Raw genomic sequence first — 56,919 nt, 5'->3', positions numbered from 1 at the left:
GGGGCTCCAAATACTCTCTGCAATCGGTTGTCTGCTTCAGAGAGGGCAATACCTCACTACGAATAAGGAGGTACGTAGGCACCCGGGATCATGAGAACCTCGCGCGAGGTTCTCATGATGTGTTTTCGCATCATGTCCTCGGCCGCTGCAGCGTTCCTTGCCTTTATCGCATCGAGGATCGCTTGATGGTCGCGATTACCGCGCTCCATCACTTCCTCCGAGGCGTCGCGGGCGACGAGGTGGTTGAATTGATATCGAGTGGCCGAACGGATCGCTTTCGCCAACTCTACATTCCGGGCGATCCTAATAATCGCCAGGTGAAAATTTCGATTGGTCGATACCCTTGAGGCTATGTTTTCCGGAAGGGTCATCAAGTGTTGTTGGTGGATCGTTTCCAGTTCAGCGATGTCGATTGCTTCCGCTCGGCTGGCAGCAAGGCTGGCAGCGAAGCCTTCCAGACAGATTCTGACCTCCATGAAGCAGATGGCATCTTCCGGACGGCATTCGCGAACCGCCCAACCCTGCCTTCGTGGAACAATCAGTTCTTCAGCAGCCAGTCTTTGCAATCCCTCACGAACGGGCGTTCGGCTGACCATCAGCCGCTCACCAATTTCGTTCTCGACCAGCGGTTCGTTGGGACGCAGCACGCCACTCAGAATCTCCTCCCTGAGCCGTTCGTATACGGAGCCGCTCAAGAGGCTCTGGTTGCGTGCCATTCAGAGAGACTCCCAACGTTACCTTGACAAACCTTATGTGTATGCTTTCTTGTATGCAAGAATGTATTTGTCGTCTGGGAGGAGACCGGATGACTGCCCGCAGCACCCCGACCTTGGGAGAAAGCGAATGTCATTGAAGGCCGATGTACTAGAGAATTTGCATCACGAGAGCGGTGGTCCAAATGACCTGGCCGACTTGATCGATCTGATCGGGAGGTCCGATCTTGACAGAAAACTGTTCGATTACCTGAGGTCGATTTCCGGGTGCGAACATGTTTCGGCATTTTATTTCCCTAACGGGGGTTCACCTAAGAGCGTTCTAGCGGAAGGCGGGGAGGCAACGCCCCAGGCAAGACATTGCGCCCAGAAGTATGTTGATCTGTTCTGGCGACTTGATCCTGTCTTGCCATGCAGCAAGGCGGTGCCCAACGGAAAGCTACTTTTTGCTCAGACTTCGGCTACAGATGTAGCGAATAGTAAATACAAGAATGAGTGTTATACGAATGTAGGCGTTTCAAAACGCCTGTCTATAAACAACTTTCGTGAAAATGACCGTATTTCATTGAACCTGTACCGAAGAGAAGACGATGAATTCTCGGAATCGTCCCTCAATCATTTACGAGAAATATCAAGATTTATTTTTGCAATACTTCGTAGGCATATGTGGAAGGAGCCTGCTTCTGTAACCGCCCCGCCCGACTCCGAGGAGTATGCCCGGATGTTGAAGGAAAGGGCTCCCGGGTTGACCGATCGCGAACGAGAGGTGTGCGTACAGGTTCTTCGTGGGCTTACCTCCGAGGGCATAGCCCTGACGCTGGGAATAAGCATCAATACGGTGCTGACATACCGCAAACGCGCCTACAGTCGGCTGTGTATCGGCAGCCAGAACGAGCTCATGCGGCTTGTTGCCTTCGGGCCTCAGCTAGCCGCCTAACGCCTTGTATCGGTGCGCGAGGAACTGAGACGGATCATCGTCACTTGTGAAAGCGCTCGGCGTGCGGCGTCGGGGTTGTTCGGCGCGGCAAGTCGCCGGTGATTCCTGCAGCGAGCCTGAACAGCGCTCCGTCGGCCGATCCGTCCGATTCCTGCACCGTCACAATGCGACGACCGGATGGGGAGCCAGTGCGCGCGCTAGCCATGAGATTCACCCTGAATGGAAGGTGGCTCCCCAACTTTGCTACGCGCGCCCTGTCGCCGGTCTCGGGCTAATCAATCGACAAGGAAGCTGGAAGCCCCACCGACCAGTCGTGTGTCTCGTTCCAGATGGCGAGGAGCTTTGGTGCCTCCCTTGCGTGGCGAGCAATCTCATCGTGGTCAGTCAGGGTCTGGACGGCCAATTCAAGTCGGTGACCGGACGGGTCGAAGAAGTAGATCGAGCTCATGACCCCTTCATGGTCCGTAATCCCGACGACCTCGATGCCTTTCGCTTCAATGTCCTCTTTTGCCTTCCGAAGAACATTCATGCTCTCGACCTCGAATGCGAAGTGCTGGATCCAGCTAGGCATCTCCAGGTCTTTCATGTTTCCCGGATCTTTCGGGCACTCGAAGAACGCTATGTTGCTCCCGTCTTCCATTTGGAGGAAGATGTGAATGTGGGGACTGTACTTGCGCGTTGACGGGACGTGATCGTCGCCCATGACATGAGTAAACTTCAAGCCGAGGACCTCAGTATAGAACTTGACGGTCTCGGCCGCGTCACGACAACGATATGCCGCGTGATGTAGTTTCTTGCACAGCATTGCTATTCTCCTGTTCAGGCTTGACTCCTTGAAACGGGCGTAAGCCGTTGGGTCGAGTATCCGCAAATGCCTCATTCTGTCAGTCACATGTCGGGGTGACCTCGAACGTGCTGTAAGACGGATTGATACGGCATGCGCACGGGTTACCGTGACGCAGCGAGCCGATCCGGCTGATGTCCTTACTTCCTTTCCCGTCGGCAAGTTCGGCGTCAAGGCGGGGCCAGGCTCGACTAGGTCCATCTTCTTGGCCCGCGACAGTTCGAACTCACCACAGGCGGGTCGCACCCTGCATAGCGTGGTGCCGCCGGCGCGTTCACCTGTTGCAGCACTGCTCCCCGACTTCATCATAAGCCTGTCCCGGACAGTCGGGGAGGTTGCGCCCGTTCAACTCCAGAATGTCGAGGCCGCGGTGACGCTGCTGGCATCCTGCCTGGCGCAAGGCAGTACCGCACCAGCCAGTAGCGCAGCTTTGGCCCGCTGTTGCGCCAAGCTTGATTTCATCGGCGCAGACCTGGCCGACCCTACGCTGGCACCAGCACTGCTGATGCAGCGGTTTAGGATGTCGCGGGCGCATCTCTATCGGATGTTCGTCGAGGCTTCAAATCATTCGCATCGGCCGACGCCACCCTAGCCGGCATCGAAATGGTTCACATGATGCGTAAGCGGCAAGGACGCTTCGCCCTCAACCCGGCACCGACGATCAAGGAGCAATTTGAGGCAATCGCCGCCTGAAATCCGTCAGGCGAGAAGCGGCCCTTTGTCTGGAAGGAACGTTGCGACACAACCGAAATTTATGCCCGTGTTGCAGATGGGACTGGGAGCAACATTATGGTGACAAGAACCGCTTGGCCAATTCTTCCTTCGAGAGAGGCTTTGAAAACCAATAGCCTTGCAATTGATGACAACCGGCTTGACGGGCAAATTCCGCCTGGTACCGGTTCTCAATTCCCTCGACCGTCACAGGGATCCCGATAGCATTCACCAGATTGATAGTAGCGGCCAGCACTTCTGCAGCCTGGGCATCGTGCTCGATGTTGGCGACAAGAGACTTGTCCAATTTGACACGATCGAAGCTGAATTGACGCAAAGAACCGATACTCGCAAACCCGGAACCAAAATCGTCGAGAGCAACCTTAATTCCGAGCGCCTTGAGCTCGGAGATAGATCTTTTTGCCTGATCGGTGTTCGAAATAAGAACCCCCTCCGTGAGTTCGATTGTCAAGCGGTGCGGCTCAAACGCAAACTCATCGAGAGTGGCCTTTAGGCCTCCAGCGAAGTATCGATTACGGAGTTGCAGCGGTGAAACGTTGACAGCGATCTGCAACTCCGACCAGCGTGAGCCTTGTGCTATAGCTTCTTCCAGAATTTGGGATCCTAGCATCCCAATGAGACCGGCCCTCTCTGCGACGGGTATGAATACCTCCGGAGAGATTGGGCCAGCCTGACTGTTCCATCTCGCCAAGGCCTCTACGCCGCAAATATCCCCGCTGCATGCGTCGACGACGGGCTGGAACGCTACCTTGAGTTCGCGCCTATCCAGTGCCTCGATCAGCTGTCGCTCTAACTTCCCTTGTTCGGAAAGCTGGGCTTCCAAATCCGGGCTAAATACGACGGTTGTGTCACCTGACCCATGCTTGGCCTGATGCAGAGCCATTTCGGCCTGTTGCAACAAGTGGTGAAAACTTGCTCCTGCAAGCACGGCTTCGGCGACGCCAATACTGACACCGATCTCGATTTCGTGTCGTCCGATCGTGAATGGTTCTGCGAACACCTCACTGACCGCCGATAGCCAATGGGCGGCGTTTTCGGAGGCATTCGTCCACGCCACAATTGCAAACGCGTCACCGTCGAGCCGAGATATCGCTGATCCAAGTGGGAGATTTTTGGTTAAACGCGCGGCCACAGCTCGCAGCAGCTTATCGCCAACCTGTTGCCCCCAGAGGTCGTTGATGGCTTTGAACCCGTCGATGTCTACCAGGTACAAACCCATTCCCGCCGAACGTTGCCCATCGCGTATCGCGAGATGTTCGACGTATTCGGCAAGACCCGGTCGATTGAGTACGCCGGTCAAATGGTCGTGGAGAGAATTTTGTCTCGCGCGAGCCTCTTCCCTGGCGAGTGAGCGCACCGATAGCAAACCAATCATGCCAATGCCGATGATCAGCAAGAGCAGCACGGCAGCTGCTCCAAAAAGGAGCGGACGAACCCGTTCGTAGCTGAGTGTACCAGGTCGTTCTGAGGGAAGGCTAAGGAAGCCTACACTATTCCCCTCGACATCCTTTAACGGCGCCGCGATCGTGCCCTCCACCCGGCCATTGGTCAGCTGAAGACCGCGGAGGTTGAATTTTCGCGCTGTCTCGTTCAGAGCTTTGGAGTCTAAATACTTTCCGAATATCAGAACATAAGGATCTGGCGGCGAAATGCCTTGAAGGAAGGGCCGGATACGTGCGGCTCCGATTAGAGCGAGTCCATCCGCCGTTCCGATGAAAGCCGCATGGACGTCTCCTTGCAAACTATCAGGCGAGCGCGCCCGCTCCACAAGTCGAGCAAAGGAACTGTCGAAATACTCGCTAGGCCGCCCGTCCATTGGCTTTCCGTAGCGGTAGTGCAACAGGGACTTGTCGTCGGGTCCAATTACCAAGGCCATATCATAGAGTGGATAGTCGAGAGATGGGACGCCCCAGTTCTCGATAAGCCAGGCATTTCGGGTTGGCGACGCCAGTTGGCGATAAGCCTCGTCCCAGAATGCGTTGTCCCTGACAGTACCAGCCATCTGCGACCGCAATGATTCTAGCGCGGACTCCACTGCACCAGCTGCCCTGCTTTCATCGAGTTCATCGGCAGTACGCACAATGGAATAAATGGCGCTACTGACGAAGACTCCTAATGCAGCTGCTACGCCCAGTGAGAAAAGCACAGCAGTAACAATGATTGTTCTTTTTTTATGCCCCGAAAAACCGGGAGAAGAGGGAGGAGCGCCGCCCGCCATTGAAAAGCTCTCGAAAGGAACAGTCACTTCTTTGGGACAAATTTATCAGATCGCTTAAGTTGTCGCTCAATAAGAATTCACTAATTTCCCTCTTAAATTTGTCATCAAATCGAGTATTGGCGTAGGCCACGACGAACCGCTCGACCTTTATGCTTTCGCGGAACAGTTTGGCGTGCAAACGGCGATGAAGCTTGACCCGTCCATTCGGCCTGGCTCTAAGGTGCTTCGCCGAGATCAATCCGGGCGTCAGCTTTGATTTGGCCGCCGTGAGGGATGCCAACCTGAACGCATGCGCTATGTCCCAATGGTTGCATATGGCGACCTGCGCCGCTTCAGGAAGGAGCCGTCGCCTGGTTCGCCGATGATCTTGCCGTCCTGCATCATCACCTTGCCTCGCAGGAGGGTCATGACTGGCCAACCGGTTACCGTCATTCCTTCGTAAGGCGTATAGTCGGAGCCGTGATGCATAATCTCTTGGCGAATAGTTTCCTTACGATTGGGATCCCACAGGACGATGTCAGCATCGAAGCCTGGAGCGATTGAGCCCTTCTGCGGGTAGAGGCCGTAGATTCTAGCGTGATTGGTCGAGGTCAGCGCGACGAACTCATTTACGGTAATGCGGCCTTCCACGACGCCCTTGGAGTAGAGGATCGGCATACGAACCTCCACGCCCGGGATGCCGTTGGGAACCCATCGGAATGACGTCCGCGCCTTGTCATTTTTCTTCCCTTGGCTTCCATCGAAATAGTAGGGACAGTGGTCGGACGAGAAAGTCTGGAACACCCCCGTCCGGATGCCTTCCCAGATCGCCTTCCAGCTATCCTCGTCGCGCGGTGGTGGGGAGCACACATACTTGCCCCCGCTGTCATCCATATTGAGACCCTTGAGGTCGTTCGCCGTCAGCGCGACATACTGCGGGCACGTCTCCGCGAGAATTCTAAGGCCTTTGTGCTGCGCCCAGCGGACCTGCTCCATCGCTTCGCGACCGGAGACGTGAACCACCATGATTGGCACGTCAGTTAGTTCGGCATGGCTAATTGCGCGATGCGTCGCTTCGCGCTCCACCGATTGCGGCCGAGAGACCCCGTGATAGTAGGGTGCCGTTTTGCCGGCCTGCTCTAGTCGCTCAGTCATGAAGCGTATTGCGTCGTATCCTTCGCAGTGAACCATGACCAAGGCACCGCAAGTGCGAGCGCTTTCAAAGACCTCCAGCAGTTGGCGATCAGTGAGCACGAGATCGTCATAGGTCATGAAAACCTTAAAGGAGCTATAGCCGTCATCGACCAGCGAGGGCAGCTCTTGCCCGAGAACGCTGGGGGTGGGATCACTGACAATCAGATGAAAACCGTAGTCGGCGAGCGCATTGCCGTCGGCCTCCCGATGATATTCCATCACGCTCGCCCGCAGGCTGGCGCCGCGTGGCTGCAAGGCGAATGGCAATACCGTGGTATTGCCGCCGGCAATGGCGGAACGGGTTCCACTTTCGAAACCGTCGGCCATCTTCGTGCCTCCAGAGGAAGGTTGGGCAAGGTGTACATGGCTGTCTATGCCGCCAGGCATGACGAGAAGGCCGGATGCATCGATCTCTTTGGCTGCGCTTCCCAGCTTTTGTCCAACGGACACTATGCGACCAGCGCTGATGCCGACTTCCGCCCGTACGGTGTCAGCCGCGGTTACAACCGTTCCACCCCTGACGACCAGGTCAAATTCGTGCATAATTGCTCTTTCTGAAATGTGGTAACTTCCGCCTCGCCGGATACGGCGGCGTCAGATCATTACGTCCCCGCCATTGGGGGACAGCGTCTGGCCGACGTAGTTGGACCCCGCGTCAGACGCCAATAGGAGCGCCGTCGGGGCGATTTCGTCGACGAGACCGAACCGCCGGATCGGCAATTGGGCCATCTTCATCGCGCGCCATTCGTCGCTCAGACTCATGAGAAGTTCGGTCTCGATCGGTCCTGGAGCAATGGCATTCACCAGCACTCCATGCGGCGCGCCTTCGTAAGACAGTGCCCGCGTGAAGCCCACAACCCCGGCCTTGGCCGCGCAATAGTGTGCAAGACCAGGAGCGCCCTTGTAAGCCAGTTGAGAGGCGACATTGATAACACGTCCCCAGCGTCGTTCGAGCATGCCGCCGAAAAAGGAATGCGTGACGAGGAAGGTTCCCCGCAGATGTACGGCGAGCATTCGGTCGAAGGAGGCAACATCGAGATCCACGAACATACAGTCGCCGCCGATGCCAGCGCTATTGACGACAATGTCGACGTGACCAAGTCGTTCCGAAGCAAAGTTCGTTAAACGCTTCACCGAATTTTCGTCGGCAACGTCACATTCGATGCCATCGACAGGCAACCCCAACAAATGGGTCTTTTCCAAGAGTGCCGCAGAGCCCTTGACGTCACCATAGTGACAGAAAACGACCTTGGCGCCGCGTGCAGCAAAGAGCTCCACAATAGCGCCGCCAATCCCACGACTGCCACCGGTGACCACTGCGGTCTTTCCATCAAGCCTGAACGGGTCCTTCAATTACTTGTCCTTTCAAGATGTCCACTTGCGTGCGCCGAAAGCCACGCCGCATAGCTGCGGATGCCATCTTCAAGGCCGATGGCCGGCGCAAAGCCAAGATCTCGCTCGACGGCAGAAATATCGAACCGCCCCTGAACATCGTCGACCGGGTCCGAGCCCGGGCCGAGGTTGATCTCCGCGTTCGGCAGAACCCGGGCGACCATATCGCCGATCTCGCCGAGCGTGAGAAAGGTGCCCCCGGTAACCGTATAGGTACGGCGCGGCAGGCTGGGTTTGTCGAGTGCCGAGACCAATGCCCGCGCGGCATCATCGACGTGAATATATTGTCGCGGAAAGTTCCGACCGAAGGGCAGATGCGTGGGCCGGCTGGCAAGGGCATCTTCGATCATCGTTCGGATGGCACAATCGGTCGTCCGGCGTGGTCCGTAAACCCAGGAGATCCGTAGGCTCACTCCGTCTAGCCCGTATTGCTGTGCGTAGGTCGAGACCAATTGCTCGCCTGCGACCTTGCTTGCCCCGTACACGCTCGAGGGCCACAGCGCCACGTCTTCAGGCACGGGCTCTGGCGTTTGCCCGTTTTCGGATTCCGTGTTGCCGAATGCGCTGGTCGAAGAGCAAAAGACAAAACGCTGGACGGAATGGATACGCGCCAGCTCAAGAACGTTCGCCGTACCAACGACATTGACCTGTACCATGCCATTTGGATTTGCACGTTCGACCATCGGCCCAGAAAAACCACCGCAATGCACGATGCCGCCAATATCGCGGCCCACCACGACAGCGTGAAGGCGGTGTATATCGGTGATGTCGCAGACCGTAAGCGGCCTGCCGTCGCCGGTGACGTCGATCCTGTCGACGGCAATCACCTCTGTGCCCCTTTCTTCCAGAAGAGTGCGCACGGCGTTGCCAAGCAACCCTGCTCCGCCGGTAACAAGGACTGTCTTCTCTGCACCTCTCACCGCATTGCTCCTGTCAGCCTCTTCTCGCCCCGCTCGCGCTGTGCCTGGCTCTGTTCGATCGGCAGTTCGGCTTTCAGCAGCGTCTTGGTGTATTCCTCTTGCGGAGACGCAAAGATCGTCTCTGTCGGGCCATATTCCAGAATTTTGCCATGACGCATTACCGAAACGAAATGGGCCAGCGAGCGCACCGAATTCAGGTCGTGTGTGATAAAGAGCGCAGAGAGCCCCATCTCCGTCTGAAGCTCACGTACAAGGTCGATGATTTGAGCCCGTACCCGGATGTCGAGCGCCGTGGTCGGCTCGTCGAAGACCACGAAATCAGGGCGCGTCGCCAAGGCACGGGCAATACCAACGCGTTTTTGCTCGCCAGCAGTCAGTTCGTGCGGATAGGCATCCACCAGCCGCGCAGGCAGTTGAACCGCATCGAGTAATTCTCGAACCCGTTTGGCCTTGTCGACCGACCCCGTTGCAGACAGCAGCGCCAGCGGTTCGCCGATAAGGCTTGCGACAGGCCAGCGCGGATTGAGCGCGACATAAGGCTCTTGAAAGACCATCTGGATGCGCCGGCGATGCTGCCGAAACTCACGCTCGCTCATGCCGATCAGATCGTCGCCGTCGAAGGTGACACGGCCTGATGTCGTAGTCAGCAGACGTACAAGACACTGGCCGATAGTAGTCTTCCCCGACCCTGACTCACCCACGAGGGCAAGAGTCTCGCCGCGCGCCAGAGAGAACGATACGTCGTCAACCGCCCGCACGACCTCGTTGGTTCCGGGGATGGGGAAGTGCTTCACCAAATTAGCCACATCAAGCAAAGTGGCGCTCTTAACGCCAGTAGTTTGCTCCGGGGTTTTGCTGACGATGGGCGTTGGGCGTACTTTGGCTGCGTCGAGGAGTTCGCTGCTATAGACTTGCGTCGGGCCTGAGAGAAACTTGCCCACGGGTCCGATCTCGACGATACGGCCCTCGCGCATGATAGCCACCTTGTCGCAGAAATGGGCGACTATGCCGAGATCGTGCGTGATGACGATTGCGCCAAGCCCTAGCTCGCGGCAGCGGTTGACGAGCAGGTCGAGGACCTGAACTTGGATGGTAGCATCAAGCCCGAGTGTTGCGTCGTCGGCGAGTACGACCTGGGGAGACGTGATCATTGCCATAGCGATGACGACGCGCTGCGCCATGCCCCCGGAAAGTTCGTGCGGGTAGGCGCGGGCACGACGCTCCGGATTGACGATGCCCACTTTGCCGAGCATATCGACGGCTTCGCGCCACGCCGTCCGCTTCGAGCCACCGCGGTGGGCGCGCAGAACGCGCACAATCTGCGACCCGACGGTCTCAACCGGATCGAGCAGCGCTTTGGCGTTGGTGCCGATGAGTGCAAGCCGGCCGCCGCGAAGACGGCGCAATTCAGCGTCATCCATGCCGAGGATCGACTGGTTGTCTAGCAAAACGTCTCCAGCGGTGATGCGGCCGTTCTCGGACAAAAGGTTCATTAGTGCACGCGCCAGGACGGACTTGCCCGACCCGGTTTCGCCCACGATACCGAGAACCTCATTACGGCGGAGACCGAATGACACGTTATCTAGTGCAGGCCTGTCCGCTCCGTCGAACTGGACACTGAGATTCTGGACGACGAGCAACGGGGTTTCTTGATTGGCAGACATGGTTTTGGACATATCAGCGCCTCCGTGCTGTTGGGTCGGCGACCTCGCGGGCGGCATCACCAAGTAGGGCGAAACACAGCACGGCAAGGACGATTGCAAGTCCGGGAAACAGGGCAACCCACCACACGCCAAGGATCATCTGCTGCGCGCCGATGCTCACCATCAGTCCCCATTCGGGAGTCGGCATGCGCACGCCAGCGCCGACGAAGGAAAGCCCCGCTGTCAGCAGAATGGCCATGCCTATGGAAATAGAGATCTGGACGATCGCCGGCGTCATGGCGTTGGGCAGTATATGGCGGAACATGATCGATAAATCGGTCGCGCCGCTGCATCGGGCGGCACTGATGAAGGGGCGTTCGCGCAGCGAAAGCACCTCAGCCCGGATAAGCCGGGCGAACATTGGTATGAACAGGACCGCCAGGACGATGGCCACGTTCCAGATTTCCTGGCCCATGACCGAAACGAGGGCCATTCCCAGCACGAAGACCGGGAAGGACTGGATGAAATCGAACAGGCGCATCACCGTGGCGCTGAGCAGGCCACGGTAGTAACCAATCAGCAATCCGAGCGGTACGCCGATAACGAACGCGACGATGACCGCCGTAATCGAGATCAACAGGTTTATCCGCGTCGCGTAGACAATGCGCGAAAAAATATCCATGCCCGACACGTCCGTGCCAAGCCAATGTGCAACCGAAGGCGCCTCAAGCGAGACGAGCGGGTTTGCCTCGATCGGCGAATAGGGGACAATCCAAGGGGCGAAGATCACGGCGATAACCTGGAGAGCAAGGATCGTCAGTCCGATCACGGCGCTCGGCCTTTGCAGGAACCGCAACACAATACCGTTTTTTTTCATCACACTTTGATCCTTGGATCAGCGAGTTCGTAGAGAATATCCACGATTAGATAGACGACGAGGATGAAGGCAGCGGCCACAAGAACAAACCCCTGCAGTGCGGGGTAATCGCTGTTGATCACCGCCTGCACGGCGTATTGGCCGAGGCCACCCCAGGAGAAGATCGTCTCTACGAGAACAGCGGCGCCGAGCAAGAAGCCGAACAAGAAGCCGACAAGGGTGATGATCGGGGGCAAGCTGTTGCGCAAGGCGCTACGGACTATGGTGCGCTCCGAGAGGCCACAGGCGCGTTGATGTCGGATGAATTCGCTGCGATAGGCGTCCGCGAAAACGGTCTTCGTCATTTTCATGAGCGCTCCCGCATTGACGATGGCGAGCGTCAGTACCGGAAGCAGCAATCGACCCAATGCCGAGAAGAACGCGGCAAAATCTCCCGCCAGCAAACTGTCGATCGTGTAAAAGCCGGTCACCGTGGGCGGTGGTGTGACCATGGCGTCGACCCGCCCGAAAGGAGCGGGCGCCCAGCCGAGTACATAAAAGAAGAAGTAGATTAGCAATAAGCCGACCCAGAAGTCGGGTATGGCACCTGCCGCAAGTCCGTAAACGCGACTGCCGTAGTCAATGGGGCCTCGAGGGCGGACCACCGAAATCACCGCGAGCGTCACGCCGATCAGGATCGTGAGAAGCATGGCGTAGGTAATGAGTTCCAACGTGGCTGGCGCCCGCTCCAGAAGATCCACGGCTACCGGGTTCGAAGTGAAGGGCGAGACGCCGAGATCACCATGCAGGACGTTGCCTGCATATTGTATGAACTGATCGTAGAGACTGAGGTTGAGGCCCAGCTTTTCACGCAACGAGATGATCTGTTCTTCGGTCGCCATGTTGCCGAGCATCAAGAGCGCAGGATCTCCTGGAAGCAGCCGGACAAGCAAGAAGGTGACGAGCATCACGCCAAACATCTGTGGCACGATCATAACTAGACGACCCGCGATGATTCTGAGGGGGCGCGGAAGCACGCGCCAGTACTGGATGAGAGTCATTTTTCTCACGCTCGCTGCGATTGGTCGTGTGCGCGGAGGCGAACCTCCGCGCGGCGACGCTAGTCCTTGTAGAAATCAAACCAGCTGTTCGCGTTAGGTGTGTACCAAGAGTAGCCCTTCACGTTGCTCCGTGTCGCGAGCTGGTAGCCAGGATTCATCAGGAATATCCAAGGCGCAGATTCAACTGTAATTTGCTGCACTCGACGCATATCCTCGAGGCGCTTCGGCTCGTCGATGCTGGTGAGACTGGAGTCGATCAGCTTGTCGACTTCCTCGGTCTTGAAGCGGGGATAGTTAATGAGCGAGGCACTGTTGAGCCACAGATTGGCGACATAGGCGGCATCGGGAACGATCGCCATATCGCGAAAGAAGTACATGGGGATCTTGCCGTTGCTATAGCGCTCCACCAAGGTCGAGGCCGGCAATTTCGACAGGGTGACTTCGATGCCAGCCTTAGCCAGGGCACTCTTCAGAATGACCGCGATTTCTTCCTCGATCTGATCGCCGGTGCGATAGCCGAGCTCGGTTTTGAAGCCGTCCGGATAGCCGGCCTCAGTGAGCAGCGCCTTGGCTTTCACCGGGTCCGTTGAATACTGGAAATATTCGTCGGTGAAACCGGGGTAGATTTCGGAGATGGGGCTTTTTGTCATGCGCGCAGTATCGAAATAGACCGCCTTCAGAATGCCCTCACGAGGAACCAGATAGTTTAGCGCCTGACGCACCTTCACATTCGAGAAGGGCTCCATTTCGTTGTTCATTTCCACGCGATGGATGTAGTTCCCGAAGACCTTCCAAACCTTTACGCTCGGCATTTTTTCGACCAGCGAGAGCTCACGAGGCAGCAGATATTCGGCGACATCGACAGACCCCGCCTGCAAGGCCGCAACGCGGTTCGCAGACGTGGGCATCTCCCGGAAAATGACCTTCTTGAGGCGGGGCTCGCCGCGATAGTACTTGGCGTTGGCTTCATACACGACTTCCTGGCCCGGCGTGTACTTGGTCACACCGTACGGGCCAAAGGAAGCAGAATGGGTCGCAAGCCAGGTCGAAGCCCACGGATCCTCGTTGGTAATATGCTTCTTCATCTCGGTCGCATCGAGAATGCCCAGGTCATTGTTGACCCAGAGACGGTCAATTAGCGGCGACGAATTGGGGATTGTGACCTTGACCGTATGCTCGTCGACCTTAGCGAAGGCCTGTTCGAAAGATTCGATCTTGAGAACCTGCGTCATGTACCAACGGAAGTTCGCCTTCAGCTGCCAACCGCGTTCGAACGACCACATCACGTCGTCGGCAGTGAGTGGATTGCCGGCGGTGCTGACGGCGTCTTTGCGCAGGTGGAAGGTAATCGACGTCTTGTCGTCCGACACGTCCCAGCTTTCTGCGAGAGCACCTACGATTTTGCTGAAATCTTCATAGACTATGCCATCGTCCCCGGTTTTCGATGCATAGGCGAGAAGGCGTTCGTAGATATTGCGGCGGGCTTCGTGGCCGGCCTCGGTCGGAGGATATTCCTGATCAAGCGATTCCGGGGTCCGGGGACCCGCAACAATCAGCGTAGTCGAAGCGTCCTGCGCGAAAGCCGGCACTGAGGCTGCCGCAGCTAAAGCAATGATGGTGCCAGAAAGAAGATTTGCTGATGACCGGAAAATAGCGCCCAAGGCTCCACTCTCCAAGAAACTTGTCTTGCCCATTGGTTCCTCCCAATTGTTTGCCACGCACCACGAAGCGTAGCGACTTCCCATTCTGATGCAGCAAGCCCAAGCCATCCTGAGCCATGTCTGCTTCCATGCGATGCGGATTAGCGCGGCACCGGCGAAGCCCCAACTGCCGCATTCCTCCTCGCCTTGCAGCTATTTGCACTGTGCTCTACATTGTGCACAATAAAACTGAGGAGCTCACAGCCTCTTGTCAAGGCAAAAATGAAAGCCCAAACTTAAAGCCGTTACAAACAACGAACGCCGAACAAGGCAAGCCGCTGGCACCAAAGGAATATCGGCGGAGCCGAAAACCCGCCTTTAGAGAATGACGATGAATGAAGCGAAGCCCATAGGCGCAGATTTTGAGCCGGCGGACACAGGCAGCGTAGGAGATGGCAAGCTCCCTCTGCTTGAAAAGTCGCGCGGTAGGACGGAAGCAGAAATCCGGCGGCGGATACTGCAGGCGATCTTTGAACAGCGACTCCCAGCAGGCGAATCTATTACGGAAGAGCAACTTGCCGCTACATTCGATGTCAGCAGGACTGTTGTACGCCAAGCCGTTGCGAGGCTGGCGCAGGACGGGATTTTGGTGAAGTCCCCAAACAAGGGTACTACCGTCGCCTCACCTAGCCGGAAGGAGGCGCGCGATATCCTTTTCGTGCGACGGTTAGTCGAACCGGAGATCGTGCGGGTTTTGGCCTCGGCACCACACAAGTTCGGGTTAGTCGAATTGAGGAAGCACATCGCGGAGGAGAATGAAGCTCGGCTCGCGGGTCAGCGCGGCACTCTTGTCCGCTTGACGGGGGAATTTCATCTTTTACTTGCTGAACTCTCAGGAAATCAGGTTCTGCGCAGACTAATGACCCAGTTGCAGACGCTGACCTGCCTCGCAGTCTTGTTATATGCCGAGCACGACGACGCCTGTCCCCGCGACGAACACTTGCGCATCGTTGATGCCATTGCGGCAGGTGACGGAGCCGCCGCCGCGCAAGAAATGCTGAGGCATCTGACCCATGTCGAGAAGGATTTAAAGCTCGATAGGGCGACCCCGGAGTCGTCGTTCGACGACGCAATGGGCTGGCTCCGTGGAGCTTCCGACAGATAGACTATGCCGTCGGTTGCGGGCGGATTCCTGTCATTGGCGACATTCGATTGCACGCCCTCGGTGGATATTCACCATTTCCTTATGCTTGAAATTGTCGTGCGCCACTCTCCGATCGAAAAAGCCTGCCGGCCCATGATATTTTAAGCTTGAAGTACCATGATTCCTGTGACACGTTTTATGACGCAACGGAATGGGGCAGGTGCGCTTTTGCCCGCAGCGCGCTTGGCTGGACTGCGGCTACTGCCAGAGACTGTCTGGCCGCGACTGACGGCACAGTTTTAGGCGCCGGCGTGTGGCCCGGAAAGATGGTTTTCCAACTGTGTGCAGGCTGGCATCCGCCGCCTTTGGAACTAACCGCGACGAAATACTCAAGACGGTCGCGGCAACCGCCCTATTCGCTGACCTCGTTGGGATCAAGTCGCAGCTTACCCTCCTTTCCCGCGGAGGTCAGGCGGCAGGGGTGATCCAGTTCGTCCTGCGCCAGATAAAAATTCGCACTGGTCGCAACAAACCGAGTGCAAATCGGGCGATGGCCGACAGGCTCGGCATGCACTAATATTCGCAGGTCACCCGATGGGTTGGCTAGCCAGTTCCGAAGGCGCCACCCGCAGGGCGACGAAGGCGAAACGCGATCGGGATCCGAAAGCACATGGCTATCGCAATCCGCGACCTCTTGCGAGGCAAGGCACGCCTCCTGGCGATCGTCCTCCTGCTTTCCGGTTTTGCCCATTCGGCATTGGCCCAGGATGCCGGGACGTCGCCGCAGGACAAGCTGCGCGAGATCTCTCGCCTGCTCGCCGACCCCGGCGTCGCCGCTTGGCTGGACACTGCCGGAAAAGGCGAGGCCAAGGTTGCGGAGACGCCGGCCGCCGGCGTCGGACCGATGATGCAGACGGGTTACGTCGCCGAAAGGCTCGATGTCGTCCAGCGCCGGATCGAGACCGCGATGCAGGGCAGCATGGAGCTTGGCAGCGGCGCCCGTACCGCCCTGATGCGGCTTCGGGCCGAAGTCACCGAGCGTGGGCTACTGCGCCTCTTTGCCCTCCTGCTCCTCGTGCCCGTGCTCGCCATCGGCTTCGAACGGTTGTTCAACCACCTTTCCGGCCGGCATTGGCGCCGCACGGGAGCGGGGCAGCATGCCGATCCAGTGGGCTTGGTGCCGACGGGCCTCCATGCCGCAGGCCAGGCGATCAGCTTTGCCCTCGGCGCCCTGCTGCCGCTCGCCATCGTCGCCTGGCCGCCGCTGCTGCAGCGGACGGCGCTGATCCTGGCGATCGCCGCCCTCGTCACCCGCTTCGGCGGCCTCGTCGGCACCTACATCGTCTGGTTGCTCGAACAGCCGGTCGACCGCCCGCCACCCGCCGCGGAGGCGCTGCCCGTACCGGAACAGACCGGCCCCGCCGAAACGGTCGCCCTGCCGCAAGGCTTGGATGCGGCAGCCTCTCCGGTACAAGCCGTCTCGATGGAGGCCGTGCCGGCGGTGGCCACCGGATCACCGCCCGAACCAGCCGCCGATGCGGTGCTTGCCGGTGACCTTGCGCCCGCGCCGCGCATCACTCCGGAGCGGGCCCGCTACTGGTTCTCGCGGCTCCAGCGTGCCCTTCGCTTCTTCGTCGTCGGCTGGGTCGTGCTGGAACTGATGCGGGTGTTCGGCTTTTCGCAGGGCTCGACGCTGCTCGTCATGTTCGCCTTCGATTTCGGCCTCTTTGCCATTGCCGTCGAGGCGGTCTGGTCGCGCCCCCATCGGTCCGGCCACGGCGAGACGACCCGCAAGATCTGGTCCTGGCTGGCGACGGCCACGATGATCCTGCTGATGGTCGTCTGGATGGCGGGGCTCCACCTCTTGTTCTGGGCAGGCCTGGTTGCGCTCGTGTTGCCTTCGCTCCTGCGGCTGACAACGGCGGTCGTCGCCCGCCTGCACGGTGGCAGCGAGACGCAGCGCCCCACCAGTATGCATTTTGTCATCGGCGAACGCGGCGCGCGGGGCGCTGTCATCATCCTGTGCGCGTGGCTGGTCGCAGCCGCCGCGGGCGTGGATGCCGCCGGAATGATGGGTGCCGGCGAAACGCTGGTTAGCCGCGTCGCCCACGCCATCACCCAGGCCATCGCCGTTCTGCTGGTCGCCGATATCGCCTGGCAGTTCCTGAAGGCCGAGATTTCCGTACGGATGGCCGACGGTCCGCTCGACCGCCGCCTCACCGACGAGGAGCGCGGCCGCAATGCCCGCATCCGCACGCTGCTGCCGATCCTGCGCAATATCCTTGCCATCACCCTTGCAGCCGTCGCCGTCATGATGGTGCTGACCAGCCTCGGCGTCGATATCGGTCCGCTGATCGCCGGCGCCGGCGTCGCGGGTGTCGCCATCGGCTTCGGCGCCCAGACCATCGTCAAGGACCTGATCTCGGGGATTTTCTATCTCTGGGACGACGCCTTCCGCATCGGAGAATATATCGAAACCGGCAAGTACAAGGGTGTGGTCGAGAGTTTTTCGCTGCGCTCGGTCAAGTTGCGCCACCATCGCGGCCCGCTCACCACCGTTCCCTTCGGCGAACTCGGCGCCGTGCAGAACATGAGCCGCGACTGGTCGGTCATCAAGTTCAACCTGTCGGTTACCTATGACACCGACCTCGAAAAACTGCGCAAGGTCATCAAGCGCATCGGCGCTGAAGTTGCCGAAAAGCCGGAATACAAGGACATCCTGCTCGAACCTCTCAAGATGAAGGGCGTCTCGGATTTCGGCGAATACGCCATCGTCGTGCGCGTCGGCTTTACCACCAAGCCGGGCGAGCAGTTCATGATCCGCCGCGAGATCATGAACCGTATCAAGCTCGACTTCAAAGCGAACGGCATCCAATTCGCCACACCCACAGTCCAGGTCGGCGGCCACGCCGGCGACGGCCAGGCTGAGGCAGCGGCGGCCGAAGTCCACCGCCTGCGCCAGGAAACACTCGCCGCCGCGAACCAGGCGACGGCCTGATCACGGCGCCAGAGCGGGAACAGCCGGCTCTCACAGCACCGCGCCGTGCTGATGTCAGGTCAAGCGGTGGTTGAAGTTGCGAACGCATGCCGCTCGACTGGGCGGCGGCACAGACCAATCTTGATACTGCTCGGCGGTCGCGAAGGCGTGCCCGATGAAACTCTAATCTGCCACAAGGCTGCCAAATGCATCGCCGCACCAGCTCGCCTATCTGACCTGAACAACCGTGGCGCCTGAAGCGTCATCTTCGTCGTCATCTTCTCTGCTCACCAAGCCAACCGGCAAATCCCCCACCAGCAGTTTTTCCTTGCTGAGCAGCCCGGCGTCTTCCAGCGCCGCGAAGTCGGGCAGGTCCTGCAGCGTCTCGAAGCCGAACTCCGACAGGAAGGCTTTGGTCGTCACATAGGTGTAGGGCGCTCCGGGCTGCGGCGCGCGCGGACCCGATGCGATGAAGTCCTGGGCACGCAAGGTGGCAATCAGGTCGCGGCTCACCTCCTTGCCGAAAAAAGTCGACACATCAGCGTCAGCGCCTCCGATTGCGACAGCGGGCGGACATCGCCGTCCACGACGGATGCCGCGCGAATGGCATCGGCAAAGGCCCTTTTCGTCCGATGCTGCCAGCCGCCGGCGACCGCCACCAGTTCGTAGGGGCGCCCCGCGAGTTCGGCCCGAATGTCGTCGATGATGAGATCCAGGTTGCAGCCCTTGCCGACAACCCGCGCCAGGATGGCTCGTGGCACAGGCGCGCTTGCCGCAAAGATCACCGCCTCGACCCGCCCCATCCACTCGCGCCAGCGCAGTTCGGGCGGCAGGTGATCCAACTCGATGTCGACCAAACAGCCGCCCGGCCGCGTCTGCTGTCCGCTGTTCCGTTTTGGTCTGCCGGCATCGGTCATCGTCACAGCCCGTAGAGCCGAAAGCTCGAGCGGCCGGAGAGCTCCCGTACCGCTTCGAACGTCTCGAGCCGCTCGAACAGCCGCCGTGCGGCAAAGCGCGACAGGTTGGCGGTCACCAGCGTACCCGGCACGGCGTCGTCATCGAACAGCTTGCGGACCACCTCACCCGCTCCCTTGGCGCGCAACTTCGGCACGACCGACTGCAGCCGGTCGGCGCGGCGGGACATGTCAGCCGCCTGCCGGCAGGCCTCCACTACCGCCTGCCCGAGTGCCAGGCAAAGGGCGCGGCCAAATCCATCGTCAAGAGGCCCTATCCTCTGGCCACGGCCTTCGGCCGAACGAAGTGCGGGAGAAAAGAACTGGGACATCAAAAGCGGCACCGGCCGGGGCCATCGCAGCTTGGCGGCAAGCGTCAAGTCGCCCAACCACCAGGCGAGCCGTTCTGCCGATGGCGCTGCCTGCGTTACGCGTCCCATCACCGCCGCCACGGCAAAGGGTGCCGCCGGTCCGTTTCGAACCAATTCGTCAACCGCTTCGGGCAATCCGGCAAGGCCGTCGTCCCAGCGCAGGCCCAGTTTTTCGACCACCGCTGAAAGGCGTGGCCCATCGATCACCGGGGCGTGCACCGCCAGTAGGCGCCAGGCTGCAAAAAGATTGCCGGCCGGACCGGGATCGTCGTTACCCTTGCGCAGCAACCAGGCGTCGCGCAGCGCCGCCTCGTCCTCGCTGCGTCCGGCTTGCCGGCAGGCATTGGCAGCACATTTCAGGGCGAGCCGCTGGCGCCAGGCACCAGCCCAGACCGGTTCGCTTCGCACCAACTGGTCGAGCGCTTGGAGTGCCGCGCCGGCACAGAATGCTGCCTCGGCGGGATCGGCCACTGATTGCGACGCACGCGCCCAGCCGGGCACGGTCGGCAACGAAGGAGCAAATTCGACGGACGGCATGGGGCGAGTCATGGCGAAGAGCCTAAACCGACCGTGCGGTTTTTACCACCTATTTGCGATACAAACGCACAGCCTGTCATCTCGGAATAAAGAACGATAATGTTGAATTATCGATCATATTGTGTTCCACTGCCGAAATGGCCTCTCACGTCGAGCAGAACCGCAAAAACCGTACTGGACACCACTCCGCTCGACGAGAGCGCACGACCGAGAACGGCGATTTAGACCACGATCGCCCTGACAGCGGCTCGCCGGCAGAAGATCTGCCCGACATCGTCGATGTCGTGATGGCGATGGGGCGGCAGATTGATGATGTCCGCGTGCCCCTGTCCGACGGACCATCCCCTGCCCTGCAGCCCGCCGAAACTAAGTTCGCCGGCCAGATGCCTGCACATCTCGGCGATCTCACCGAGCGAGCGCGCGGTTATGTCGAGGCGGCGAGTTCCGCCAACACCCGTAGGGCCTATGCCGCTGACTGGAAGCATTTTTCCGACTGGGCCCGGCGCCAGGGTTTTTCGCTCATGCCGCCCGACCCACAGGTCGTCGGTCTCTACATCACCGCCCTGGCCTCCGGCTCCGCTTCAGGCGGCGACAAGAAGTCCGTGTCGACGATCGAACGGCGGCTGTCGTCGCTGGGCTGGAACTATGCCCAACGCGGCCTTTCTCTCGAGAGAAAGCATCGCGCCGTCGCCACCGTCATGGCCGGTATCAGAAACAGCCATGCCCGCCCGCCCCGGCAGAAGGAGGCGATCCTGCCGGAGGATCTGATGGCCATGCTCGAAACGCTGGATCGTGGCACGTTGCGGGGCCTGCGCGACCGCGCCATGCTGCTCATCGGTTTCACCGGCGCCCTGCGCCGCTCCGAGATCGTCGGTCTCGATTGCGGTCGTGACCAGACATCGGATGGCCGAGGCTGGATCGAGATCTTCCCCGAAAAGGGCCTGTTGGTGACCCTGAGGGGAAAAACCGGTTGGCGCGAGGTCGAGATCGGCCGTGGCTCGTCCGACATCACCTGCCCCTTGGTCGCGCTGCAAACCTGGCTGAATCTTGCCCGCATCGCCCATGGCCCGCTGTTCCGCCGCGTTACCGGACAGGGCAAGCACGTCGGCGCCGAACGGCTCAACGATCAGGAAGTTGCCCGTCTCGTCAGGCGTACGGCGCTCGCCGCCGGCGTGCGCGGCGATCTGGCCGAAGGTGAGCGTGCCACGCTTTTCGCCGGCCATTCGCTGCGGGCCGGGCTGGCCTCGTCGGCAGAGGTCGAGGAACGCTATATCCAGAAGCAGCTCGGCCATGCCAGCGCCGAAATGACCCGCAAATATCAGCGTCGCCGCGACCGGTTCCGCGTCAACCTGACCAAGGCAAGCGGGCTCTAAAACAGTTTATCCTGCTTCGTTCAACGCAGGTCAGAATTCCCAAGGGGAGATCAAGACGAGGCCCGTTGCGCCAAAATCGCTCTGATTTCGCGTGGCCAGTTGGCCACCGTTAACCTGCGCGATCGCCGCGATCATTCCATCAGGCCCTGACATGGGGCGGCCTTGGCGTGACGCAGCACCCATGATTTCCCCATAGGCCAGCGCCGCCTCCTCTGTTAGCCCGAAGATTCGGTCGGCAAAGCGTCGTCGCCAATCTGACAGTCCAGACGATCGGCGCGCTGGTCTGGCCTGATCTTCTGAATGCCAAAGGCAATTTCGGCTATCGTCACGGTTGGTAGCGCCAGTTCGGCATCGTGCCGGATCAACCATGCGATCACGGCTCATTCGGCGACTTCTTCAGAGTCTCTGAGACGACGTACGTATCGACAAAAATTACAGATCGACGCCCTGATGCGGATGCCGATGTGCACGAATTGTGGCCTCAAGGTCAATGTCGGTGCCAGATTGCGCACTCAGTCGGGTGTAGAAGGCCAACGCTGGTTCACGCCCTGCTTCGCGCACTTCGTAGGATTCGAGGGCACGTTCCACGACTTCGGCGATCGTACGGTTTTCACGTCGGGCAAGCCTATGCGCCAAGTCGCGAGCCCGAGCGCTCCTTATCAAAAGTTGTGGTTCAGCCATGGCCGGCCTCCTTTCACGGCATATAGCGCGTGCGCTATTAGCAAGATGGCAGAAGATGGCAAGACACCTCCCTCATCACCCGGTTCGTGCCTGGCCCCCTCCCCTGCCGCGCAGCAAAGCCATCAGCACCGGCCCGATGGAAAACTCGCCAGCCCGTGCCTTTGCGGTCAGGCTGCGCAGGTAGCCGCCGGGGCTGGCAATCGCCTCACCCTTCTGCAGCATCGCCGCCACCATGATCGCGGCATCCACCGCCCCCATTGCCTCGCAAGCCTGGTTCCACGCATCCGGGCTCACGCCGAGTGCGCCGCGCACCAGATTTGCCGTCTCCACCAGATCCGCCCAGCCCGAAATGCCGTTTCGTGCGTAATCGGCAATGTCAGGGCAGGCGCGCAACACCATGCCAAGCGGATATCCCGTCGGCGGCTGGCTCCTGGTTTCCGGCATTTGCGCCACGCTTGCCCCCTGGTCTTCTTCGAGGCCGGGTTCAAGTTCATGGGGTTGTGTATTTGAATTCTGTATGTGGCGCTCGAAATGAGACTCATTGGCGCTTGTTTTCTGTGATTTAACGTGGCTTTCCAACGCGTTACGCACCTCCTGGGCGAGCGCAGCCAGTTCTGTGGCTACCGGTTCCAGCTCAAGCCGGCTCGCGGTGCGCGGAATCTGCGCGACAATCCCACGATATTCGAGGTGCAGGCGCTGCCAGTCGGCCGCAATGCCCTCTTCCAGGCCGAACGAGATCATCTTGGCAATGTCCCGGCGCAGGATGGTGATGCGCTCGCGCAAAAGCTGGAGGGCGCGCCTCTCGGCTCTGACGGCTTCGGCCATGCGTTCGAACTCTTCGGCGCGTGCGAGAAGCGGCGTCACGTCGAAGCCGAAGGCCTGTTCGATCTCGCCACCTGCCCCCTTGCGGGCGTAGCGTTTGCCGTTGGGGCTGTCGCGGCGGACAACCAGGCCGCAGTCCACGAGCACGGACAGATGTCGCCTCAGCGTCGCCGGCGCCATGCCGTGCGCACGAAGCGCCAGTTGCGCGTTGGAGGGAAACACCACGAGCCCCTCCCCTTCGACGAGATCCGTGTCGGGATGGAAGGTCAGCAGCGCATTGAGCACGGCCAGGGCGCGATCGCTGGCGCCCAGCAAACCCTTGGCCTCGCACACGGCACGAAACACCTGCCACTTGTTGGCGCTGGCGCCCGGCGCACAGCTGTCGGCCGCCAATTGCCCTGCCACCATGGCAAGCGACAGCGACCGCCGCCCAAAGGGCGTCGTCGAGATATGCTCGATCATAGTTCCTTCGCCTTTCAATCAGGCAAAAGAAATCTGCTCACCGTTTCGGTGCCATGACTCTTGACAGTGATTCGGGGAAATGCGATTCTCTAGTTGCTAAACCAATGAGAAGGGCTTCCACGACGGCAACGTTTGGGGGCCTTTTTCTTTTGCGATCAGTCTCCTGTTTTCACTTTCCCAGACTCCCTGTACGCCTCGTAAAGGCGCTCGAGGTTCTCTGAAATCCAGCCGCCAAATCCGGCGGCGTCCTTGTCTTTAAGAGCAAGGGTATAGGTCTTGCCGGCCGCCTTTGCGGTCACGCTCACCATTTTGTCCGTGGCTACCCAACGCTCAGCTTGAGCGGGTGGCTTGGATGGTTTTTTCGTGAGTTCTCCGAACACTGCCTGGAACCTGGAATCGCTCGGCGCTTCCCTGACTTGAGCTTGAGAGAGATAGGTGAGAAGCGCGGGCAGTGCCGACGGCTTCATGATCTCCGCCAGTTCCGTCCAGCGGCGGCGGCCCACTTCGGGAGCAGGGCCTATTGCCTCGATCAATTCAAGCGGGATCTCGCGCACGACACTGATCAGCTTGGATACCGCTGTTTTCTCGATGCCGAGCGCAGACATGATGACATCGCGCGAAAAAGAACGGTCCTCAAGGCGGGCCGCAAAGAGCGCGCGTTCGATGAAGGACAAATTTGCCCGCGCATTGTTTTCCTGACCTTGGCTTACGATCAATTCGTCGTCCGACAGGTTCCGCACGACAGCCCGAACCTTGAGGCCAAGCTGCGAGACCGCGGCCAACCGGCGATGTCCGTAAGCCACCTGGAAGCGTCCCTTGGCATCGGGATGCGGACGGACAAGGATCGGCACCTGCTGGCCATGGTCCCTGATCTGTTCGACAAGTTGAGCGAGTTCAACAGGATCCATGGTCAAGCGGTCGCGAACAATCGATGCGTCGACAAGGGCAGCATCGAGTTCGACGACCGTTTGGCCTTCAGCCATTTGACGCTCGAGATCTTGGACGCGCTCCACCTTCTGTGTGATATTGCCAAGCGTCTTCGCAATGCCACCAATCGGAGCGTTGGCTCGCGGGGCAGAAGCAGCCAGGCCTGCGATCGGCCGTGATGCCGCCAGCGGTTCAGCAGGCCGCAAGAGAGCCGTGCTTTCGGATACTTCGATGAGGTTCTTCCGAGCCATTATTTCCGGCTCCAAGTGCTCTTGAGGAGGGTCTCAATTTCCGAGTTGACCTGGTTGAGCGACTCCATCGCCCGGTCATACGTGCCTCGGGTGAACTGAGCTCTGTCAACTTCGTAAAGGGTCTGCTTGGTCACGCCTGCATCGGAGATCGCCGTCGACTTGAGCATGGGATACTGAAGCATACGGTTGCCGAAGATCGCTCGCATGAAACCTGTCATCTGACTTTGTGGCCCATCATTGGGTTCAAAGCGGGTAACGAGGTAGCGCATCCAGTCGTAACTCGTGCGGCCGCCTGCGTTCTCGACCACGGCCATTAGTTCACTGGTCATAGCCAGGAACTGGCTCATCGACATGACGTCAAGCATTTGCGGGTGTACTGTGATCAGCACCGAAGTTGCCGCGCACAGCGCCGACATTGTCAGAAAACCCAATTGCGGCGGGCAATCAATGACAACGATATCGTAAAGGCTCTCAATAGGTGCAAGAGCCTCACCGATACGGGCAAAAAACATCGACTCTGCTGTGCCGGAAGCAATGGCCGTCGGGGTTTCGTGTTCGAACTCCATCAGTTCAAGATTACCAGGAACAATATGGAGATTGGGTGTGTAGGTAGCCCGGACGATATCGGCGATCGAACGTGGCTCGTCATATCGGATGGCGCCGTAGAGGGTCTCTCCTTCGCCAACATCCAATTCGGGTTGATGCCCAAACAGTGCGGAAAGCGATGCCTGCGGATCGAGGTCGATCGCGAGCACCCGATATCCGCGTATGGCCAGATACTGGGCAAGATGAGCGGAGGTTGTGGTCTTGGCTGATCCGCCCTTGAAGTTCATCACGGCGACGACCTGGAGCTTCTCGCCAGCCCGGCGTATGGGCACGTATTTCTGAGTGCTGTTCTTTTCGTCAAGGCTGGCCCGGATTCGGTCCATGTCCTCAGGGGAATAGACGCGCCGGCCATTGGCCAAGGGCTCAGGCCCATGGCCTTCGGATGCGACCTGTCGAAGATACCCCTCGCCTATCCCGATATAGTAGGCTGCCTCGGCAGGCGTAAACTGCCTGATCGTCTTCTGGGACGTAGGAGGAAATATCTTCTGCTGATGGAGCTGCAACTGCCGTGACAGTTCCCGCGAATCCGCGGACAACATCGACGGAAGGTGCTCCTGCTCTTGGTGTATCCTGCTCTGCAACATCCCTGAACCTTGAACTACGCATTTCGCGAAAGAAAAAGCCAAACTGCGCAGTTACAATATGGCCCGATTCGTGAAGATTTGACAAACGCTTAACCATAACGCCCCCCGAGGCGTCATGCCGCTTCGACCTGCCCCCTTCACGATCAATCCAGGCCAGGCCTTACAGTTGCCTTCGGACGCCTGCCCTCCAGAACACTCGATTACCCGACGCCTTCACCGCAAAGGCTTTTCCATCTCCTGTAGCGGCATTCCACTTCCTTCTTGCTGACGGGCAAGGCACTCATAGGCCTTCGCTCATCGCTTAGTCGCCAAAAGTTGCCCGCGGGCAACTCGCATCGCCAAAAGTTGCCCGCGGGCAACTCGAATTGCCAAAAGTTGCCCGCGGGCAACTCGCATCCAAGACAAAACACTAAGCTGTCTTTGGTCGACAGACCCGGCCTGCCTAGTCGTCAACCATTCGCGATCGGATATGCACTTAAACCGTCAGAGAAGTTGCCCGCGGGCAACTCGACGTCCCGATGAACATCGCGGTCACGTCCTACAAACACCATCCTCAAATTTGACGAGGCGACTTCCGCACTGAAGCACCTATGTTGCGCAAGTTTTCAACCTGGCTGGCGACAATGTCCGACCCCACCTTCGCAACTGTTGACGATAAGGTGCCAAGAACCGGAACAGGCCACGCGATCGGCCATCACGGAGAATTGCTGCAGGGCGTATTCCAAGGACATGGCAAGCGACTTATTCGCGGACTGATTACCTTGCCCCTTCCCGCTCTCAGCACCAATGCCCGATTTGTTCCATCGAGCGGTGGAACGGTACGCGTCCAGCCGTCGGGGAAGACGAAAGCGCGCAGAGCTGCAAAACTTGCCTTGCAACGGCTCGGCCACAGTCAACTCGGCGGAGACCTGCTCATCGAAAGCTCCATCCCCGTTGGCTTTGGATATGGTTCGTCCACCGCCGATGTTGTTGCCTCCATACGCGCAGTCGTATCCGCGTGCTCGGCCTTCTTGCGTCCGGCAACCATCGGCAGGCTGGCTGTAGCAGCTGAACTCGCTAGCGACTCCACGGTGTTCGGCGACGAGGCCGTCTTGTTTGCGCAGAGAGAGGGGACCGTAATTGAACCGTTGGGCGGATCCTTCCCGCCACTCTACCTACTCAGCCTGGGACACAGGTCGGCATCAGTCGTCGACACACTCAAGCTCCCGAGGGCCCGATACACCAGCGCGCAGATCTTGCAGTTCAGCGTTATCCGTGGACTGGCACGCCACGCCATCGAACATCAGGACGCCGCCTTGCTCGGCCGTGTCGCCACCGCCAGCGCCACAATCAGCCAACAATATCTACCCCAAGCCGGCTTTGAAACCGCGCTGCAATTGAGCAGGCTGCACGAAGCCTGTGGAGTGCAGGTATCGCATAGCGGTTCGCTTATAGGGATTCTGTTTGACGCTTCCAAACCAGAGGCGCGTCGTCATTTGACGAGTGCGGCCCGCGCCGCTCAAGCCGAAGGGTTCGGTGCCGTGTCAGCTTATTCCGTTTTCAGCGACGGGGTGCAGCCATGAATTCCTTCCTCGAGGCCTATGAGACGCCGAGACTCTTCCATCTAGCACCCAATCTGATCGCCGCCAGCTTTGCGCTGATGAAGCTGATGCCGGCACGTCTGATGCTAGATCGTGCAGAGCAAGAAGGAGCACTCGACAAGGGCGCGCGCATCATAGAGTCGTCATCTGGATCATTAGGTCTAGCGCTGGCCATGTTGGCCGCGGAGCGGAACTATCCATTGACCTTGGTCACCGCGTCGAGCCTGATCGATCTGCCCTTCGCTGCGCGAATCCGCCAACTCGGCGCCAAGTTGATTGTGAATGAAGATCCGTCGGCGTCGGGTGACCAGTGGGGTCGCCTTTCAATCATCGAAAAGCTCATCGCCCAAAGGCCAGGCACGTATTGGCCAAGACAATACGACAATCCCGACAATCCAGCTTCCTATGCGCGGTTAGCAGAATTGCTGGTCCGCGCAAACGGACAGATCGATTGCCTCGTCGGCACTGTAGGTTCGGGAGGCTCGTTGTGCGGCACCGCTGGCTTTCTAAGATCGGTTTTCCCCGATCTCCATGTCATCGCAGTTGACACCAATCGCAGCGCACTTTTCGGGCATCGCCCTGGCGCTCGTCTTCTTCGCGGTCTCGGCAACAGCCTGGTACCAGCAAACCTTCGTCATAACGAGATCGATGAAGTCCACTGGATCGGTGCGTTTCAGGCCTTCATGGCTACCCGACACCTCAACACCATGTTCGGAGCTTATCTAGGTCCGACAAGCGGTGCCGCCGCGCTGGTAGCTCAATGGTATGCGAGCCGAAATCCCACGGCATCAACCGCAGTCATATTACCCGATGAGGGAGGTCGATATCAGCAGACCGTCTACAATGACGAATGGCTGAGCAGTCTCGCCGGCTGGCCGGTTTGCGAACTGCGCAGCCCCCAGAGGCTGGACCGGCCGCAGGAACACGGCGAGGGCAGTTGGACGATGCTGGATTGGCAACGGCGAATGCTAGTGAACAAAATGGCAGAAGCTACGAAAGACGACCTGTCCCGAAATATCGCCAAGCCTCCTCGGTCGACCCAAACGGGGAGGGGAGACTGACGTTTGAACTTCGATCCAGATCTTTGAGACCACTTGCGGTCAAGACGGCTACGACCCGATCAGAACGCTTGATGATCTCCCGCCTTCGAGCCCAGGCTATGGCAGCCACAGGCAACACAGAGGCAAGCTCCGCAAAGACCCCCTCTTTCTCGGCGATGCTTTCCTGAAGCTCTATCATTCCGTCGTTGCCGATGGGAACTGCCAGCCCTTTGGATTCACGAAGTGCGCAAAGCGCCTGATATGTGCTTTGAGCAGCGCCGACCGAGACTGCCAATGTTTGAAAGCCAGGACTCAGTGCGTGAATTCTGTCGCCGCCATGCGAAAGCGCATGCGCGAGCGAGCCGTGGACTTCTGCAGCAATGAGCCGGGGAAGCCGATCTGTTACTCCCTCCCGCTGGAGCTCCTTGAAGCCAAGCCAGAGCCCTGACAAGGCGTCACCGTAACAGACCGGCAGTGCACACCAATCAGGGACCTCGCCATTGGACTGCTCGACTATTTCATAAGCGAGTGTCTTGTATCCCTCGATACCTACCGGATGACTACCAACCACCGGCGCCAGAAATGGCGAACATGCCCACCAATTATGTCGCGCAATCCCCTCCTGTAAGAACCGCCAGCGGTCAGGTTTGGAAGAGAAGGGGACAATTTGCGCCCCGTATTTTGCAATCTGTTGCACCATGGGTGTGGCTGCACCTGCAAAAGTCGCCACCACGCATTTAAGCCCGGCTCGTGCCGCGTAGGCTGCCAACGAAGCGCCGGCGTTTCCCGACGAGGCCGTGGCGACGATTTTCGAGCCGCGCAAGCGCGCCATCGATACCGCTAGCGTCGAAAAACGATCCTTGTGCGACCATGTCGGGTTGCGCCCCTCATCCTTCAACCAAAGGCGCGGTATGTCGACCGTCAGGCCGAGTTTTTCTGCCGAGAGCAGGGGTGTCAGTCCCTCTCCAAGAGACACCGCCTGATCATACGAACAGGGGAGGCGTCTTTGAAATCGCCAAAGAGAGCTGGCAGGTGCGTAACCACGGTCCAATGCACCAGATTGCGGAACCACTACCTGAAGGTTTGAAGGAGCTTCGTGATGGCATCGCGGACAACCTCGCGAGTCGATGACCAACGAATGCGGAAACCTGCTCGAGCAACGCAGGCACTGATACGAGTAGTCCGAATCCATCACGCTCCCCCCAAGAACGGGACTTAGTAAGAACATCTGGCGTCTGAGAATTTATCGAGCCAAGGTGTGGCCGAGCTTGGCCGCGATGCGATCTGCAGCATCTTTGACGAGGTCACCAATTTCGGAAAACCTTGCCCTCGAAATGGCGTCGCGTGGCATGGCGACGGAAATGGCCGCAACAGGTTGGCCGCTGTCATCCAAGATGGGCGAGCCATACGACAGGACCCCCATGATGCTCTCATTGAGGGATGTGGTGTAACCTACCGATTGCGCCAGTCTGATCTGGGACGCAAGCTTCTCCAATCCGGTGATCGACCGGGGCGTTCGCTGCTCGTAGGGTCCTTCGCCAATCAGCTCTCGCATCTCTGCAATGCTCATTCCGACAAGCAGTGCCTTGCCGATAGCCGTCGTATGCAGAAGGCACGGGTCGCCGGGATTGGCTCGGATGACGATTGGGCCAGTGCCTTGGACGCACAGCAGCAAAATGGCGGCAGCTCCGCGCCGGACACCGGCAAAACAATTGAACCCATGTGCCCGGGCAAGGTTCTCAAGCTCAATCTGACTGGACCTGATCAGCCGGTTCTGATCTTGCGCTCCATATGCCAAGCCGAGCACGGCCGCACCCAACCGGTACCTTCTTTCGGTGTCCTGCTCGGCATAGTCGTGTTCGGAGAGGGTGTTAAGGAGGCGCTGTACTGCAGCCGGGCTCAGGTCGAGGCGTCTGGACATCTCGCGCACTCCCTGGGCTCCGTTCTCCTTGAGGAGCCGGAGGACAGCAAGGCCCCGTTCGAGGGAGAGAGAGCCACTCATTGTTGTTCCTATAATTAGAGTGGTGTTTCGATAAATGACACTTGCTTTTGATACCAATCAACCGCCAAGTCAATCGGAATGTTCACTATAGTGGGTCGCACTATAATGAACATGCGGTCGACAAGGCCGCATGGATATACGTGTAGCAATCGGGCTCAACGTACAGCGGATCAGGCGAGAATTGGGTCTCTCGCAAGAGGAGCTATCGTTCCGTTCGGGCTTCACGCGAGGTTATATCAGCAGCCTCGAGGCAGGCAGGCGCAACATCACGATACTGTCCCTGGTTAAACTTGCAGATTCGCTCGGCACATCTGTCGACCAGCTAATCCGCACCCCAAATGGCCGGCGCGCCGAAGGCGTTTGAATACGGCATTTGCAGCCGGCAGTTCATCCGGCGCGCCTGATCAACACTTCCACTTCGACCTGCAATGCTAGCGCAATGACTTCGAGCGTATCCACAGTCGGGGAATTGCCCTCACGCTCGAGCTTGCTGATATAATTGCGATCGAGGCCGCATAGATCCGCCAATTGCCCTTGCGTCAGACCCGAAGCTGAACGCCTCATCCTAAGGTTTCGTGCAAAAACCGACCTTAACTTCATGGATTCGAGAACAGCATATTTTCTACATATACATATACATACTATAGTAATAAATGAATAAGGCCCAACTTGAAAAAGGGCGCTCTCCATACATCTCTGTCTCACCTACTCCAAACACGGTTACAGATGCAGAGAGAGCTTCTACAAATATTCGAGACAACGGCGCGAATGAGCGAGGCTGGGTCGGTCAATGAAATCGTCAAGCGCCTTAGACAGGGGCTAACGCGGTTCGGTTACAGCGCGTGCCTGATCACAAACCTGCCCAGGCCTGAACATGAGCGGTGGCAACAACACATCCTGATCAACGAGTGGCCCCGACAATGGTATGAGCGCTATGTGAATGCCGGGCACTATCGAAATGACCCTTGCGCTCTCATAAGCCGGTCCACGGAAGTGCCCTTCCTTTGGGAGGAGGTTGCAAAACGCCATCTCTGCAAGGCCTCGCGGCGGGTAATGGAAGAAGCCGGCGATTTTGGGTTGCGGCAGGGGCTGTGCGTTCCGATCGGGTTGGGGACCGGAAACCCGGCAGTGGTCACCATGGCTGGCGAGGAGATCGGACTTTCCCCAATAGCCCGCTGCACGGCACATGCTCTGGCAAGGCATGCCCATTCCGCGGCCAGGCGATTGATTGCCCGCACCAGTCCGCGATTTGCTCCGCTGTCACCGCGCGAGAGAGAAGTCCTCAGATGGGCTTCCCTGGGTAAGACAGCCTGGGAAATCTCCAACATCCTTTCGATTTCCGAAAGCACGGTAAATACCCATTACCGTAACTCCCGATGCAAGCTCGACACCACGAATGTGGTTCACACCGTCGCAGAAGCGCTGCGACGAGGCGAAATCGAGCTGTAATCCGCCTTGGAACGTGCCCCAATGCCGCATCTGCCATTCGCCGTCCATGTCATAGACCGTTTCAATCGCAACGCTTACACTCGGGAGGTGGAGCAGCATTTCCGGATTCGTCACGACATCTATGTCGTGCACCGCCAATGGCTGGACCTTGCCAGGCCTGACGGACGCGAGGTCGACCCCTTCGACACCGACGATGCCATTTACCTGCTTGGTTTAGAGCAGGGGAGGGGAGTGGTTGCCGGAAGCAGGCTGATACCGACTGAAAAGTCCAACCTGTTCAAGAATCTGTTTCCGCATCTGGCGGCCAATGGCGTACCCGTGGGGCACGAAATTCTTGAATGGACGAGGTTCTTCGTGGTTCCAGACCTCAGGGGAGGCCAGAAATCCTCTCTCGCCGCGGGCATCATGCTTTGTGCGATCCAGGAATTCTGCCTGACCCGCCTAAAAACGGCACTGATCGTGGTTTGTGAGGATTTCTGGTTCGACCGGCTGTCTGCACTAGGCTGGCAGCCGCGTCGCCTGGGCGCACCTGGTCGAGATGGAGGGGCCGTCATTGTCGGGCTGCAGATCAGGATCGATCCTGAGGCGCTGGAATGCACCCGAGAATATTACGGAATTGCTGGCAGTTGCCTGTGGTCCGGCAGGCCATCCGAACGGATTTAAAGCCACAGGCGACCAGCCGCAGTTCCTTGGATAAAGGGCTGGGGCGATAATTTGTGCTGGCGTCAGAGAGATTGCCAGTAAGATAGCTTGCGGTCTATCAGAGCCCATTGCGAGACATACTCGAGGCCGTCCGAGATGAAGCCAATGGTGCTGATCGTTTCACAGGAAACGGAATTCTATCTGCTCTTCAGCCACATCCTGCAGGCTGAGGGCTTTGACACCGAGTTGATCCACAAACCCGTCGACACCCATGCAACTGCCGAGACAAAGCGGCCTATGGCGATCGTTCTCGACTGCCAGCTTAATTCAGAGTTAGCGCCGATGATCAGCGGCCTCAAGAACGACACGCCAACCTCGCAGATTTCAGTCATAGGCCTGCTTGCGGCGGACGCTCAGGCACAGCACATCGACTTGCTAAAGGCAGGAGCCGACGAGATATTTCAGCGGCCATTCCCACCGGCGCAGCTTGTCGCTCTACTCCATAACAAGCGACCCGCAAAATCTAAAAAGCCAGCTTCCTCGAAAGGTCTACTGGCATATCGCGATGTCGAGCTCAACCTCGATACACATCGCGTTTACGCCGCAGGCAGGGAGGTGAAACTGCCTCCCATAGAATACAAGCTGCTGCTGCATTTTATGCTGTCGCCTGGAAAGGTGTTTGGGCGCGAAGATCTAATCGTAGCGGCCTGGCCGCGTAAGGCAATTGCCGACGAACGCAGTGTGGATGTGCATATCGGCAGGCTACGCAAGGCGCTGAAGCGCGCAATCGGCTATGACATGATCCGCACCGTGAGAACTGCGGGGTATGCCCTGGCTGAACCGGACATTAGCTAAGGTTACGAACCTTGGCCGCGATCCCCGACGCTTAAGCTCGTCAATACCAAGATTCACCGATGGCGCCCCATTCACGCGAGAATAGGTTCCAACCTTGCTGACTGGTTCTCATGGCGGTCGAACTGGGGGTGGTATGAATCTGGTACTGAAAGTCTTACAGGCCGACGATCTCGGCGCCGTCGCGCATTTGCGGCTGGACGCCGCGCAGGAGCGGTTTGCGGGCGGCAAGCTAGGGGAGATCTTTGGCAAGTTCCAGGCGGCGCGCTCACCTGCAGAAACTCCCATTGCAGTTGTTGCGGACGGCGCTGTCGTGGGGTTTTTCATTCTGCGGCAGCCACCTGCTTCCCCTGCCTGGGCACCCGCCTCGGCCGTGTCGTTGCACAATCTTCGCATTGGCGTGAGCTTTCAGGGGAGGGGCTATGCGAGGCAGGCGATGGAGGCGACGGTTGACTGGATCCGGGACCATCGTCCTTTGGCCGATCGGCTCATGCTGGCCGTCAACGAGCTGAACCTGCCCGCGTTGCAGCTTTACGCCAGTTGCAACTTCTTCGGCACCGGAACGACTCTGGAGGGTCCGATCGGCCGTCAGCTTGTACTGGTGCGTCCGATCGTCTCTGGTGCTGACACTTAGTGCCAACGGCACTTTCCGCAGCCCTCACAACTGTTCCAGCGGAACCATAAGTTTGAAAAGGCAATCACCGGGCTCCGCAAGCGAAGGAGCGCGACGACAGGCCACGAGACCTGAGCTTGCAAACCTGACCAATTGAGGCTCCCGATACGGCCACTCGACAGGATGGATCAGTCCGGCTTCGTCATCGGCCCGCACTTCGTCGCCGAGTTCGGCGAAGGGTTCGAAAATACCGCGCGAATGAGAGTAGACGAAGGAATCCCGCCCGGCGACCATCATGATACGCGTGGGCTGCGCCGGTTCGACAAGCAATTCGGGGGTGACCCCGAAATGCTTGAGCAGGCGTTTCAGGCCCTTTTCCGCAAGCGCAGCACCGGCTGACGACAAGGTGGCGCCGCCACCGAGTTCGGTTGTCAGTGCCAAGATGTTTCGTTCCTCGGCCGCGGAAGCGAGTGTTGTCATCCCCCCACCGCCTGCACCATTGCTTACAAAGCTGATCGGGGCTCCAAACACTTCCATCATCTGGAACAATGCCTGCCGCTGTCCCTCATCCCGCCCAGGCCTTACCAGGGAACTCTGAACGTAGTGTAGGGATCTGCCGCCCGAATGGAGGTCGACCACGAAATTTGCCATCGGGATCAGGACCTCGCTGACGTAATGGGCGATCATCTGGCTCGGCGTCCCAAGAGCGTTGCCAGGGAACATTCTGTTGAGGTTGCCCTCATCCAGGGGCGACACGCGCCGTCCCGAGATCACGGCCGGATAATTCAGCGCCGGCACTATGATCACCCGTCCACGAATGTCGGCGCAGTCGAGACTCCGGGCCAGATTGAGGAGAGCAACTTGGCCTTCATATTCATCGCCATGTGTGCCTGAGATGAGCAAGGCAGTCGGACCGGGGCCATTCTTCAGGCAGAAAACCGGAATAGGTATCCAGCCATAGGCAGACAGATCGGTAGAATGCGGCAACCGGAAACAGTCTGATTGACTGCCATCGGCGTCAAAATCGACAGGTGTCCAGATGCGAGATTGCAAAGTCATTTTCTGACCCCTTCAGAACTGTCAGTGAAGCAAGTTGCTCAGAAATGCTCGTGTGCGAGCGTGGGTGGGAGCCGCAAAGAATGAAGCTGGATCCGACTGTTCGACGATGCTTCCTTGGTCCATGAAAACGATCCGGTCAGCCACCTCCCGCGCGAAGTGCATTTCATGCGTGACGCAAACCATCGTCATGCCATCTCGAGCAAGGCTCGTCATGACGTCGAGCACCTCCTTGACCATCTCCGGATCAAGGGCCGAGGTCGGTTCATCGAACAGCATGATCCTAGGGTTCAGGCACAGGGCCCTTGCAATGGCGACCCGCTGCTGCTGGCCGCCTGACAGTTCGGCTGGATATTTGTTCGCCTGCTCCGGGATCTTAACTTTTTCGAGGAAATGCATCGCAATCTCGGATGCAGCGCCCCGTGACTTTTTTTGAACCCGGCGAAGGGACAGGGTGCAGTTGGCAAGCACTGTGAGATGCGGAAACAGGTTGAAACTCTGAAACACCATTCCCGTCTGCCGGCGGGCAGCCGAGGATTTGGCTGCGTCCATTTCCAGTGGGGTATCCGCCAGGCGAATGGTGCCGCTCTCATACTTTTCGAGCCCGTTGACGCAACGGATGAGTGATGACTTTCCTGACCCGGACGGTCCGCAGATCACAATGCGAGAACCGGTGCCAACAACCAGGTCTACATTCTTCAGCACATGAAACGTGCCATACCATTTGTTGAGCGCAGCGATGTCGATCGCCGGCGCAAGCGAGTGCTCCTGCATTTCTTCCTCCGACTGGATTGGTCCGGGGCCGACTTTAGCGTCGGTCCGCTTTCAGCAATTTGCGCTCGAGTTGCTTGACGCCACCGGTGACAGCGAGTGCAAGCAACAGGAACATGACCCCTGCAACTGTAAGCGGCTCGGCATACCGGTATGTATCGGACGCGATATCAAAGGCGCTTCCCAGCATCTCGGGCACGGCAATGGCAGCCAGGTATGGCGTGGCCTTCAGGATCGAGACGAAATAGTTGCCCATGGGCGCCGCAATGTTCCGCAGCATCTGTGGTGCGATGACAAAAACGACGGCATCGACGCGACCCAGGCCTAGCGCGCGCGCAGCCTCCTGCTGTCCTTTAGCCACGGCATCGATGCCAGCTCTGAAAACTTCCGCGAGATAGCCGCTGTAATAGACGCTGAGCCCGAGGATACCGACTGCAGTAGTGGGCAGCCGGACGCCATAGAAAGGCAGCACGAAATACATGAAGTAGAGCCATCCTAGCACCGGAGTTGCTCGAATGAAGTCGATGACGAAGCGCATGACATAGTCCGCTGTCCATCCGCTCCTGCGGATCATCTCGAAAGCGAAGCCTAGCCCGGCAGCTCCGGCGCACGACAACGCAGTGATGATCAAAGTCGTGCCTACAACGCTTAGGATCGTAGGAATGGTTGCTATGGCGAAGCCTATTTCAAATCCCATGAAGCTGGCTCCTCCGTTCGCCGATCCGGCTGGAAAGATATCGCCCCATCAGGGCGATGGGATAGCAGACCACGAAATAGGCAAGCAGCAACGAGGTATAGATTGCTACGGGGTCGTACTCGATCTGGGCCAGTTCCTTGGCCCTGAAGGTCATGTCGGTGAGCGTGACCAACGAGACGATCGCCGTGCCCTTCACCAGCTGAATGAGTTGGTTGATGAAGGTTGGTGCCATTGCCGTGAGTGCTTGAGGCAGCTCGATCATGAACAGGACCTGCGCTCTTGTGAGCCCCAGCGCGGACCCGGCCTCGCTCTGCCCCTTGTCGAGCGCCTGAAGACCCGCGCGGACCGATTGGCTGGCGTAACCGCCTATGTTCAACCCGATCACCATTGCCCCCACCGTCATTGCCGAGAGTTCAATGCCAAATACGGGGAGGGCATAATAGAAGACGAACAGCAGGATGATGACTGACGAACTGCGCCAGAATTCGATTACCGCCGTGACTGCGAACCTGGCCAGACCGGTCGTCAAGTGCTGGGCTATTCCGAACAGCAACGCGAAAGGAACCGCAAACAGCAAGCCATAGAGTGTTACCAGCGCTGTGACGTGAAGGCCCTGCAATATACCGAGCCATATCTGGAAAATCGACATCATCGTTCTCTCAGCGGGAACAGAGACTGGCTGCAGTGATGCCAGCAGGCACGGTTTCGGGGGTCCCGAAACCGTAATTTTCCATCAGTTTGGTCAATGTGCCGTCCGCACGCAGCCTTGCGAGGCGCTCATCGAGCATGTCGCGTAGATCCGCATCTTCCAGGCGAAACGCAATCGCCGCGAAATTCGCCTTGTCATCGCTCGTCTCGAATGGAACTGCCCTTTCCAGGCCAATAGCTCCTCGACCGGCGAGCAGGCCGATCACTGTCGGGGAGGAAAAGACTGCTACATCGATCCGTCCCGCTCTCAATGCGGAAACATTTGCCTCAATATCGGGGAACAAAAGCATCTGAGCGTCAGACACGCCGGCGCTGGTGGCATTCTTGACGACAGAGCTGCCCCGGCCTGCACCCATGATGGTATCGGCGTTGGTGGCAATGTCCGCATAGCCATGGATACGCTTGGGATTGCCTGAAAGCACAATCGCGGCGTCAGGGACCTTCAAGTCCGGTGTCGCGAACGCAACCTGCTTGCAGCGCTCGGGAGTGATTGCCAGTCCTGAGGCTATGGCATCGAAACGGCCGGCCAGCAGACCTGGAATGAGCGCGCCAAACTCTGTGACACGTATGTCGAGTTCGATGCCGTCACCGGCAAATGCTGCTTTCAGCAGATCTGGGTGCCAACCCGACGGCTGTTTGCTCTGCTCGTCGCGGTATCCCCATGGCTTACGATTATGGATGCCGATGACCAGTTTACGCTCTTCGAGCATGCGTTCGCGGGCACCTGCGGCCTCGGCACTCACCAAGGATGCCTGCACGGCAGACAATGCGATGGCAATCGCAAGAATTGTCGATTGAATGGACCCAGCCTTCAAGTCAGTTCCTCCCTGAGCTTCTGTCGCGGCCGCGGCTGTTCCCGGCCTTTCGGCACGGTTGCCCGCGAAACCCGACCACACTCAGTCGGTAGACCAGGTATACCTAGCTGTCAACAAATATGTATTCTATATGAATTTTATATGTGATTCGTATGTTGCAAATTTGATAGGAACGTTGGCGGTGAATGTCATTCTTCATGAAGCGGTGCGGCAAGAACTGGAGCAGCGCGTGGAAAGCGGCAACTACAAATCCGGAACAATGCTGCCGTCGACTGCAGCGCTCGCCAGGGAATTCGGCGTCAGCGCCATCACGATCAAGAGGGTGCTTCGCGACCTTCAGACGTCTGGTGTTCTCAGATCGGTCGCCGGGCTCGGGACCTTTGTCAGGGAACGAAGGCGCTTTGTTAGAAACCTCGATTTCTCGCTCAATAGCCTCGATGACGCAAACCGACTTGGGATCCCCGCGCGCGTCGAGCCAATCTCGATAAATCGAGAGTACATTCTTGATCCACAGCTCGCCGAGTTCGCAGCTGCCCCCAAAGACAAGCCCATGATCTGCATACGCAAGGCCATCATCGCGCAGGCCGAGAAAATCATGCACGACACCACCTACGTCTCCATCGACCTGGACGACAAGACAATCGATGAGTTCTCGCGAAGGCTGGTCATGGAGGTGCTTGCAGAACGCGGGCTGGAATTCACCTCAAGCCGGATCATGATTGATGCGGCGCCGGGCCCGCCTGAGGTTTGTCAGGTTTTTTCGCTACCGCGCGGCTACCCCGTCCTGCGCAGGCTCTACAAGTTGACCACCGCAAGCGAGGACCAATTCGTCGCCGGCATGGCCCAGTCACCATTCGATCGGCTCGCCTGCACGACCGAGATAGATCTGGCTCACCGTGCCGATGCTTGCCTGCGCCAGCGCTGAACACCCATCAACCGCAAATGAGGAACAACATGCTGCCAGCCCCACCTCCCCCGGACGTCCCTCTCCATGAACTTGAGCGCCGGCTCGCCTTGATCCGGCAAGAGATGGCAAGCGATCGGATCGACATCCTCGTCCTGACCGGACAGAAAAATATCGAGTATTTCACGGACTACCGAACCTTGTCGTGGGCATATCATGCAAGGCCGTTGTTCGCCCTGCTCGATGAAAGCGGCGTTCGCGTTATTGCAAGCAGCATTGAAACCAGGAACCTCGAATCCAAGCCGCGTCACTTTCCCTGGTTCTACTACGACGGCTATCTGCCTGAGGCTGCGGATGCCGTCGCCGAGCAGATCAGACGCCGCAGAATCGGGAAATTTCTGCGGATCGGAATCGACTACGGACAGGACATGTTCGGTCGCGGCTCGATCGAACTCGTGAATGGATTGCAGACCCTTGCGGGCGAGAGTGGCCTGCTGAGTGGAGCCGCCGCTCTTTGGCGCACACGGTGCATCAAGTCCCGTTTCGAGGCTAATCTCAAGCGGATGTCGTTTGCGATCGTAAATGCGGCATTCGACCAGGCAGTTTCCGAAGCCCGGTTGGGAATAGCCGAGTTCGAGTTTTGCCGGCTGGTGCAAGCCCACATTATCAGGAACGGAGCTGACAAAGCGGATCCGATAGCAATGACTTTCGGCAAGGGCGATTTCATTTACAGCCGCCATCCAGGTGCCCGCCAATTGCGACAAGGCGACTACCTTTGGACGGATTTTCGCTCAACATATGGCGGCTATCCGGCAGATCGCAATCGCATAGCCAGGGGAGGGGAGCCAGGACCCGCAGAGATCAGCTTATATGACACCACGCGTTCTCTAACCCTTGCACTTGTCGACAGCATTCATGCCGGGATGAGGTGCAGTGAGCTTTTCGCCAACTACCGCAATCTTTGGCACGACGCGGGCCTGCCTCCGAGCTACGGTTTGGTCAGCCGCATTGGGCATGGGGGAGGTCTTGACGTAACCGAACCTCCTTCCATAGCAGCAGACAGCGATGCAACCATCCGTGCCGGAATGATCCTCCATATCGAGCCCAAGTTAGAATTTGATGGCGCGGTCTATCAGTTCGAGGAGATCGTCTATGTCTGCGAGGACGGGATCGAGTTTCTAAGCACTCCGTCCCCGGCCGCCATACCTGTTATCGCCTAGAGGAACCCGAAGGGCTGGCTCGTGATGCTCCCCTATGCCGATTCTTCAATTCCTCCTTGCCCGCGGGCCCGCAGTTAAACTATGCTCGCAAAGAGCATTGCCGGTTCTGATCCTGGAAATTTAGGGCAACTACATCTGCCGGACAAACAGGCGATGCCGATACGCTGACCTTCAATGTCAGCGTATCGGCGGCCTGAATGAACAGTTCATCCTTTCGATGAAGCCAGAACTGCAGCATTGTCCTACCCTGGCTGTCCGGCGGGCAGGGTGGTTAAAAGTCCTCGTCTCGTCGCTCGTCAGGTCTCGACCCGCCTGCATAGTGCAGCGCAGCCATGCGGACACCTCCACAAATCTGTCGATTGAGTGGCAGTGCCTTATGCCTGCATCAATGATCGAAGTAGCGCTCCAAACCAAACGGGGAGGCTTGCGCGGGCAGCTCGATCACGCGGTATCCAACTTTCCATGTCACGACATCAATCCCATTTGCGCCTGGTCCGAAAACTGGAAGAGGGCCTTGGCAACGACCTGTGCGCCGCACTAGCAGATCCCGACGTCGTCGAGATCATGGTCAACCCCGATGGCCGTACCTTCATCGAACGATTTAGCAGTGGGACTGTCGCTGCCGGAACGATGACCAGCTTGTCCACCGAGTTGATCATAGGAGTTGTAGCCCACGTCCTACAGACCGAGGCCAACAGGTCACATCCCGTCGTCTCAGGCGAATTGCCCATCGGCGGGCATCGCTTTGAAGGGGTGTTGCCTCCAGTCGTTAGTGGGCCGGCATTTTCCATCAGACGCCGCGCTTCCCGTATCATTGCGCTGCAAGAATATGTGGATACACAGGCGATGACGACCGATCAGGCCGCGACAATAAGAAAGGCGGTCGCTTCACGACAAAATGTCTTGATTGCAGGCGGCACGGGATCCGGAAAGACGACCCTGGCCAATGCGCTGATCGCCGAAATGGCAGCGATGGCACCCTCCGATCGTATCGTCGTGCTTGAGGACACGGCCGAGATCAATTGTCCCGCGATCAACACTTTGTCGCTGCGAACTGCCTACGATGTCGACATGAACAGTCTTCTGAAGAGCACTATGCGGCTTCGTCCCGATCGGATTGTGGTCGGCGAGCTTCGCGACGGAGCAGCGTTGACCTTGCTCAAGGCCTGGAACACCGGCCATCCCGGCGGTGTTACGACTTTGCACGCTAACAGTGCGGTTTCAGCTCTGAGGCGCCTCGAGCAGCTTACGGCCGAGATCAGTCAGCAGCCCATGCGTGAAGTCATAGGCGACGCCGTCGACATCGTCATCTCCATGCAGCGGACCCAACGAGGCCGCAAGGTCACCGACATAATCGCCGTTAGTGGATACGACGGTTCAAATTATCAATTGAGGGGGATATGAGTGAATTACAATCTGCGTGTGTGCCAGACGCTTTCAGGGGTTGCAGTATTCTTTGCCAGCAACTCCGCCCTTGCATCCAGCGGTGGGGCCTTGCCCTGGGAGCGGCCCCTACAACAGATCCAACAATCGATCACTGGACCGGTCGCAGGCTTCATCGCACTGGCGGCTGTTGCGGTCGCTGGAGGGATGCTCATCTTCGGTGGGGAGCTGAACGACTTTGCCCGCCGGCTGTTCTACGTCGTGCTCGTTGCAGGCGTGCTGCTGGGTGCAACGCAGATCGTTGGCCTATTTGGGGCTACAGGCGCTTCGATCGTGGATTGCAGGACCCTGGGCTGTATTGTTGACCAGGCGCCCAGCCATGTCTGACAGCTCTACGCCCTTGCAGATCAATCGCATACACCGCGCCCTTTCGCGCCCTAGCCTTCTTCTCGGTGGCGACCGCGAACTGATTTTGTTGTCAGGACTGGCGGCGATCATCCTGATCTTTGTCGTCCTGACCTGGTACGCCGCAGGGGTAGGCTTCATCGTCTGGATCACTGCTGTCGCAGTCCTGCGAGCCATGGCCAAGTCGGATCCATCCATGAGGCAGGTCTATCTCAGACATATCCGTTACCGCTCGACATATCGGGCAACAGCAGGGCCATGGCGAGGTTGAACGATGGTCTCCTTGAAGAGTTTTCGCTATCGGCATACCACATTCGCTGATCTTCTGCCTTACGCAGCGCTTGTCGATGATGGCGTCATCTTGCTGAAGGACGGGTCGCTGACGGCAGGATGGTATTTTGCAGGCCCCGACCTCGAGAGTTCCACCCACCTTGAACGGAACGAGCTCACCCGGCAGATGAACGATTCCCTTGTCCGCATGGGATCAGGCTGGATGCTGCAGGCCGAATCCATGAGGATAGGGGTCTCAGGCTATCCGCTTGAGCAGGACTGCCACTTCCCGGACCCGGTTACACGCGCGATCGACAGCGAACGCCGCGAACTATTCGAAAGCGGAGGGGGACATTATGAGTCCAAGCATGCGCTCATCCTGACATGGCGTCCGACAGATCGAAGAAAATCAGCACTAACGCGCTATTTCTATGCAGGGCCGAACGAGCGCCGACCCGGCTACGCTGACGAGGCCCTTGCCCGCTTCTTAGACGCGATAAGCGAGATCGAACAAAATCTCCGCAACGCAGTCTCTATCGAGCGGATGTGTCGCCGACAGGCAACTGACGCATCTGGCAAGGTCGCTCTGTACGACGACCTGTTCCAGTTCGTCCGATTCTGCATCACTGGTGAGAATCATCCGGTTCGGCTGCCCGCCGTTCCCATGTATCTCGACTGGTTGGCCACGGCAGAATTCAGGCATGGATTGACGCCTACGGTCGAGAACCGTTTCGTTAGCATTGTCGCAATCGACGGACTGCCGTCCGAAAGCTGGCCGGGCATGCTCAACTCGCTCGACCAGCTGTCGCTGCCATACAGATGGTCGTCGCGTTTCATATTCCTTGACGAGCAGGAGGTCCGCCCCCTGCTTGAGCGCACTCGCAAGAAGTGGCAGCAGAAGGTGCGTCCGTTCGTCGACCAGCTTTTCCAGACGTCGAGCCGTGCTGTCGATCAGGATGCACTTGCGATGGTGGCCGAGAGCGAGGACGCCATCGCTCAGGCAACCTCGCGACTCGTGTCCTATGGATTCTATACGCCTGTTGTCGTGATGTTCGGCAAAGAAGAGGGCCTACTGCGCAAACAGGCCGAGACCGTTCGGCAATTGGTGCAGGCCGAAGGCTTTGGCGCCAGGATCGAGACCCTCAACGCTACAGATGCCTATTTGGGTAGCCTGCCAGGCAACTGGTACGCCAATGTCCGCGAGCCTCTGATCAACACCCGCAATCTCGCGGATCTGCTGCCCTTGAATGCAACCTGGTCAGGCAATGCAAAGGCACCATGCCCGCTCTACCCGCCGGGCTCTCCTCCACTAATGCAGGTCGCATCCGGTTCCACCCCGTTCCGCGTCAATCTGCATGTCGACGATGTCGGCCATACCTTGATTTTCGGCCCGACCGGATCTGGCAAGTCAACACTTCTTGCATTCATTGCCGCGCAGTTTCGCCGCTACTCGTCCGCCCAGATATTCGTGTTCGACAAAGGGGGTTCGATGCTGCCTTTGACCTTGGCAGCAGGCGGTCGCCATTACACAATTGGCAGCGTCAATTCGGCAGAGAAAGGGCATGACGAAAAGGCCAAGGAAAGGCTTAACTTCTGCCCGCTTCTTGATCTTGCTAATGAATCCGATCGTGCATTCGCATGCGAATGGCTGGAAACGCTTGTGGTGCTCCAGGGGACCGAGGTTACGCCCGAAGACCGGAGTGCCATAAACCGCCAGATCGGGCTTATGGCAGGATCGATGTGCCGGTCGCTGTCAGACTTCGTGTCGGGCGTTCAATCGCAAAAGATCAAGGGCGCGCTGCAATTCTATACGGTTGAAGGTCCTGCCGGACACCTGCTGGATGCAGAGATCGACACCCTGTCGCTCGATACTTTCCAGACGTTCGAGATAGAGGAGCTCATGAACATGGGTGAACGCTACCTTGTCCCGGTGCTCACCTACCTGTTCAGACGTATCGAAAAGCGCCTCACGGGTGCACCCAGCCTCATAGTTCTTGACGAAGCCTGGCTCATGCTTGGCCAACCCATCTTTCGCGAGAAGATACGAGAATGGCTGAAGGTATTGCGCAAGGCGAATTGCGCCGTCGTCCTGGCAACCCAATCGATTTCGGATGCAGAACGCTCGGGCATCATCGATGTTCTGATGGAAAGCTGCCCGACCAAGATCTGCCTTCCCAACCCCGCAGCACGCGAGGGCGGCGTGCGGCCGTTCTATGAGCGATTGGGCTTCAATAGCCGCCAGATCGAGATCGTGGCCTCGGCGCAGCCGAAGCGCGATTACTACATTGTCTCGTCCGATGGCCGACGGCTGTTCGAGATGGCTCTTGGGCCGGTGGCGCGTGCCTTCCTTGCAGCGACTTCGAAGCAGGACATCAAGCGCATCACATCGTTACGCGCAGATCACGGGAGCGCATGGGTACGCTTGTGGCTGACCGAAAGGGGGGTAACCGATGCAGCAGCGCTTCTGGACGACTGTTAGCGACAACAATGCACGGCTGGTTCTGGCCATCTGCCTTGCGATCAGCTTTCCAGCGTCTGCCCGGGCTGGAGCTGTAACCGGGCAGGCAACGGAGTGGACCCAGTTGCTCAACAATGGCCAGCTCATCAGTCTCGCCGGAAAATCTGCGCAGCAGGTGAACAATCAGATTACGCAGATCGCCCAATCGGCTGAGCAAATTCAGAACCAGCTCAACATCTATCGGAACATGCTCCAAAACACTGCCCGCCTGCCCGAGCATGTCTGGGGCCAGGCGCAACAAGACCTCAGCAGGCTTCGACGGGTCGTCGCCCAAGGACAATCAATTGCCTTTTCGATGGGCAATCTCGATGACCTCCTCAACCAACGTTTTCAGAGCTTCAGCCAATTCAAGACCGAACTGCCGGACGGGGCATCCTTCTCCAAAACCTATGAGGCCTGGTCAGCGACCAATCGCGACACCATCGCCGGCACATTGGGGGCCGCCGAACTCACCTCGAACGACTTCGCGTCCGAGGAGGGGACCCTGTCCTCGTTGCGGACGATGTCGGAGACCGCCGACGGTCAGATGAAGGCCCTGCAGGTTGGACATCAGATAGCCGCCCAGCAGGTGTCGCAGGTCCAGAAGCTGCGCGGACTGGTCGCCCAGCAGACAACGTTGATGGGCGTCTGGATGCGCGCCGAGCAGGCCAAAAAGGATCTTTCGCAGGCGCGGAGGGAGCATTTTTTCGATTTCGCGGAGCCAAGCGTCCGGGGCGGGCAGGAGATGAGGCCGCGATGGTGAACAGGCAGCTCTTCTTCTTGGCCCCGACCCTGATGCTCATGGCGACGGTCCCTGCCATTGGGCAGGAGGGATCGGTGCTGACTGAGCTCGAGAACTCGATCACGACTGCCGCCAAGGGCTGGGAGCAGACAATCATGTCCGCAGCCCGCTCGCTTTTCTGGATCTTGGCAGCCATCGAAATCGCTGTTGCCGCCATCTGGCTTGCAATCAACGCAGCCTCGCTGGAAGCCTGGTTCGCTGAACTCGTCAGACGAACGATGTTCGTAGGCTTCTTTGCCTTCGTTCTGGATCGTGGGCCGAGCTTCGTAAGGACTGTGGTCGACAGCCTGTTTCAGATTGGCTCTGCAAGCGGATCCGCATCCCCTGCGGACATCTTCAATGCGGGCATCAAGGTCGCTACTGCGATGTCCAAACAGGCAAGGTTCGGACTTTTCGAGGATAACGCCCTGGCAATTGCCGCAGTGTTCGCAATGGTGGTGGTGGTCATCTGCTTTTCGCTTGTGGCCGCGGTGTTCGTCGCCGTGATGGTCGAAATGCATGTCGGCTTGCTTGCCGGCATGATCATGCTCGGCTTAGGAGGATCGTCGTTCACAAAGGATTTCGCAGTTCGCTACCTGATATATGCGTTCTCGGTCGGCATGAAGCTGATGGCCCTTGTGATGATCGCTCGAATTGGCTCCAAAGTCCTGCTCGACCTCGCTGGCCGTTCGGGTTCTGAGAATGACCAATTCGTGGCGTCTCTGGCGATCGCGGGCATCTCCGTAATCGTGTTCATCATCGCCATGTACGTGCCGGCAATCATACAGGGTGTCGTCCAGGGCGTGTCAACATCGAATGGTCTGGAGGCAATCCGCCACGGCAGTCAGGCTGCGACTGTTGCCGCCGGCGGTGCCTTCCTCGGCACTGCGGCTGCCGCCAACGGTGCTGCCAGTGCAAGGCTTGCACGATCGTCAGGATCGTCAATGGCCGCTGCTGCGTTGCGCGGGGCGGCGGCTGCCGTCGGCAATACAACCAAGGCTACCGCGTCGGCTGCCAAGGACAAGATGATAGCAGCCCCTGGATCTCAGGCAAGCTCACTGCTGGGGCTCGCCAATTCCAAACTAGGCCCATCCCGCCCTAACGGACGTCAGTCGTAGCAAACAGCCTGAATGATCAGCATCGGAAACTGCAAGAAATGTCAGAGAATGATTTGGGCAGTCCATATCTTGCGGCCCGCGAAGAATGGAACGAACGGTACGGTAGCTATGTCAGGCAGGCTGCAGCCTGGAGAATGATGGGTATCGTTGCCATGATCATGGCAACGATCGGTTTCGGTTACGCGCTCTACCTAAGCTCTCAGGTTAAATTGATTCCATATATCGTAGAGGTGGATAGGCTCGGCGGCGCGATCGCCGCAGGCTTTCCTCAGCAAATCGAATATGCTGACGCGCGTGTGGTGCGGGCGACGCTTGGCAGTTTCATTGCAAGCTTCAAGAGCGTGACGCCAGACGCGGTGGTCCAGAAACAATACATCGATCAGACATATGCGCTTCTACGCGCGACCGACCCATCGACCGAGAAGATAAACGCCTGGTACCGGGCGAACTCTCCGTTTGAAAAGGCGCGCAGCGCCACCGTTGCCGTCGAGGTCAGCAATATTGTTGCGCTTTCAAACCAGTCCTACCAGATCGACTGGACCGAGTTCGAGCGAGACCGCAAGGGCAAGGAAAACGCGAGCCGTCGTTTCCGCGGCATCGCCACGGTGACGCTGACCCCACCCCAGGACGAGAGAGTCATCCGGCTCAATCCGATCGGGCTTTACCTTCGCGACTTCGATTGGACAGCTCAACTCTGAAAGGTATGCAATGCCGAGTTTGAAAAACAGCACGCGCAAAATCGCCGTGCTCGCGCTAATCATGTCATTGGCACCCTTTCATGATGCTGACAGCCAGGATCTTGAAACGACAGGCAACGAGGCACGGGCTTCGGCCATTTCCAATCAGTGGCGAGCCAAACGAGGTCTCGTCACTAAAGGCTCAGATGGCAAGGTCACTTTCCTGTTCGGTGAAGTTCAGCCTTCAATCGTCTGCTCGCCACTGCAGGTATGCGACATCGAACTCGAGGCTGGCGAGATCGTGCGGGACGTCCTGGTTGGCGACACTGTCCGATGGAAGGTCGAACCAGCAAGCTCCGGCGCGAGAGACAATCAGGCTATCCATCTGATCGTCAAGCCTTCCGAGGCCGGACTCATCACGTCCATGGTCGTCACGACCTCCAGACGTACCTACCACATGCAGTTGCGATCCCACGAGATCACCTACATGCCCAGAGTTGGATTTGACTATCAGACCGACACATCGGGAAAGTTGGCGAGCGTCAATGCCCGGCTCGATGCCGCAAGGTCATCGGAGAGACATGCGGCAGAGGGGCTAGACTTTGAATACAAGATTTCGGGCCGCGCGCGCTGGAAGCCTATGCGCGTCTACTCAGACGGGTCCAAGACCTACATTCAGTTTCCCCGTTCGATTGCCGGACAGGATTTGCCAGCTCTGTTCGTGGTATCCGGAGGTACGGACCGCATAGTCAACTATCGGTTCAAGGGCGACCTCATGACCGTCGACTTCGATGTGCAAAAGGCGGTCCTTGTTTCCGGAACCGGGTGGGGCAAGGAAAAGATTACCATCCAACGGGGAGGGCGATAATGGCGGCTCCTTTGTTGCGAAGGCTTCTCGTTTCGGGATTTACTCTGCTGGCGCTATCAGCTTGCCAGACCGCGGGATCGGACGACCGTTCGAAACTTAGCATTCCGCAATCGGTCGTCCAATCGATCGCCATCGACATGACCAGCCGCTTCGGCGAGCACTTTCAGCCAGGCACCACACAGGTCGATCTTGGCCTGGAAAATTCGCCTTTGGCCGATGCGCTGGCGGAAGCGCTGACGCGCGGAGGCTACGCTGTGGTCAGAGGCAAGCCCGCAGACCAAAGGCAGGGCAAGACGCTTGAGCTTGCCTATCACATTCACCCTCACGAAGGTCAGATCCTCGCGACGCTGTCCACGCGCGAGTCATCGCTATCGCGAGCTTATGAAATCTCAGGGGAGGGCGCCAAACCAGCCAGTTCGTTCTCCATTCTCCGTCGAGGCTGAGGGAGGCTCATGGTTCAGTCATTACAACTTGGTTCGAGCTCAGACCACTCCGGAATCGTTCGCATCAATCGCCGGCCGTTGTTTATCGCCGTGGCCATTGTGGTTGTATTTGTGGCAGTTCTGTTCGCTGGATTGATGACCCGCAGCCTATATCTGGACGCTGGGTCCGGGCTTGACGAAGCAAGCGGCAGCCCGGCCTCAAACTTCGCCGACCAACTCAAGAATGGCGTTGGGAACGCTATCATCGGTGAAAAACAAGCTGTGGTCCCTCAGCCGAGCAACGGCCAAACATCGCCGATTCGATTGCAAGAGGTAGTCCTCAACCAGCCGGTGGTTCCAGCAGCGTCTACCCCACCAAGCGAGGAAAGCGACGAAGCGTGGCGTCAACGGCTCGAACGCGAACAGCGCGAACAATACTTGCGCGAACGCCACAGGCAGCACCTTGCCAAGCTCCAGGCGTTCGCTGCCGCACGGGACGCTCCACTTGCAATTGACAAGTCCAAGCTGGTTACGGAAGCGCATGACATTCACCTGGGAACATCATCGAGCACACTACCGGATGGGGACAGGTCGGCATTGGATGCGGCCCTGAGATCAGTTGCGATCGATCTCAATGGCCAGCACGGCAAAGCAGCGTTTCTACAGCAACAATCCAAGGACAACCTGGGCTATCTGCCGAACAGGATGATCCGTCAACGCTCGGAACGGGAACTCAAACGTGGGTCCGTTATCCCCGCGATAATGGTCTCCGGAGCAAATTCAGATCTCCCCGGCCGCCTGATCGCTCAGGTATCCCAGAACGTTTATGACACAGCGACTGGAAGACTGCTTCTTGTTCCACAGGGCACCAAGCTGTTCGGCCGCTACGACAGCAATGTCACCTTTGGTCAGTCGCGGCTTTTGACAGTCTGGACGGACCTCATCTTTCCCGACGGGTCGACACTGCAGATTGGCGGCATGCCCGGTACCGATAGCGAAGGCTATGGTGGGTTCAAGGACAAGGTGGACCGCAAGCTCCTGCAGACCTACGGCTCGGCGGTGCTGGTCGCCTTAATCGGGGCGGGCACGGGTTTGGCCAATCCGTCAAACTCCCGCTCAGATGGCGCCGGCCAGAATTTCGGTGACACGGCCCGCACGAGTTTCAGCGAAGTCTTCGGTCGTCTCTCCGAACGCTCCATACAGCGCAACATGGATGTCCAGCCAACCGTCCGGATACGCTCCGGCTACCAGTTCAACATTGTTGTCGACCAAGACATTGTCTTCGACACTTCTCCCGCCCCATAATTCGCTCAGCCCATGACAGTCCACGCCATGATAGTGACTGGGGCAAGAGCTGCGCCCATCCACTGGGCCGACCCAATACCAGGCGGGTAACACAAAAGGAGCGAGCTATCTGGCACCTGAGGAATAGACAAGTGATAGTGACGCGGCGGGTCTCGCAGGGCTCCAATCGGAGATCCGGTCATCCTGTCGCTTGCTTGGCCAAGGTCTTATCCGGTAGAGCTCGCTTCAAGACCTAATGCTCGCGATTTCCGCTGGCAAAATGCAGGCAATCTGAGGTCAGTCTGATCGGGAAAGAGCAATGAAGCGTCAAGTTCGACCGTTTGTCGTGGAAGTCAAGCGGAAGCGCGGCAGTCAGAAACCAATGAAATCCATTTGGGGCGCTGTCGACTTGGCATCGATAGCAGCTGAAACACAGGCAATGGTGGACCTGGCTGGGCCTCAACTTCTTGACTCTGTTCGCACACATGTTGTTTCTGACCATGGGTTTAAACCACAAGCGGAGCTTGACATGCCATCCCCGAACGAAGCTGAGACAGAGCAGACAGTGACCGAAGAGCCTGCAGTTAGCGAGGCGCCAACTGCCAAGAAGGCCAGCCGAGCCAAGACGGTCAGATCGCCCAAGAAACGCGCGGCGAAAGCTGAGCCTGCGCCTGACGTTCAGGCTGCCCCCGCTCGTGCGGGTCGCAAGGTATATTCTCCAAAGGAACGGGCTGAAAGGCTGAGCAGAATCGAAAAGGCGATCGGCGGCGGTGATAGCGTAAAGGGTGCAACAGCGCAGGCTGGCATTTCGGAGCAGACATACTATCAGTGGAAAAAGGCTGCGGCTCCTGCCCCATCAGAAGGCGGCGAACTGAAGGATCTCGTAGCGCTCGAAGAAGAAAACAAGCGTCTTAAGACACTGCTTGCGGAGAGGCTCCGCCAAGAAAATGCCGAACTTAGGAAAAAGCTCGGCCTTAACTGAATGGCCTGTATTCCGTGCCCCGCTCTACTAGCTCGAATTGGCGACTACACATCGTAAGAGCCGACGTTAGGATGAAAAACCGACCGTCAAAGGGCGGCTCCGGGGGCCTTGCTTCGATCAAGTAAAAGCGTGCAGGCATGGCGCCCGACAAGGAAAACCCGCTCCCAAACAGGAGCGGGTTTTGATTGCCTCGCAAGCAAGGCTATAGTTGTTGGCAGAGCGCCCTTTAGGGCGGGCGGGGCGTGTGCTCTACACGACAACGATATCAAGCCATCCTTTTCAGCGATAGCTGATATCTATGCGTCCAACCGAGGGCACTCCGTCCTCATGGCGCTGCAGTCTTTTGAGTAGTCCTCGGACAGGGATCACGGCCTCGGCGTGGAGACAGCCAGCTTTTGCTCGCCTGCGAGCCCCGCGAGTTGGGAGTTTGCTGGCCCGAGAGTTCCCTTATCCATCAAAGCAAGAACCTTGACGAAGCATCCGCAGTGTCGGCCAGCTCGCTTGACTTGATCTCAGACAATCCGCCGACAATTGCATTGTTGACGAAATCCCGGGCGTTCCCGGTCGCAGGGCTGCCAAGACAAGCACGTACATTCCCAACCAACAGGGCCAGAGGCATTGCCTCAGCGGTCTGGGCTGCACTCTCGGGCGGTGTGCCCGATTTGATTTCACCCCTGGTCCAATGGTCGTCGAAAGCGGCCTAGGGAACCTGACTGCCACGGCTGCATTGTGAAGGGCACTCTTCTTACGAAAGGAATTTGCCATGACCAAGACTCCGCGCCTGTCGACGCGCAATATTGCGACCGTCCATGACCAAAAACTGGAGCGAGGCGAGGGTGGCGAGCTCCATCAGATTGCAGAAGCAGACACACCTATTCTAACAACCGCGCAAGGGACGCCTGTTTCCGACGACCAGAACTCATTAAAGATAGGCGCGAGAGGGCCGACGGTCCTCGAAGATTTTCATTTTCGTGAGAAGATTTTCCACTTCGACCATGAACGCATTCCCGAACGGGTCGTGCATGCTCGAGGTTACGGCGCTCATGGATTCTTTGAAACATACGACTCCTTGGCTGCCTATACGAGAGCCGACATCTTTCAGCGAGCGGGTGAGCGAACGCCTGCGTTCGTACGTTTTTCAACGGTCGCAGGCAGTAAGGGATCGTTCGATCTTGCTCGCGACGTGCGCGGCTTCGCCGTCAAGCTGTATACCCAGGAAGGCAATTGGGATCTCGTCGGCAATAACATCCCGGTGTTCTTCATCCAGGACGCGATCAAGTTTCCCGACATTATCCACTCAGTGAAACCCGAGCCTGATCGGGCGTTTCCGCAAGCGCAGTCGGCACACGACAATTTCTGGGACTTCATCAGCCTCACGCCTGAATCGATGCACATGATCATGTGGGTCATGTCGGATCGCGCGATCCCGCGATCGTTTCGCTTCATGGAAGGCTTTGGCGTCCATACCTTCCGCTTCGTCAACGCCAAGGACGAGTCCACCTTCGTCAAGTTCCACTGGAAGCCGAAGCTCGGGCTGCAATCGGTGGCCTGGAATGAGGCGGTAAAGATCAATGGTGCGGACCCAGACTTTCATCGTCGCGACCTCTGGCAGGCCATTCAATCGGGCAACTTCCCCGAATGGGAGATGCGCGTCCAGCTCTTCGACCAGGACTTCGCCGACAGCTTCGATTTCGATGTCCTCGATCCAACCAAGCTCATTCCAGAGGAAATCCTCGAGCCAATCCCCGTCGGCAGATTAGTACTGGACCGAATGCCCGACAACTTCTTCGCCGAAACGGAGCAGGTCGCCTTCATGACCCAGAATGTGCCGCCAGGCATTGATTTTTCCAACGACCCGCTGCTGCAGGGACGCAACTTCTCCTACCTCGATACCCAACTCAAGCGATTGGGCAGCACGAACTTCACCCATCTGCCCATCAATGCGCCCAAATGCCCGTTCCACCATTTCCAGCAGGATGGTCATATGGCGATGCGCAATCCGGTCGGCCGCGTGAACTATCAGCCGAATTCATTCGGGGAGGGGCCCCGGGAATCGCCCCAACAAGGTTTCCGCTCCTTTGCCGATGCCGAGGAGGGACAGAAGGTCCGCCTTCGAGCGAAGAGCTTTGCCGATCACTACAGCCAGGCCAGGCAGTTCTTCCAGAGCCAGACAGCTCCGGAACAGCGCCACATAGCCATGGCCCTGACCTTTGAGCTGAGCAAGGTCGAGACCCCGGTGATCCGGGAACGGATGGTATCTCACCTTTTGAACATCGATGAGGGGCTGGCCGTGACCGTAGCCGACAAGCTTGGCATCAAGAAGCTTCCCGCTCCGGCGGACGCAGCAGTTACGCCCCGCGATGACCTCCAGCCGTCGCCAGCGCTCAGCATCATTGAGAATGGTCCCAACAGCTTTGCCGGCCGCAAGGTGGGCGTGCTCGTCAGTCCTGGCACCGATATCTCCCTTTTGAAAAAGCTCCAGACGGCGATCGAGAAGGAGGGGGCCGTGATGGAAGTCATTGCGCCGAAGGTTGGGGGCGTGGAAGCCGCAGACGGAACCTGGATCGAAGCTCGGCACATGATCGACGGCGGGCCATCGGTTCTGTTCGATGCGGTCGCTCTGCTTATTTCGGACCAGGGAGCAGAGCGCCTGATAGGTGAAGCGGCGGCACGCGACTTCGTCGCCGATGCGTTTGCCCACTGCAAGTTCATCGCCTTCACGCCGGGAGCGGTACCACTTCTGCAGAAGGCCGGGGTTGATCATGAAGCCGACGAAGGCCTGATCCCCCTCGTCGATGCGAAGGCGGCCAAGGCATTTGTCGAAACCTGCCGCAAGCTTCGACTGTGGGGCCGGGAGACCGCCGTCAAGCTCTAAACAATCAGCCACCGCGGGAGCCGATCATGCAAATCATCCGTACGGAAATCGAACAAGATCTCTCGACCGAAGAGCATCCCATTGTGCGAGTGATGTTTAAGGGTGAGGGGGGTGAATGTGTCATTGTCGACATGGCCGACGTTGACGCACTCGCGCTCGACGAAGACGCAGCAATAAAGCGTGCGAAGGCCGTGCTCGTGCAGACCGCCACATTCGATGTTTCCGTCAATGAGTATGACGCTCGAAGCAACGGCAACTTTGATCAGGTCAGCGTAACGGAAGCGACGGATCAAAGCGGCGGGATCTATATCTTTGAGTACCGCGACGGTGATGGCGTTCGGCGAGTTCCTCCCTCGAGAATGCCGAGTTTGAATGCCGCTCGTGAGGAGGCGCTTCGGTGTGCGGTAGAGCTGCTGGCAGACCTTGACCTAAGCGCGGGTGCACTCCCGGACTGGCTCATCCGCATTTACGACGACGACGGCAATCTTCTAGCAGTCGTCGACGTCCAACAGGCGAACGCAGCTCGTCAGACGGCTGATCAGAAAGCGGACGGATCGTGACGGCTTGTAGGGTGAGAGAGGCTGCTTCTGTCGGTCGGATACCGGGGGGGCGATAATGGCGGCCCAGGGGCTTGCACATGGTCAGCTAGGGCAGAATTGTTTGCATGTTTGCGTCGACATGCAGCGGCTGTTTGCACCAGGCGGCCCTTGGGCCGTACCTTGGGCACAAAAAGTGCTGCCGGCGATTGAAGAGCTTGCTGGCAGGCACGAACGGCAAACCTTGTTCACGCGCTTCGTTCCCGCCGCCCGTCCGGGCAATGGACCAGGCACGTGGGCGCGCTACTACCGCCGTTGGGCTGAAGTCACCCTGGCCCACATGGACCCAAGCTTCGTAAGGCTGCTGCCCACGCTTGAGCGCCTCGTTCCTCCTGCTCGCGTACTCGACAAGCACGTCTACTCGCCGTGGACGGAGGGGCGTCTCGATGAGCTGCTGACTTCGCAGTTCGACACGCTCGTCATCACGGGCGGAGAAACCGACGTCTGCGTTCTGGCGACGGTCCTGGGTGCGATCGATCGGGGTTTCCGGGTCGTGCTGGTGACGGACGCATTATGCAGTTCTTCCGACAAGACGCACGATGCTCTCATGGAACTGTATAACGCCCGGTTCAGTGAACAGGTCGAGATCGCCACCATGCGGGAAGTGCTGGAGGGATGGCGGTAGTTAATGGTCGCGAACAGCAAGGCGAAACTATACGATTGTCTGATCGTGGGAGGAGGCCCTGCTGGTTTGCTTGCTGCCACCTACCTCGGACGATTTCGGCGAAAGGTGCTTGTGATCGATTCTGGTCAAAGTCGTGCAAAGCTCATTCCCCTGACCCGCAATTGTCCCGGTTTTCCTGATGGCATCTCTGGCCCAGCTCTGCTGGGCCGGCTGCGGAGGCAGGCGAGCCGCTACAACGTTCGGTTTCTCGAAGGATATGTCACTCAGCTGTTCTGCAGTCGAGGCACATTCTCCGCGAAGCCCACGAACGTTCGGGCCCGCGCTATACTGATCGCAACCGGAGTGGTCGATGTCCTCCCCGATATTCCTGAGCTGGATATGTTGATCACGCGGGGCCGCATCAGGATATGTCCAGTGTGCGATGCTTTCGAAACAATCGACAGATCGCTTGCTGTAATCGGACCTTCAGCCAATGCAGTAGCCAAAGCAGAATTCCTGCAACCGTACACGCGGAAGATTTCGATCCTGGCGACAGGAACTCTTGATAATGAGGGTCGTGCTGCCGCTGCAGGACTTGACATTGCTGTTGCCAATCCCGCTTCGATCCGTGCTACCGACGACGGGGTGTCAGTACGCCTCATCGGGGGCGAAAGGCGCGTTTTCGACGCTATCTATCCCGCCATGGGAGCCACGATAAATTCTCGCGTCGCTGCTGACTTAGGTGCCGAATGCGACGAACTTGGAAATCTTGTCACCGACGCTCGACAACGGACGGCTGTTCCCGGAATGTATGCCGCTGGAGATGTCGTCAACGAACTTAATCAGCTGTCAGTTGCGTTCGGACATGCCGCAATCGCCGCAAGCGACATCCACCGCTACCTGGATCGTCCAGTCCTATGATGAGGCCGACGATATCGTTCAGTGCCTGACGGCCTGAGCGATATTCCCATGCACGCCGTCGGCATGGCAGATATTACGATCTGTCAGTGGGCGGCAAATCGATCCGACGTGTGGTCGAGCAATTTCTCGCGTCAAGACCGGGCCGGTAAATCATTCCATAATAATTGGGATTTTTTTGCCTTTGGTGGAATTTCATTCCATTTTAATAGACAAGTCTGCATCGGCATGCCATATCATGTCCAAAATACGACATGCTATCGTGAATGCGTAATTGCGTCACCTAGCTCAAATGACCGTCGTTCCACGCTGATTGCTTCAGCACAAGCTAACAAAGGAGAGTGTCCCGCTCCCGGAGCCGGGCCCAACGGAATATGGCAACAACTGAGAGCGACCCAACGGTCAAGATCAGTATCAAAGATGTCTTCAAGATTTTCGGCGACCAACCGGAGAGAGCCCTGGAGCTGCTGAAGGCAGGCAGGACAAAGCCGGAAATCCATGCTGCGACCGGCTGCACGATCGCCGTCAACGATGCATCCTTCGACATCAGCGCCGGCGAAATCTTCGTCATCATGGGCCTGTCGGGGTCCGGCAAATCCACCATGCTGCGCCTCATCAACCGGCTGATCGAACCGACCAGCGGTGCAATCGAGATCGCAGGCCGCGACGTGGCGCAGATGTCGCGCAGCGAGCTGGTCGCGCTCCGCCGCAACGACGTCAGCATGGTTTTCCAGTCCTTCGCGCTGCTGCCCAACCGCAGCGTCATCGACAATGCCGCCTTCGGGCTTGAAATCGCCGGCATGGAAGAGGCCGAGCGAAAGCGGCGCGCCCGAACCGTCCTGCAAGCCGTGGGTCTGGAAGGCTATGACGACAGCCGTCCCGATCAGCTTTCTGGCGGGATGAAACAGCGCGTTGGCCTTGCCCGCGCTCTGGCGGGAGAGCCGACCGTGCTCTTGATGGACGAGGCCTTTTCGGCGCTCGACCCCCTCATCCGGACGGAGATGCAGGACGAACTGGTCCGCCTCCAATCAGAGCACAGCCGCACCATCGTCTTCGTCAGCCACGACATCGAC

At 58.4% G+C, this 56,919-nt stretch carries 52 protein-coding genes and 3 pseudogenes (1 of these 55 running past the window's edge); 30 read left to right on the top strand and 25 right to left on the bottom strand.

Annotation, left to right across the window (positions count from 1 at the left end; all coding sequences use genetic code 11):
* Positions 1-56 precede the first annotated feature (56 nt).
* Entirely contained in the window at positions 57-716 is a 660-nt protein-coding gene (locus ASC75_RS07785) for a GntR family transcriptional regulator (RefSeq protein WP_055972619.1), read from the bottom strand.
* Between the two features lie 127 nt (positions 717-843).
* On the opposite strand from ASC75_RS07785, the gene ASC75_RS25350 reads away from it, so the two are divergent.
* Complete coding sequence (locus ASC75_RS25350; RefSeq protein ID WP_162244909.1) at positions 844-1,650, top strand: helix-turn-helix transcriptional regulator; 807 nt, start codon at positions 844-846, stop codon at positions 1,648-1,650.
* A 271-nt stretch (positions 1,651-1,921) separates the two neighbouring features.
* Here the strand turns inward: ASC75_RS25350 and ASC75_RS07775 are convergent, their stop codons facing one another.
* On the bottom strand, positions 1,922-2,455 hold the full coding sequence (locus ASC75_RS07775) for a VOC family protein (protein WP_055972726.1): 534 nt from the start codon (positions 2,453-2,455) through the stop codon (positions 1,922-1,924).
* 594 nt (positions 2,456-3,049) lie between these two features.
* On the opposite strand from ASC75_RS07775, the pseudogene ASC75_RS25345 reads away from it, so the two are divergent.
* Positions 3,050-3,187: pseudogene (locus ASC75_RS25345) on the top strand (IS6 family transposase); the annotation flags it as partial.
* Positions 3,188-3,281: 94 nt separating this feature from the next.
* Here ASC75_RS25345 and ASC75_RS07770 read toward each other — a convergent pair.
* From ASC75_RS07770 to ASC75_RS07735, 8 genes are all read right to left on the bottom strand, one after another.
* The gene (locus tag ASC75_RS07770; protein WP_082496455.1) at positions 3,282-5,444 is read right to left on the bottom strand and encodes a bifunctional diguanylate cyclase/phosphodiesterase; all 2,163 of its coding nucleotides are present in this window, start codon (positions 5,442-5,444) and stop codon (positions 3,282-3,284) included.
* A 294-nt stretch (positions 5,445-5,738) separates the two neighbouring features.
* A complete protein-coding gene (gene hydA / locus ASC75_RS07765; protein ID WP_055972610.1) occupies positions 5,739-7,160 on the bottom strand; it encodes a dihydropyrimidinase in 1,422 nt (473 codons plus the stop codon).
* Between the two features lie 51 nt (positions 7,161-7,211).
* Positions 7,212-7,970 carry a 3-oxoacyl-ACP reductase family protein gene (locus ASC75_RS07760; protein ID WP_055972607.1) on the bottom strand — a complete coding sequence of 253 codons (759 nt, stop codon included), beginning with the start codon at positions 7,968-7,970 and terminating at the stop codon, positions 7,212-7,214.
* Entirely contained in the window at positions 7,967-8,929 is a 963-nt protein-coding gene (locus ASC75_RS07755) for an NAD(P)-dependent oxidoreductase (RefSeq protein WP_055972603.1), read from the bottom strand. Before ASC75_RS07755 ends, ASC75_RS07760 begins: the two co-directional genes overlap by 4 nt.
* Positions 8,926-10,605, bottom strand: coding sequence for an ABC transporter ATP-binding protein (locus tag ASC75_RS07750; protein ID WP_244487780.1), 1,680 nt, complete (start codon positions 10,603-10,605; stop codon positions 8,926-8,928). The genes ASC75_RS07755 and ASC75_RS07750 overlap by 4 nt, the downstream gene beginning before the upstream one ends.
* A gap of 1 nt (position 10,606) precedes the next feature.
* Positions 10,607-11,449 carry an ABC transporter permease gene (locus ASC75_RS07745; protein WP_055972720.1) on the bottom strand — a complete coding sequence of 281 codons (843 nt, stop codon included), beginning with the start codon at positions 11,447-11,449 and terminating at the stop codon, positions 10,607-10,609.
* A complete protein-coding gene (locus ASC75_RS07740) occupies positions 11,449-12,489 on the bottom strand; it encodes an ABC transporter permease (RefSeq protein ID WP_055972600.1) in 1,041 nt (346 codons plus the stop codon). Before ASC75_RS07740 ends, ASC75_RS07745 begins: the two co-directional genes overlap by 1 nt.
* Before the next feature lie 59 nt (positions 12,490-12,548).
* A complete protein-coding gene (locus ASC75_RS07735; RefSeq protein WP_082496454.1) occupies positions 12,549-14,183 on the bottom strand; it encodes an ABC transporter substrate-binding protein in 1,635 nt (544 codons plus the stop codon).
* Between the two features lie 337 nt (positions 14,184-14,520).
* Here ASC75_RS07735 and ASC75_RS07730 point away from each other — a divergent pair, with 337 nt between their 5' ends.
* Both ASC75_RS07730 and ASC75_RS07720 read left to right on the top strand, forming a co-directional pair.
* Entirely contained in the window at positions 14,521-15,294 is a 774-nt protein-coding gene (locus tag ASC75_RS07730; protein WP_082496467.1) for a GntR family transcriptional regulator, read from the top strand.
* Between the two features lie 649 nt (positions 15,295-15,943).
* Entirely contained in the window at positions 15,944-18,271 is a 2,328-nt protein-coding gene (locus ASC75_RS07720) for a mechanosensitive ion channel family protein (protein WP_055972592.1), read from the top strand.
* Positions 18,272-18,478: 207 nt separating this feature from the next.
* On the opposite strand, the pseudogene ASC75_RS07715 reads toward ASC75_RS07720, so the two are convergent.
* A pseudogene (locus ASC75_RS07715) lies at positions 18,479-19,167 on the bottom strand (SMC-Scp complex subunit ScpB).
* Positions 19,168-19,169: 2 nt separating this feature from the next.
* Positions 19,170-20,111 (bottom strand): DUF1403 family protein, encoded by a 942-nt coding sequence (locus ASC75_RS07710; RefSeq protein WP_244487779.1) that lies wholly within the window; start codon positions 20,109-20,111, stop codon positions 19,170-19,172.
* A 137-nt stretch (positions 20,112-20,248) separates the two neighbouring features.
* Between ASC75_RS07710 and ASC75_RS07705 the strand changes: the two genes are divergently transcribed.
* Positions 20,249-21,484 carry a site-specific integrase gene (locus tag ASC75_RS07705; protein WP_082496453.1) on the top strand — a complete coding sequence of 412 codons (1,236 nt, stop codon included), beginning with the start codon at positions 20,249-20,251 and terminating at the stop codon, positions 21,482-21,484.
* Between the two features lie 30 nt (positions 21,485-21,514).
* On the opposite strand, the pseudogene ASC75_RS07700 reads toward ASC75_RS07705, so the two are convergent.
* The 5 genes and pseudogenes from ASC75_RS07700 to repA all read right to left on the bottom strand — a co-directional run bounded on the left by ASC75_RS07700 (position 21,515) and on the right by repA (position 25,817).
* Positions 21,515-21,917, bottom strand: a pseudogene (locus tag ASC75_RS07700) (type II toxin-antitoxin system VapC family toxin).
* Complete coding sequence (locus ASC75_RS25340) at positions 21,917-22,165, bottom strand: type II toxin-antitoxin system VapB family antitoxin (protein ID WP_082496452.1); 249 nt, start codon at positions 22,163-22,165, stop codon at positions 21,917-21,919. The pseudogene ASC75_RS07700 and the gene ASC75_RS25340 overlap by 1 nt, the downstream one beginning before the upstream one ends.
* Positions 22,166-22,240: 75 nt before the next feature.
* On the bottom strand, positions 22,241-23,449 hold the full coding sequence (gene repC, locus ASC75_RS07695; RefSeq protein ID WP_055972581.1) for a plasmid replication protein RepC: 1,209 nt from the start codon (positions 23,447-23,449) through the stop codon (positions 22,241-22,243).
* Positions 23,450-23,604: 155 nt separating this feature from the next.
* The gene (gene repB / locus ASC75_RS07690) at positions 23,605-24,627 is read right to left on the bottom strand and encodes a plasmid partitioning protein RepB (protein ID WP_055972578.1); all 1,023 of its coding nucleotides are present in this window, start codon (positions 24,625-24,627) and stop codon (positions 23,605-23,607) included.
* Positions 24,627-25,817, bottom strand: a complete 1,191-nt coding sequence (repA, locus tag ASC75_RS07685) for a plasmid partitioning protein RepA (RefSeq protein WP_055972575.1) — start codon at positions 25,815-25,817, stop codon at positions 24,627-24,629. The genes repB and repA overlap by 1 nt, the downstream gene beginning before the upstream one ends.
* Positions 25,818-26,407: 590 nt before the next feature.
* On the opposite strand from repA, the gene ASC75_RS07680 reads away from it, so the two are divergent.
* The gene (locus tag ASC75_RS07680) at positions 26,408-27,379 is read left to right on the top strand and encodes a kinase (RefSeq protein WP_156381153.1); all 972 of its coding nucleotides are present in this window, start codon (positions 26,408-26,410) and stop codon (positions 27,377-27,379) included.
* The gene (locus ASC75_RS07675; protein WP_055972572.1) at positions 27,376-28,458 is read left to right on the top strand and encodes a pyridoxal-phosphate dependent enzyme; all 1,083 of its coding nucleotides are present in this window, start codon (positions 27,376-27,378) and stop codon (positions 28,456-28,458) included. Before ASC75_RS07680 ends, ASC75_RS07675 begins: the two co-directional genes overlap by 4 nt.
* Here ASC75_RS07675 and ASC75_RS25335 read toward each other — a convergent pair.
* The gene (locus ASC75_RS25335) at positions 28,388-29,413 is read right to left on the bottom strand and encodes a pyridoxal-phosphate dependent enzyme (RefSeq protein WP_348271282.1); all 1,026 of its coding nucleotides are present in this window, start codon (positions 29,411-29,413) and stop codon (positions 28,388-28,390) included. The two genes, ASC75_RS07675 and ASC75_RS25335, sit on opposite strands and share 71 nt — an antisense overlap.
* A gap of 267 nt (positions 29,414-29,680) precedes the next feature.
* Positions 29,681-30,439: an IclR family transcriptional regulator gene (locus ASC75_RS07670; protein WP_055972569.1), complete on the bottom strand. Its 759-nt coding sequence runs from the start codon at positions 30,437-30,439 to the stop codon at positions 29,681-29,683.
* Positions 30,440-30,569: 130 nt separating this feature from the next.
* Here ASC75_RS07670 and ASC75_RS25330 point away from each other — a divergent pair, with 130 nt between their 5' ends.
* Positions 30,570-30,803: a helix-turn-helix transcriptional regulator gene (locus tag ASC75_RS25330; protein WP_082496451.1), complete on the top strand. Its 234-nt coding sequence runs from the start codon at positions 30,570-30,572 to the stop codon at positions 30,801-30,803.
* Positions 30,804-30,826: 23 nt separating this feature from the next.
* Here the strand turns inward: ASC75_RS25330 and ASC75_RS25325 are convergent, their stop codons facing one another.
* Positions 30,827-31,039: a helix-turn-helix transcriptional regulator gene (locus ASC75_RS25325; RefSeq protein ID WP_082496450.1), complete on the bottom strand. Its 213-nt coding sequence runs from the start codon at positions 31,037-31,039 to the stop codon at positions 30,827-30,829.
* Between the two features lie 168 nt (positions 31,040-31,207).
* On the opposite strand from ASC75_RS25325, the gene ASC75_RS07665 reads away from it, so the two are divergent.
* The 4 genes from ASC75_RS07665 to ASC75_RS07650 all read left to right on the top strand — a co-directional run bounded on the left by ASC75_RS07665 (position 31,208) and on the right by ASC75_RS07650 (position 34,016).
* On the top strand, positions 31,208-31,888 hold the full coding sequence (locus ASC75_RS07665) for a LuxR family transcriptional regulator (RefSeq protein WP_162244908.1): 681 nt from the start codon (positions 31,208-31,210) through the stop codon (positions 31,886-31,888).
* A gap of 21 nt (positions 31,889-31,909) precedes the next feature.
* Positions 31,910-32,551, top strand: a complete 642-nt coding sequence (locus ASC75_RS07660; RefSeq protein WP_055972563.1) for an acyl-homoserine-lactone synthase — start codon at positions 31,910-31,912, stop codon at positions 32,549-32,551.
* A 144-nt stretch (positions 32,552-32,695) separates the two neighbouring features.
* A complete protein-coding gene (locus ASC75_RS07655; RefSeq protein ID WP_162244907.1) occupies positions 32,696-33,385 on the top strand; it encodes a response regulator transcription factor in 690 nt (229 codons plus the stop codon).
* A gap of 133 nt (positions 33,386-33,518) precedes the next feature.
* On the top strand, positions 33,519-34,016 hold the full coding sequence (locus ASC75_RS07650; protein ID WP_055972555.1) for a GNAT family N-acetyltransferase: 498 nt from the start codon (positions 33,519-33,521) through the stop codon (positions 34,014-34,016).
* A gap of 24 nt (positions 34,017-34,040) precedes the next feature.
* On the opposite strand, the gene ASC75_RS07645 is transcribed toward ASC75_RS07650, so the two are convergent.
* Genes ASC75_RS07645 through ehuB form a run of 5 tightly spaced genes read right to left on the bottom strand, consistent with a single transcriptional unit; the run spans position 34,041 to position 38,042 of the window.
* Positions 34,041-35,054, bottom strand: a complete 1,014-nt coding sequence (locus ASC75_RS07645; RefSeq protein ID WP_055972552.1) for a succinylglutamate desuccinylase/aspartoacylase family protein — start codon at positions 35,052-35,054, stop codon at positions 34,041-34,043.
* A gap of 21 nt (positions 35,055-35,075) precedes the next feature.
* Positions 35,076-35,825 carry an amino acid ABC transporter ATP-binding protein gene (locus ASC75_RS07640; RefSeq protein ID WP_055972550.1) on the bottom strand — a complete coding sequence of 250 codons (750 nt, stop codon included), beginning with the start codon at positions 35,823-35,825 and terminating at the stop codon, positions 35,076-35,078.
* 34 nt (positions 35,826-35,859) lie between these two features.
* Positions 35,860-36,519 (bottom strand): amino acid ABC transporter permease, encoded by a 660-nt coding sequence (locus tag ASC75_RS07635; RefSeq protein WP_055972547.1) that lies wholly within the window; start codon positions 36,517-36,519, stop codon positions 35,860-35,862.
* Complete coding sequence (locus ASC75_RS07630; RefSeq protein WP_348271281.1) at positions 36,509-37,171, bottom strand: amino acid ABC transporter permease; 663 nt, start codon at positions 37,169-37,171, stop codon at positions 36,509-36,511. The genes ASC75_RS07635 and ASC75_RS07630 overlap by 11 nt, the downstream gene beginning before the upstream one ends.
* 7 nt (positions 37,172-37,178) lie before the next feature.
* Positions 37,179-38,042, bottom strand: a complete 864-nt coding sequence (gene ehuB / locus ASC75_RS07625; protein WP_055972546.1) for an ectoine/hydroxyectoine ABC transporter substrate-binding protein EhuB — start codon at positions 38,040-38,042, stop codon at positions 37,179-37,181.
* 181 nt (positions 38,043-38,223) lie between these two features.
* On the opposite strand from ehuB, the gene ASC75_RS07620 reads away from it, so the two are divergent.
* From ASC75_RS07620 to proV, 18 genes are all read left to right on the top strand, one after another.
* A complete protein-coding gene (locus ASC75_RS07620) occupies positions 38,224-38,967 on the top strand; it encodes a GntR family transcriptional regulator (RefSeq protein ID WP_162244906.1) in 744 nt (247 codons plus the stop codon).
* 29 nt (positions 38,968-38,996) lie between these two features.
* On the top strand, positions 38,997-40,166 hold the full coding sequence (locus ASC75_RS07615) for a M24 family metallopeptidase (protein ID WP_200943441.1): 1,170 nt from the start codon (positions 38,997-38,999) through the stop codon (positions 40,164-40,166).
* A gap of 462 nt (positions 40,167-40,628) precedes the next feature.
* Positions 40,629-41,570 carry a P-type conjugative transfer ATPase TrbB gene (gene trbB, locus ASC75_RS07610; RefSeq protein ID WP_055972538.1) on the top strand — a complete coding sequence of 314 codons (942 nt, stop codon included), beginning with the start codon at positions 40,629-40,631 and terminating at the stop codon, positions 41,568-41,570.
* A gap of 12 nt (positions 41,571-41,582) precedes the next feature.
* Positions 41,583-41,936, top strand: a complete 354-nt coding sequence (locus tag ASC75_RS07605) for a TrbC/VirB2 family protein (RefSeq protein ID WP_055972696.1) — start codon at positions 41,583-41,585, stop codon at positions 41,934-41,936.
* A complete protein-coding gene (locus ASC75_RS25320; RefSeq protein ID WP_082496448.1) occupies positions 41,929-42,225 on the top strand; it encodes a conjugal transfer protein TrbD in 297 nt (98 codons plus the stop codon). Before ASC75_RS07605 ends, ASC75_RS25320 begins: the two co-directional genes overlap by 8 nt.
* Positions 42,226-42,228: 3 nt before the next feature.
* Positions 42,229-44,703 (top strand): conjugal transfer protein TrbE, encoded by a 2,475-nt coding sequence (locus ASC75_RS07600; protein WP_055972536.1) that lies wholly within the window; start codon positions 42,229-42,231, stop codon positions 44,701-44,703.
* The gene (gene trbJ, locus ASC75_RS07595; RefSeq protein ID WP_082496447.1) at positions 44,675-45,484 is read left to right on the top strand and encodes a P-type conjugative transfer protein TrbJ; all 810 of its coding nucleotides are present in this window, start codon (positions 44,675-44,677) and stop codon (positions 45,482-45,484) included. The genes ASC75_RS07600 and trbJ overlap by 29 nt, the downstream gene beginning before the upstream one ends.
* Positions 45,478-46,620: a P-type conjugative transfer protein TrbL gene (trbL, locus tag ASC75_RS07590; RefSeq protein WP_055972534.1), complete on the top strand. Its 1,143-nt coding sequence runs from the start codon at positions 45,478-45,480 to the stop codon at positions 46,618-46,620. The genes trbJ and trbL overlap by 7 nt, the downstream gene beginning before the upstream one ends.
* A 38-nt stretch (positions 46,621-46,658) precedes the next feature.
* Positions 46,659-47,318, top strand: a complete 660-nt coding sequence (trbF, locus tag ASC75_RS07585) for a conjugal transfer protein TrbF (RefSeq protein ID WP_055972531.1) — start codon at positions 46,659-46,661, stop codon at positions 47,316-47,318.
* A gap of 61 nt (positions 47,319-47,379) precedes the next feature.
* Complete coding sequence (gene trbG, locus ASC75_RS07580) at positions 47,380-48,165, top strand: P-type conjugative transfer protein TrbG (RefSeq protein ID WP_244487783.1); 786 nt, start codon at positions 47,380-47,382, stop codon at positions 48,163-48,165.
* Entirely contained in the window at positions 48,165-48,608 is a 444-nt protein-coding gene (locus ASC75_RS07575; protein WP_055972524.1) for a hypothetical protein, read from the top strand. The genes trbG and ASC75_RS07575 overlap by 1 nt, the downstream gene beginning before the upstream one ends.
* Positions 48,609-48,617: 9 nt before the next feature.
* On the top strand, positions 48,618-49,892 hold the full coding sequence (gene trbI, locus ASC75_RS07570) for an IncP-type conjugal transfer protein TrbI (RefSeq protein WP_055972522.1): 1,275 nt from the start codon (positions 48,618-48,620) through the stop codon (positions 49,890-49,892).
* Positions 49,893-50,190: 298 nt separating this feature from the next.
* The gene (locus tag ASC75_RS07565; protein ID WP_184117422.1) at positions 50,191-50,853 is read left to right on the top strand and encodes a transposase; all 663 of its coding nucleotides are present in this window, start codon (positions 50,191-50,193) and stop codon (positions 50,851-50,853) included.
* A 763-nt stretch (positions 50,854-51,616) separates the two neighbouring features.
* Positions 51,617-53,728 (top strand): catalase, encoded by a 2,112-nt coding sequence (locus tag ASC75_RS07560; protein WP_055972519.1) that lies wholly within the window; start codon positions 51,617-51,619, stop codon positions 53,726-53,728.
* A 26-nt stretch (positions 53,729-53,754) separates the two neighbouring features.
* A complete protein-coding gene (locus tag ASC75_RS26680; protein WP_055972516.1) occupies positions 53,755-54,288 on the top strand; it encodes a hypothetical protein in 534 nt (177 codons plus the stop codon).
* A 55-nt stretch (positions 54,289-54,343) separates the two neighbouring features.
* The gene (locus ASC75_RS07550; RefSeq protein WP_082496446.1) at positions 54,344-54,949 is read left to right on the top strand and encodes a cysteine hydrolase; all 606 of its coding nucleotides are present in this window, start codon (positions 54,344-54,346) and stop codon (positions 54,947-54,949) included.
* A gap of 3 nt (positions 54,950-54,952) precedes the next feature.
* Positions 54,953-55,849, top strand: a complete 897-nt coding sequence (locus ASC75_RS25310; protein WP_082496445.1) for an NAD(P)/FAD-dependent oxidoreductase — start codon at positions 54,953-54,955, stop codon at positions 55,847-55,849.
* A 371-nt stretch (positions 55,850-56,220) separates the two neighbouring features.
* Positions 56,221-56,919, top strand: partial view of a glycine betaine/L-proline ABC transporter ATP-binding protein ProV gene (gene proV / locus ASC75_RS07540; RefSeq protein ID WP_055972508.1) — the 5' portion only. It continues 516 nt past the right edge of the window; 699 of the gene's 1,215 nt are visible here — the first part of the coding sequence; its start codon is at positions 56,221-56,223; its stop codon lies beyond the right edge, outside the window.

It is taken from the genome of Aminobacter sp. DSM 101952, from assembly GCF_001424795.1.
In the GTDB taxonomy this organism is placed as follows: domain Bacteria; phylum Pseudomonadota; class Alphaproteobacteria; order Rhizobiales; family Rhizobiaceae; genus Aminobacter; species Aminobacter aganoensis.
This window is presented reverse-complemented; position numbering and strand designations above follow the sequence as displayed.

Excerpts from the sequence above, each read along its gene's own strand:
- ASC75_RS07785 (WP_055972619.1), bottom strand. The coding sequence starts at position 716 with ATGGCACGCAACCAGAGCCTCTTGAGCGGCTCCGTATACGAACGGCTC.
- ASC75_RS25350 (WP_162244909.1), top strand. The coding sequence starts at position 844 with ATGTCATTGAAGGCCGATGTACTAGAGAATTTGCATCACGAGAGCGGT.
- ASC75_RS07775 (WP_055972726.1), bottom strand. The coding sequence starts at position 2,455 with ATGCTGTGCAAGAAACTACATCACGCGGCATATCGTTGTCGTGACGCG.
- ASC75_RS07770 (WP_082496455.1), bottom strand. The coding sequence starts at position 5,444 with ATGGCGGGCGGCGCTCCTCCCTCTTCTCCCGGTTTTTCGGGGCATAAA.
- hydA (WP_055972610.1), bottom strand. The coding sequence starts at position 7,160 with ATGCACGAATTTGACCTGGTCGTCAGGGGTGGAACGGTTGTAACCGCG.
- ASC75_RS07750 (WP_244487780.1), bottom strand. The coding sequence starts at position 10,605 with ATGTCCAAAACCATGTCTGCCAATCAAGAAACCCCGTTGCTCGTCGTC.
- ASC75_RS07745 (WP_055972720.1), bottom strand. The coding sequence starts at position 11,449 with ATGAAAAAAAACGGTATTGTGTTGCGGTTCCTGCAAAGGCCGAGCGCC.
- ASC75_RS07740 (WP_055972600.1), bottom strand. The coding sequence starts at position 12,489 with ATGACTCTCATCCAGTACTGGCGCGTGCTTCCGCGCCCCCTCAGAATC.
- ASC75_RS07735 (WP_082496454.1), bottom strand. The coding sequence starts at position 14,183 with ATGGGCAAGACAAGTTTCTTGGAGAGTGGAGCCTTGGGCGCTATTTTC.
- ASC75_RS07730 (WP_082496467.1), top strand. The coding sequence starts at position 14,521 with ATGAATGAAGCGAAGCCCATAGGCGCAGATTTTGAGCCGGCGGACACA.
- ASC75_RS07720 (WP_055972592.1), top strand. The coding sequence starts at position 15,944 with ATGGCTATCGCAATCCGCGACCTCTTGCGAGGCAAGGCACGCCTCCTG.
- ASC75_RS07710 (WP_244487779.1), bottom strand. The coding sequence starts at position 20,111 with ATGCCGTCCGTCGAATTTGCTCCTTCGTTGCCGACCGTGCCCGGCTGG.
- ASC75_RS07705 (WP_082496453.1), top strand. The coding sequence starts at position 20,249 with ATGGCCTCTCACGTCGAGCAGAACCGCAAAAACCGTACTGGACACCAC.
- ASC75_RS25340 (WP_082496452.1), bottom strand. The coding sequence starts at position 22,165 with ATGGCTGAACCACAACTTTTGATAAGGAGCGCTCGGGCTCGCGACTTG.
- repC (WP_055972581.1), bottom strand. The coding sequence starts at position 23,449 with ATGATCGAGCATATCTCGACGACGCCCTTTGGGCGGCGGTCGCTGTCG.
- repB (WP_055972578.1), bottom strand. The coding sequence starts at position 24,627 with ATGGCTCGGAAGAACCTCATCGAAGTATCCGAAAGCACGGCTCTCTTG.
- repA (WP_055972575.1), bottom strand. The coding sequence starts at position 25,817 with ATGTTGCAGAGCAGGATACACCAAGAGCAGGAGCACCTTCCGTCGATG.
- ASC75_RS07680 (WP_156381153.1), top strand. The coding sequence starts at position 26,408 with ATGTTGCGCAAGTTTTCAACCTGGCTGGCGACAATGTCCGACCCCACC.
- ASC75_RS07675 (WP_055972572.1), top strand. The coding sequence starts at position 27,376 with ATGAATTCCTTCCTCGAGGCCTATGAGACGCCGAGACTCTTCCATCTA.
- ASC75_RS07670 (WP_055972569.1), bottom strand. The coding sequence starts at position 30,439 with ATGAGTGGCTCTCTCTCCCTCGAACGGGGCCTTGCTGTCCTCCGGCTC.
- ASC75_RS25330 (WP_082496451.1), top strand. The coding sequence starts at position 30,570 with ATGGATATACGTGTAGCAATCGGGCTCAACGTACAGCGGATCAGGCGA.
- ASC75_RS25325 (WP_082496450.1), bottom strand. The coding sequence starts at position 31,039 with ATGAAGTTAAGGTCGGTTTTTGCACGAAACCTTAGGATGAGGCGTTCA.
- ASC75_RS07665 (WP_162244908.1), top strand. The coding sequence starts at position 31,208 with ATGAGCGAGGCTGGGTCGGTCAATGAAATCGTCAAGCGCCTTAGACAG.
- ASC75_RS07660 (WP_055972563.1), top strand. The coding sequence starts at position 31,910 with ATGCCGCATCTGCCATTCGCCGTCCATGTCATAGACCGTTTCAATCGC.
- ASC75_RS07655 (WP_162244907.1), top strand. The coding sequence starts at position 32,696 with ATGGTGCTGATCGTTTCACAGGAAACGGAATTCTATCTGCTCTTCAGC.
- ASC75_RS07650 (WP_055972555.1), top strand. The coding sequence starts at position 33,519 with ATGAATCTGGTACTGAAAGTCTTACAGGCCGACGATCTCGGCGCCGTC.
- ASC75_RS07645 (WP_055972552.1), bottom strand. The coding sequence starts at position 35,054 with ATGACTTTGCAATCTCGCATCTGGACACCTGTCGATTTTGACGCCGAT.
- ASC75_RS07640 (WP_055972550.1), bottom strand. The coding sequence starts at position 35,825 with ATGCAGGAGCACTCGCTTGCGCCGGCGATCGACATCGCTGCGCTCAAC.
- ASC75_RS07635 (WP_055972547.1), bottom strand. The coding sequence starts at position 36,519 with ATGGGATTTGAAATAGGCTTCGCCATAGCAACCATTCCTACGATCCTA.
- ASC75_RS07630 (WP_348271281.1), bottom strand. The coding sequence starts at position 37,171 with ATGATGTCGATTTTCCAGATATGGCTCGGTATATTGCAGGGCCTTCAC.
- ASC75_RS07615 (WP_200943441.1), top strand. The coding sequence starts at position 38,997 with ATGCTGCCAGCCCCACCTCCCCCGGACGTCCCTCTCCATGAACTTGAG.
- trbB (WP_055972538.1), top strand. The coding sequence starts at position 40,629 with ATGTCACGACATCAATCCCATTTGCGCCTGGTCCGAAAACTGGAAGAG.
- ASC75_RS25320 (WP_082496448.1), top strand. The coding sequence starts at position 41,929 with ATGTCTGACAGCTCTACGCCCTTGCAGATCAATCGCATACACCGCGCC.
- ASC75_RS07600 (WP_055972536.1), top strand. The coding sequence starts at position 42,229 with ATGGTCTCCTTGAAGAGTTTTCGCTATCGGCATACCACATTCGCTGAT.
- trbJ (WP_082496447.1), top strand. The coding sequence starts at position 44,675 with ATGCAGCAGCGCTTCTGGACGACTGTTAGCGACAACAATGCACGGCTG.
- trbL (WP_055972534.1), top strand. The coding sequence starts at position 45,478 with ATGGTGAACAGGCAGCTCTTCTTCTTGGCCCCGACCCTGATGCTCATG.
- trbF (WP_055972531.1), top strand. The coding sequence starts at position 46,659 with ATGTCAGAGAATGATTTGGGCAGTCCATATCTTGCGGCCCGCGAAGAA.
- trbG (WP_244487783.1), top strand. The coding sequence starts at position 47,380 with ATGTCATTGGCACCCTTTCATGATGCTGACAGCCAGGATCTTGAAACG.
- ASC75_RS07575 (WP_055972524.1), top strand. The coding sequence starts at position 48,165 with ATGGCGGCTCCTTTGTTGCGAAGGCTTCTCGTTTCGGGATTTACTCTG.
- trbI (WP_055972522.1), top strand. The coding sequence starts at position 48,618 with ATGGTTCAGTCATTACAACTTGGTTCGAGCTCAGACCACTCCGGAATC.
- ASC75_RS07565 (WP_184117422.1), top strand. The coding sequence starts at position 50,191 with ATGAAGCGTCAAGTTCGACCGTTTGTCGTGGAAGTCAAGCGGAAGCGC.
- ASC75_RS07560 (WP_055972519.1), top strand. The coding sequence starts at position 51,617 with ATGACCAAGACTCCGCGCCTGTCGACGCGCAATATTGCGACCGTCCAT.
- ASC75_RS26680 (WP_055972516.1), top strand. The coding sequence starts at position 53,755 with ATGCAAATCATCCGTACGGAAATCGAACAAGATCTCTCGACCGAAGAG.
- ASC75_RS07550 (WP_082496446.1), top strand. The coding sequence starts at position 54,344 with ATGGCGGCCCAGGGGCTTGCACATGGTCAGCTAGGGCAGAATTGTTTG.
- ASC75_RS25310 (WP_082496445.1), top strand. The coding sequence starts at position 54,953 with ATGGTCGCGAACAGCAAGGCGAAACTATACGATTGTCTGATCGTGGGA.